Consider the following 56,866-nt stretch of genomic DNA (forward strand, 5'->3'; position numbering starts at 1 on the left):
GATCGGCACCTGGCTGGCGCACCGCTTCGACGGCCAGTGGCTGCCCCTGGCGCTGTTCTATTCCCTGCTGGCCGGCCTCTCGCTGCTGTGCATCGTCGGCCTCGACCGCCGGCTGCGCGTGCGTACCGCGCCGGCCACCGCCTGATTCCAAGGAGACCCTGATGCTGAAGATCGATGCCGAGCGCCTGTGGGCGAGCCTGATGGACATGGCCCGGGTGGGCGCCACCGCCCGTGGCGGTTCGCGCCGGCTGGCGCTTTCGGAAGAGGATCGCCACGGCCGCGAGCTGTTCGAAGGCTGGTGCCGCGACGCCGGCCTGGGCCTGCGCCGCGACGCGGTGGGCAACCTGTTCGCCCGCCGCGCCGGCGAGGACGATGGGCTGGACCCCGTGGTGATGGGCAGCCACCTCGACACCCAGCCCGAGGGGGGCCGCTTCGACGGCGTGTACGGTGTGCTCGCCGGGCTGGAAGTGCTGCGCAGCCTGAATGACCAGGGCATCCGCACCCGCCGCCCGCTGGAGGTCGCGGTCTGGACCAACGAGGAAGGCGCGCGCTTCACCCCGGCCATGCTCGGCTCGGCGGCCTTCACCGGCGCCATGGCGCTGGACGCCGCGCTGAACGCCCGGGATGCCGAGGGCGTCAGCGTCGGCGAGGCCCTGCGGGCGCTCGGCTGGCAGGGCGACCTGCCGCTGGGGCGTCGGCTGGATGCCTACTTCGAGGCGCACATCGAGCAGGGGCCGATCCTGGAGGACAACGCCATCGACGTCGGCGTGGTCACCGGCGGCCAGGCCATCCGCTGGCTGGACGTGCGCGTGGGCGGCCAGGCCGCCCATGCCGGCACCACGCCGATGCCGCTGCGCCACGACGCGCTGTTCGGCGCCGCCGAGATGATCCAGGCGCTGGAGGCGCTGGCCCAGCGCTTCGCGCCCCACGGCCTGGTGACCGTGGGCCAGCTGGCGATCGCCAAGTCCTCGCGCAACACCATCGCCGGGCAGGTGGACTTCACCATCGACCTGCGCCACCACCAGGACGAGGTGATAGGCGCCATGGAGCAGGAGGCGCGTGCGCTGCTGGAGGCCATCGCCGCGCGCCGCGGGCTGGCGCTGGAGGCGGGCCTGCACTGGCTCAGCCCGGCCACGCCCTTCGACGCCGATTGCGTCGGCCACGTGCGCGAGGCGGTGCGGGCGCTGGGTTACTCGCACCAGGACATCGTCAGCGGCGCCGGCCACGATGCCATCCACCTGGCGCGCAACTGCCCGACCGCGATGGTGTTCATCCCCTGCGTCGGCGGCCTGAGCCACAACGAGGCCGAGGACGTGATCCCCGCCCACGCCGCCCAGGGCGCCGACGTCCTGCTCAACGCCGTGCTGGCCCGCGCCGGCCGGATCGACTGAAGGAGACAGCCATGCAGACCTTCTTCCACCCCGACCAGCTGCTGCACGTGCCGCGCAGCTACTTTTCCCGTGGCCAGATGCGCACCCCGCAGGAGGTCCCGCAGCGCGCCGAGCACCTGCTGGCGGCCGTCCGCGCGCTGGGCTTCGCGCTGGACGAACCGCGGGACTTCGGCCGCGAACCGCTGCTGGCGGCGCACAGCGCCGCCTACCTGGACTTTCTCGAGCACGCCTATGAGCGTTGGCACCAGGTGCCGGAGGACTGGGGCGACGAGGTGATGTCCAACGTGTTCATCCGCGAGGGCAACCCGCTGCGCGGCATCCTCGCCCAGGCGGCGCGCTACCTCGCCGACGGCAGCTGCCCGGTGGGCCGGCACACCTGGCGCGCGGCCTACTGGTCGGCGCAGAGCGCGGTGGCGGCTGCGCGGGCTGTGCGCGACGGCGCGCCATCGGCCTACGCGCTGTGCCGCCCGCCGGGCCATCATGCGCGGGAGGAGGGCGCCGGCGGCTTCTGCTACCTGAACAACGCCGCCATCGCCGCCGCCGAGCTGCGCGCGCGGTTCGGCAAGGTCGCCATCCTCGATACCGACATGCACCACGGCCAGGGCATCCAGGAAATCTTCTACGGCCGCGACGACGTGCTCTACGTCTCGGTCCACGGTGACCCGACCAACTTCTACCCGGTGGTCGCCGGCTTCGACGACGAGCGCGGCGAGGGCCGCGGCGAGGGCTTCAACCTCAACCTGCCGATGCGCCATGGCGCCAGCGAGGAGGAGTTCTTCGCCCAGGTGGGCAAGGCGCTGCAGGCGGTGCGCCAGTTCGGGGCACAGGCGCTGGTGCTGTCCCTGGGGTTCGACATCTACCGCGAAGACCCGCAGTCCAAGGTGGCGGTGAGCACCGAGGGCTTCGCCCGGCTCGGGCGCGAGGTGGCGTCGCTGGGGTTGCCGCAGGTCATCGTGCAGGAAGGCGGCTACCACCTGCAGACGCTCGAGCGCAACGCACAGGCGTTCTTCGGCGGGCTAAGGGACTGATTTGCCGAAAAATGGCAGGGGGTTCGCGGGCGGTAGGACTTTTAAAACTAGCGCTCCGCGGGGCCCTCGCCAAGGTATTTCGTCGTCGGACGAAAAAAAGTTTTCTGAGAAGCAAAAAGACTTTTTATCGTCATGTTTTTTCCTGTATTTCTGGAGCCGTAGACCGCCGAACCCTGCAGACAGGTGGCGGCCCCGGCCCGTCCCTTGCTTGCACCTCTCTCGAGCCCCGGCATCGAGAGCCGGCGTCTCACCGCACGGCGGAGCGCTGTCACGGCATTCCGTCGTAACGCCCCCAGAATGAGGTGACACGCGTATGGATGACCACGGACGTTCCAGCACCAGCCAGCCGATCTTCTACGTCCTCGACACCAACGTTCTGATCCACGATCCCAACGCCCTGCTCAACTTCCAGGAACACCACGTCGCCATCCCGATGACGGTGCTGGAGGAACTCGACAAGCTCAAGACCGGAAAGCACTCCGTCGCCGCCGAATGCCGCCAGGCCATCCGCCTGATCGACCAGGTGCTCGGCGAGGCGAGCCCGGAGCAGGTGGAGGATGGCGTACCCATCCAGCGTGGCAAGAGCGGCCCCTGCGGCAGCCTGTCGATCCTCATGAGCAAGCGCGCCGAGCCCATCACCTGGCTGCCGGAGCACCTCAACGACAACAAGATCATCAACCAACTGGTCGAGCTGCAGAGCCGCAACAGCAGCCGCCGGGTGGTGCTGGTCACCAAGGACATCAACATGCGCCTGAAGGCGCGCGCCTGCGGGGTGGCGGCCGAGGACTACCACACCGACCAGCTGATCGACGACGTGGCCCTGCTGCCGCGCGGCTACCACTCGCTGAACGGCTCGTTCTGGGACCGCGTCAGCAAGGTCGAGACGCGCCAGGACCACGGCCGCACCTGGCACCGCGTGCAGCTCACCGACAACCTGCCGGCGGTGCACATCAACGAGTTCATCGTCGACGAGCAGGGCTTCGTCGGCTGGATCAAGGGCATCCAGCAGGACGAGCTGCTGATCCTCGACCTGCACCAGGAGCCGCTGCTGCACCAGGAAGCCTGGGGCCTGCGCCCGCGCGACCTGTACCAGTCGCTGGCGCTGTACGCGCTGCTCGACCCGGACATCCACCTGGTCAACCTGTCCGGCGCCGCCGGCTCGGGCAAGACCATCCTGGCCCTGGCCGCGGCCATCGAGCAGACCATGGTCACCAAGCGCTACCGGCGCATCATCGCCACCCGCAGCGTGCAGGGCCTGGACGAGGACATCGGCTTCCTGCCCGGCACCGAGGCCGAGAAGATGGAGCCCTGGCTGGGGCCATCACCGACAACCTAGAGGCCCTGCATTCGGACGACGAATGCACCCACGGCAGCGTCGACTACATCCTCAGCAAGGTGCCGCTGCAGTTCAAGTCGCTGAACTACATCCGCGGCCGCAGCTTCCAGCAGAGCCTGATCCTCATCGACGAGTGCCAGAACCTCACCCCGCACCAGATGAAGACCATCATCACCCGCGCCGGCAACGGCTCCAAGGTGATCTGCCTGGGCAACCTGGCGCAGATCGACACCCCCTACCTGTCGGCCACCAGCTCCGGCCTGACCTACCTGACCGAACGCTTCAAGGACTTCCCCCACGGCGTGCACGTGACCCTGCAGGGGGTACCGCGCTCGGTGCTGGCGGAGTTCGCCGAGGCGCATTTGTAAGCACCGGCCCGGCCAGATTCCTGCGGGGCTGGCCGGCTCACTCGATTCTTCCCCTTTGCACGGACAGCTCCCTCTCCCTTCAGGGAGAGGGCTGGGGAGAGGGTTGCGGACTTCGACGACACGCCGGCGCCGGGCCTGACTCCGCACCCCCTCCCTAACCCTCCCCCGCAAGCGGGAGAGGGGACCGTTGGGCAGAACGAGGGGCCATGCAGCCAGCCGGAGGTATCCGTGATCGATTCCGGGCCAACCGGCGAGCGACGTGCTGCCCGAGTGCTCCGAACGGCCCCCTCTCCCTTCAGGGAGAGGGCTGGGGAGAGGGTTGCGGACTTCGACACACCGGCGCTGGGCCTGACTCCGCCCCCCTCCCTAACCCTCCCCCGCAAGCGGGAGAGGGGACTGTTGGGCAGAACGAGGGGCCATGCAGCCAGCCGGAGGTATCCGTGATCGATTCCGGGCCAACCGGCGAGCGACGTGCTGCCCGAGTGCTCCGAACGGCCCCCTCTCCCTTCAGGGAGAGGGCTGGGGAGAGGGTTGCGGACTTCGACGACACGCCGGCGCTGGGCCTGACTCCGCCCCCCTCCCTAACCCTCCCCCGCAAGCGGGAGAGAGAACCGTTGGGCAGAACGAGGGGCCATGCAGCCAGCCGGAGGTATCCGTGATCGATTCCGGGCCAACCGGCGAGCGACGTGCTGCCCGAGTGCTCCGAACGGCCCCCTCTCCCTTCAGGGAGAGGGCTGGGGAGAGGGTTGCGGACTTCGACGATGCACCGGCGCTGTGTGGTGGTCAAATAATTTCGGACACTTCGATAGGTTGTCTGGGTGGCCTGCGCTCGTAGCTGGTGGGTGGCAGATAGCCCAAGCTGGAGTGCAGACGTACGTTGTTGTAGAAGCCGACGATGTAGTCGGCGATGTCGGTCATAGCCTCGGCATGATTGGCGTAGTCACGTTGCCAGACCCGCTCCATTTTCAGGTTCAGGAAGAAACGTTCCATGACGGCGTTGTCCCAGCAGTTCCCCTTGCGGCTCATGCTCAAAACTAGGCCATGCCGCCTGAGCAGCGCACGATAAACCTCGCTGGCGTACTGGCTACCACGATCCGAGTGCACGACCAGGCCTGGTGCTGGCTGCCGCTGAGCAATCGCCATCTGTAGCGCCGAACAGACCAGTTCCGCCGGCATGTTCGGTGCCATCGCCCAGCCGACGATCTTGCGCGAATACAGGTCCATCACCGCGGCCAGGTACAGCCAACCTCGACGGGTACGGATGTAGGTGATATCCGCCACCCAGGCCTGGTTTACGGCCGGAGGATCGAACTGGCGGGCCAGCAGATTGGAGGCTATCGGCAGGTCATGCTTGCTGTTGGTCGTGTGCACGAACTTGCGCTTCCAGACAGGCCGAAGCCGGTGCTCGCGCATCAGCCGGCGGACTCGGTAGCGTCCTACGCGCACGCCTTCGGAGTTGAGGGCGGCGTGGAGGCGACGACTCCCATAGGTACGCCCGCAGCTCATGAACAGGGCTTTCAGGGAGGCGGCTACCGGGCAGTGCAGGGATGGGCGCAAGGGGCGGCGCTGCGCGGTGTAGTAGCCTGACCGACTGACACCCAGCAGCCGGCACAGCCGCGTAATCCCGACCTTCTTCTGCTGCTGAGCGATTAATCGGTAAATCACTTCAGTTCGCGGGCAAAGAAGGCCGAAGCCTTTTTTAGCAGGTCGTTGTCCTGCTTCAATTGGCGATTCTCGGCCTCCAACTGACGAATCCGCTGCTGCTCGGGTGTCAGCGGCTTACCCACTCCCGCCTGTCCCGACAGTTCGGCTTCGTATTGCTGAATCCAGCGGCGAACTGCCGTCTCTCCCAGGTCCATATCTCGGCAGACCTGCGTAATGCTCAGGCCCTGGTCCTTGATCATCTGGACGACTTGCAGCTTGAAACTGGCATCGAATGTTCTGCGTTTACGGCTCATGAATGACTCCTCTATTCAGTGGATTTTCCACCTATCGAGGTGTCCGAGGAAATTGAACCACCACACTGGGCCTGACTCCGCCCCCCCTCCCTAACCCTCCCCCGCAAGCGGGAGAGGGGACTGTTGGGCAGAACGAGGGGCCATGCAGCCAGCCGGCCGCTCCGTTCGCGAGCAAGCTCGTTCCTACAGATAGCACCCCCGCTTTTCGTAGGAGCGAGCTTGCTCGCGAACCCCCGCCTACCTCTTTCTGTATACAATCCCCCTCCTTTTTTACCCTTCCCCCGGGCCCCCGCGGCCCGCGCAGGGCGTACACTTGATGCCATCCCTCGTTCTACCCGGAGACCTTCCTTGCTCACCCATCTCGATTCCCAGGGCCGCGCCAACATGGTCGACGTCACCGACAAGGCGGTGACCTCCCGTGAAGCCGTGGCCGAAGCGCGGGTGCGCATGCGCCCGGAGACCCTGCGGCTGATCCAGGACGGCGGCCACCCCAAGGGCGACGTCTTCGCCGTGGCGCGCATCGCCGGCATCCAGGCGGCCAAGCGTACCCACGAGCTGATCCCGCTGTGCCACCCGCTGTTGCTCACCAGCGTCAAGGTCGAGCTGCAGGCCGACGGCGAGGACGCCGTGCGCATCGAGGCGCGCTGCAAGCTGGCCGGGCAGACCGGCGTGGAGATGGAGGCGCTGACCGCCGCCAGCGTCGCCGCGCTGACCATCTATGACATGTGCAAGGCCGTGGACAAGGGCATGACCATCGAGGGCGTGCGCCTGCTGGAGAAGCTCGGCGGCAAGAGCGGCCACTACCGTGCGGAGGATGGGCAATGATCCGTGTGCAATACTTCGCCCGCTACCGCGAGGCCCTCGGCCTGGATGGCGAGCAACTGGGCTGGAGCGAGGCCTTCGCGAAGATCGACGACCTCCGCGGCTACCTGCTGGAGCGCGGCGGCGCCTGGCAGGTGCTGGCCGAGCAGAACCTGATGTGTGCGCGCAACCAGGAGTTGTGCGCCCTCGACGAGCCCCTCGCCGATGGCGACGAGGTGGCTTTCTTCCCCACCGTCACCGGAGGCTGAGGCCATGGCCGTGCGTGTCCAGGAAAGCCCCTTCGACCCCGGCGCCGAGGTCAACGCGCTGCACGCCGCCAACGTCGGCATCGGCGCGGTGGTCGGCTTCGTCGGCTATGTGCGCGACTTCAACGACGGCCGCGAGGTCGGCGGCATGTTCCTCGAACACTACCCGGGCATGACCGAGAAGGCCCTGGAGAAGATCGCCGTCGAGGCCAACGAGCGCTGGCCGCTGCTGCGCCTGGAGATCCTCCACCGCATCGGCCGCCTGGAGCCGGGCCAGCCCATCGTCTTCGTCGGCACCGCCAGCGCCCACCGCCAGGCGGCGTTCGACGCCTGCAACTTCGTCATGGACTACCTCAAGACCCGCGCGCCCTTCTGGAAGAAGGAAGACACCGCCGAGGGCCCGCGCTGGGTGGAAGGCCGCTGCAGCGACCAGGCCGCGGCGCAGCGCTGGGACAAATAGCCGCGCTACCTCTTCCGGGGAATGGGCAGGCCGGCTGCCGAGGCGCAGGCTGGGCGCCGTCCCATCCTTCCCCGGAGGCAGCCATGAGCCACCTGGCCACGCAGGACTTCCAGAGCCTGCAGATCGCCGTGCTGACCGTCAGCGACACCCGTACCCTGCAAACCGACGACTCCGGCCAGAGCCTGGCCGACGCCCTGCGCGAGGCCGGCCACGTGCTGGCCGAGCGGCGCCTGGTGGTCGACGACATCCACCAGATCCGCGCGGTGGTCTGCGCCTGGATCGCCGACCCGCGCATCCAGGTCGGGCTGATCACCGGCGGCACCGGCTTCACCGCCCGCGACAACACCCCGCAGGCCGTCGAACCGCTGCTGGAGCGGCGCGTCGAGGGCTTCGGCGAACTCTTCCGCCAGGTCTCCCTGGCCGAGATCGGTACCTCCAGCATCCAGTCGCGGGCCCTGGCCGGCGTCACCAACGGCACCCTGGTCTGCTGCCTGCCCGGCTCGCCAGGCGCCTGCCGCACCGCCTGGCGGGAAATCCTCGCCGCGCAGCTGGACAGCCGCACCCGGCCGTGCAGCTTCGTGCCGCACCTGAAGGCCCCGCCGAAGACCGAGGAGGGCTGCGGTGGCGCCTGTGCCTGCGGCAGCCGTTCATGAGCGGCTGCGGCTGTGACGGCCACGGCCTGAAGCCGGTGGACGAGGCCCTGGCCGAACTGCTGGCGCGCGCCCCGGCGCCGCCGGCGGTGGAGTCCGTGGCCCTGGCCGAGGCCCTGGGCCGGGTACTGGCCAACGACCTCGAGGCCCCCTGCGACCTGCCGCACTGGAACAACAGCGCCATGGACGGCTACGCCCTGCGCGCCAGCGACGTGCCGGCGGGCGGCGGCAGCCTGGCGCTGGCCGGCTGCATCGCCGCCGGCGAGGCGGCCGACCAGGCGCTGCCGGCGGGGTGCGCCGTGCGCATCTTCACCGGCGCGCCGGTGCCGCCGGGGGCCGACAGCGTGGTGGCCCAGGAAGACTGCCGCATCGAGGGCGACCGCGTGTGGCTGCCGCCGGTGACGGCGGGCAGCCACGTGCGCCGCCGTGGCGAGGAACTGCGCCAGGGCGCGCCGCTGTTGCGCGCCGGGTGCCGCCTGCGGCCCCAGGAGCTGGGCCTGCTGGCCGCCGTGGGCCTGGCCTGGGTGCCGGTGTACCGGCGCCTGCGCGTCTGCCTGCTGAGCAGCGGCGACGAGCTGCGCGAGCCGGGCCAGGCGCTGGCGCCGGGGCAGATCTACAACGCCAACCGCTTCAGCCTCGGCGCCCTGCTGCGCCAGTGGGGCCTGGACGTACAGGAATACGAAGTGCTGGTCGACACCCTGGCCGCCAGCCGCGACGCCCTGGAGCTGGCCGCCGCCGAGTGCGACGTGCTGATCAGCAGCGGCGGCGTCTCGGTGGGCGAGCGCGACCACCTCAAGCAGGCGGTCGGCGCCCTCGGCGAGTTGCACCTGTGGCGCCTGGCGATGCAGCCGGGCAAGCCGCTGGCCTTCGGCAGCGTGGCCGGCAAGCCCTGGCTCGGCCTGCCGGGCAACCCGGCGGCGGCGCTGGTCACCGCCCTGGTGGCGGCGCGGCCCTTTCTGCGCAGGGCCCAGGGGCTGGCCGAGACCGCGGTGACGCCGCTGAACCTGCCGGCGGGCTTCGCCTGGCCGCAGCCGAACAAGCGCCGCCAGTACCTGCGGGCGCGCCTGGCCACCGACGCCAGCGGCGCCAGCCGGGTGGAAATCCACCCGCAGCAGGGCTCGGCCATGCTGCTGGCCGCCAGCTGGGCCGACGGCCTGGCGGTGGTGGAGGCGGGGCGTACCCTCGCCGCCGGCGAGCCCGTGGCTTACCTGCCGTTCAGCGAACTGTACAGCTGACGTCAGCCCTGGCCGCCGGCCTCGCCGAGGCGCGGCGGCCGTTCCATGCAAGGGGGAAGCATGCAACTGGTATGTCCGGCGGGCAGCCTGCCCGCCCTCAAGTCGGCGCTGCGCGAAGGCGCCGACGCCATCTACGTGGGATTCCGCGACGACACCAACGCCCGCCACTTCGCCGGGCTGAACCTCGACGACCGGCAACTGCAGGAGGGCCTGCAACTGATCCGTGCGGCCGGCCGGCAGCTCTACCTGGCGGTCAACACCTACCCCGGCGCCGCCGGCTGGCCGCGCTGGCAGCGCGCCGTGGACCACGCCGCCGAGCTGGGCGTGGACGCGCTGATCGCCGCCGACTGCGCGGTGCTCGGCTATGCCGCGCGGCGCCATCCGCAACTCGCCCTGCACCTGTCGGTGCAGGGTTCGGCGACCAACGTCGCGGCGCTGGCCTTCTACCATGAGCGCTACGGCATCCGCCGCGCGGTGCTGCCGCGGGTGCTGTCGCTGGCCCAGGTGCGCCAGGTGGCGGCGAACAGCCCGGTGCCGGTGGAAGTCTTCGCCTTCGGCAGCCTGTGCATCATGGCCGAGGGCCGCTGCCACCTGTCGTCCTACGTCACCGGCGAGTCTCCCAACCTCTGCGGCGTTTGCTCGCCGGCCAAGGCGGTGCGCTGGAGCGAGGAGCCCAAGGGGCTGACCTCGCGCCTGAACGACGTGCTGATCGACCGCTACGCGCCGGGCGAGCCGGCCGGCTACCCGACCCTGTGCAAGGGCCGCTTCGTGGTCGACGGCCAGCGCTTCCACGCCCTGGAAGAGCCCACCAGCCTCAACACCATCGACCTGATCCCGCAGCTGGCGCAGATCGGCGTGGCGGCGGTGAAGATCGAGGGCCGCCAGCGCAGCCCGGCCTACGTCGAGCAGGTCACCCGCGTCTGGCGCCAGGCCCTGGACAGCTGGCGCCGCGCGCCGGAGCGCTACCAGCCGCAGGCGCAGTGGCAGGCTGCGCTGGAGAAACTTTCCGAAGGGCACCAGACCACCCTGGGCGCCTACCATCGTTCCTGGCAGTGAGGTAACGCCTGATGAAACTCAGCCTGGGGCCGGTGCTGTTCTACTGGGACCGCCGGACACTCCTGGACTTCTACGCGCAGATGGCCGAACAGCCGCTGGACGCCATCTATATCGGCGAGACCGTGTGCTCCAAGCGCCGCGCCCTGTCGCTGGACGACTGGCTGGGCCTGGGCCGCGAGCTGGCGCAGCAGAGCGGGGCGGAAATCCTCCTCTCCGGGCTGGCGCTGATCGAGGCGTCCTCCGAGCTGTCGTCGCTGCGCCGGCTGTGCGCCAACGGCGAGCTGCGGGTGGAGGCCAACGACATGGGCGCGGTGCAGATACTGCATGGCCTGGGCGTGGAATTCGTCGGCGGCCCGGCGCTGAACCTGTACAACGGCCACGCCCTGGCCGAGCTGCACGGCTGCGGCCTGCGCCGCTGGGTGCCGCCGGTGGAATGCTCCGGCGAGCAGGTGCTGGCGGTGCTGGAACAGGCCCGGGAGCTGGGCCTGGAGGACCTGGAAACCGAGGTGTTCGCCTACGGCCACCTGCCCCTGGCGTACTCCGCGCGCTGCTTCACCGCCCGTGCGGAGAACCGGCCCAAGGACGACTGCCAGTTCTGTTGCCAGAACTACCCGGAGGGGATGTCGATGCTCAGCCAGGAAGGCGCGCCGCTGTTCACCCTCAACGGCATCCAGACGATGTCCGGCGAGCCGGGCAACCTGCTGGCCGACTATGCTTCGCTGTGCGACTGCGGCACCGACATGCTGCGCCTGAGCCCGCGGGCGCAGGGCATGGTGGAGGTCATCCAGGCCTTCGACCAGGTGCGCCGTGGCGCCGCGCCGCCGCTGGCGGTGGAAGGTTGCAACGGCTACTGGCATGGCCGCCCCGGCATGCTGCGCAGCGATGAGGTGAACCTGTGCTGAATCTCGAAACCGGCGCCCTGCGCGCCGCCGAACGCCTGCTGCCGCTGGCCGCGCGGGTGCCTGCGCCGCTGCAGCGGGCGGTGCTGCAACGCGCCGCCAACCGCCTGTTCGCCGCGCCGCTGGCGGCCGGCGACTTCGACCTGCTCGAAGGCCATTGGCTACGCCTGGAAGTCAGCGACCTGGGCCTGGGCTGGAACCTCACCCGCGGCCGCGACGGCCTGCAACTGGCGGAAGGCCCCGTGCCCAGCGTGACCATCCGCGGCGGCTGGCGTGATTTCCTGTTGCTGGCCGGGCGCCAGGAGGACCCCGACACCCTGTTCTTCCGCCGCCGCCTGGTGATCGAGGGCGACACCGAACTGGGGCTGGCGCTGAAGAACCTGATCGACAGCCTAGACCCCGAGAGCCTCCCGGCCTGGCTGTGGAACGGCCTGCAGCGCGCCGCGCGCAGCGTGCAGGCGCAGCAGGCCTGAGGCGGCGCTCAGGCGCTACTGAGCAGGAGGAACTGCAGTTCCTCGTAGAGCATTTCGAAATCGTCGAGCGAACTGCTTTCGCCGTAGCGTTTGCGCAGCCCGTACTCGGTGAGGGTGAGCGCGTGCGCCGGGATCACCCCATGGCGCGCCAGGCAGCCGCGCACGCAGTGCAGGTGGCAGCCGTCCAGGGCGAGGATCGGCCGGCCGGAGCAGGCCTTCTTCACCAGCGGCGGCACGTCGCCGCCGACGCCGGCGATGCAGGACATCTCGGCCAGGCCGTCACGGTCCAGGCGCAGGGCCAGGTCGTTGGCCAGCTGGGCCAGGTTGGAACAGCCGGAACAGGAATACACGAGGGGCAACTGGGACTTCGGGTGCATGGCGACCTCCGCGCGATGAATGCGCAGTGTCGGGCGGCGGCCAGGCGCGGCGACATGACCTGCGTCAATTCGTGCTGACGGCTACTCCCGTGGAGGTATAAGGGTTTTCTGTAGGAGCGCCGCCAACTGGTGATGTAGGAGCGGGCTCTGCCCGCGATTCGCGCGCAGGGCGCGCTCCTACAAGGGCACGGCGTATGGGCAACCTGTCGCGGGGGCAACGGCGGATAACGCCGTAGGCGTTCTGCGCCCTACGGGATGGCGTGGGGCGAATAACCGTTCGCGGTTATCCGCCGTTGGCCGGTCCGGCGTGGCCGGTGAATCCAATCGCGGACAAGGTCCTACGGTTCCAGGGAGGCACATTCGTAGGAGCGGGCCCTGCCCGCGATTCGCGCGCAGGGCGCGATCCTACAAGGGCACGGCGTATGGGCAACCTGTCGCGGGGGCAACGGCGGATAACGCCGTAGGCGTTATGCGCCCTACGGGATGGCGTAGGGCGAATAACCGTTCGCGGCTATCCGCCGTTGGCCGGTCCGGCGTGGCCGGTGAATCCAATCGCGGACAAGGTCCGCTCCTACGGTTCCAGGGAGGCACATTCGTAGGAGCGGGCCCTGCCCGCGATTCGCGCGCAGGGCGCGCTCCTACAAGGGCGCGGCGTGTCGCGGGGGCAACGGCGGATAACGCCGTAGGCGTTATCCGCCCTACGGGATGGCGTAGGGCGAATAACCGTTCGCGGTTATCCGCCGTTGGCCGGTCCGGCGTGGCCGGTGAATCCAACCGCGGACAAAGTCCGCTCCTACGGTTCCAGGGAGGCACATTCGTAGGAGCGGGCCCTGCCCGCGATTCGCGCGCAGGGCGCGCTCCTACAAGGGCACGGCGTATGGGCAACCTGTCGCGGGGGCAACGGCGGATAACGCCGTAGGCGTTATGCGCCCTACGGGAATGGCGTAGGGCGAATAACCGTTCGCGGTTATCCGCCGTTGGCCGGGCGTGGGGGCGTGCCTCAACCCAGCCGGTTCTCCACCGCCCAGACCGCCGCTTCCACCCGCGAGCGCATGCCCAGCTTGTGCAGCACGCGCTTGACGTGGACCTTCACCGTGCCTTCGGTGATGTCCAGCTTGCGGGCGATCATCTTGTTGCTGAAGCCCTGGGCCAGCTGGCGCAGGATCTGCCGCTCGCGGTCGGTCAGGTCCTCCAGGCGCTTGGGCTGCTCGTCGCCGCCGCGCAGGGCCTGGGCCAGCACCTGGGCCAGCTGCGGGCTGATGCTGAGCTGGCCGGTGGCGGCCTGGCGGATGTGCTCCAGCAGGCGCTCGGGCTCCATGTCCTTGAGCAGGTAGCCGTCGGCGCCGGCGCGCAGCACGCTGATCACGTCGCCGCGGTCGTCGGACACGGTGAACACCACGATGCGCGCGTCCACCCCCCGCTCGCGCAGGGCGCGCAGGGTTTCCAGGCCGTTCATGCCCTTCATGTTCAGGTCCAGCAGGATCATGTCCGGGTCCAGCTCGGCGGCCAGCTGCAGGGCTTCCTCGCCGCTGCCGGCCTCGCCGACCACGCACAGGTCGTCTTCGAACTCCAGCAGTTGGATCACCCCGCGGCGCATCATCGGGTGGTCGTCCACCAGCAGGATGCGGGCTCGATCGTCGGTGGGGCTGGCGGTCATGGGGCGGACTCCTCGCGCTGGCGGTGGGACAGGGGTTGCGGCTGGAAGCTCAGGCTGACGCAGGTGCCGCGCGGCTCGCGCGGGGCGATGCGCAACTCGGCGCCGAGGGTCTGGCTGCGCTCGCGCATGATACTAAGCCCGTAGTGGCCGCTGCGGTTCTGCGTTGGGTCAAGGCCCACGCCGTCGTCCTCGATGCTGACCAGCACCTGGCCGTCGTCGCGCTCGGCCAGCACCACCCGCGCGCAGTCGGCATGGGCGTGACGGACCACGTTGGACAGCGCCTCGCGGACGATCTGCAGCAGGTGGATCTCATCGTTGGGGTTGAGCGGGATGTGCGCCAGGCGGTTGTCCAGCTCGATGGTCAGTTCGCCACGCTCGGCGAACTCGCTCACCGTGTCCTCCAGCGCCACCGCCAGGCTGGAGCGCTCCAGGCTGAGGCGGAAGGTGGTGAGCAGCTCGCGCAACTGGCGGTAGGCGCTGTTGAGGCCCTCGCGCAGCTCGTCCAGTGTCTCGTCGATCTTCTGCGCCGGCGCCTCGCGCTTGAGCAGGGTGCCCAGGCGGCTGACCTGGATCTTCAGGTAGGACAGCGACTGCGCCAGCGAGTCGTGCAGCTCGCGGGCGATGGTGCTGCGCTCGGCGAACAGCGCCAGGCGGCTTTCCTGTTCCTGCTGCAGGGCCAGGGCGAAGGTCCGCGCGATGTTGTCGCAGAAGGCCTCGATGCACTGCGCCTGCCAGTCTTCCAGGCGCCCGGTGGTTTCCACGAACAGCTCGCCGAAGCGGTGCTCGCCGCTGGCCAGGGGGAACATCAGCAGCGGTTGCAGGCCGCCGCCCTGGCCGCAGGTGTCGGCCCGCGTGCGGCAGGTGCCGCAGTCGCCCTGCAGGCAGAAGTCGGCGATGGCGCCGCTGGCGGTCAGCGAGTTGTAGGCGCGCTCGACGCCGTCCTTGTTCAGGCAGAGGGTCACCTTGCCGGCCTGCAGCACCTGCTCCAGCTGGCCCAGCAGCGGCCGCAGGCTGCGTTCGTCGTACGGGTCCTGGCCGAGGCGGCGGGCGCTGGCGTAGAGCAGCTCCAGGCGCTGGTGGCTGTGGGAGAGGGCGCGGGTCTTGTCCGCCACCCGCGCCTCCAGCTCGCCGTAGATGCCCTGCAGTTCCTCGGCCATCTGGTTGAAGCGCTCGCCCAGCTGGCTCAGCTCGTCCTCGCCGCTGTAGCTGACGCGCGCTTCCAGCTGGCCGCGACCCAGGCGGCGGGCGGTCTGCGTCAGCTCGCGCAGGGGGCCGACCACGTGGTAGCTGAGGTCGTAGAGGCTGACGAACACCACCAGCAGGCTGAGGAACAGGCACAGGCCCTGCACCGTGCTGAGCATCTGCGAGCGCTGCTCGGCGTTGCGCTGCAGGGTGCCGACGAAGGCGTCGATGTGCCCGACCAGGGTGTCCAGGGTCGCCACGGCCGGGGTCTGGGCGACGTCCAGGCCGGCCAGTTCCTGGCGCAGCAACTGGTGCTGGTGGCGCAGCGGGTCGTCGCTGTCGGCGCGTTGCAGCAGGCGCCCGATCTCGCTGCTTTCCAGGCGTTCGCCGAGGGTGCGGCGCAGCGCCTGGCGGCCTTCGGCCGACGGCTCCAGGGCCATGCGGTAGCTGAGCATGCGCAGCGAGCCGGCCTGGTTGATCACCGCCGCGTCCTGGTGCGAGTAGTCGGCGAACAGCAGGGCGCTGAACATGCCCGCAAGGGCCAGGGAGACCAGCAGGGTGAGGTAGCAGCCGAAGCGCAGGACGATGGACCGGCGCAGGGTCTGGCGGCCGGCGGGGGCCGTACCTCCAAAGAGCCGGTCGGCTGGTTCAGGTGTCGAGCGCGTACCTGTTTCCATTAAAAATGCCTTTGAAATCAAGGTGATGTGCGTATTTTTCAGCGATACCCCCTTGGAGGTAGCGGCGCACATCTGCCCATGAAACGCCCTCGGGGCCATTGATCGCGATCAACGGAAGCGAAATGGGCTCTGCCTAACGTGCGGCCAACGGCATCGGCAAATGAGTGGTGGCCATGGCTTCGCATCGACAGAAACAGTACTCCGTACTCGGCATGAGCACACTGGCGTTCGCCGTGAATTTCGCGGTCTGGACGATGTTCTCGATCATCGGTATCCGCATCAAGGCGGAGCTGGGCCTGTCCGAGGCGCAGTTCGGCCTGCTGGTGGCGCTGCCGATCCTCACCGGTTCGCTGGTGCGCCTGCCCCTGGGGTTGATCACCGACCGCTTCGGCGGGCGTATCGTGTTCTTCATCCACATGCTGCTGGTGGCCATCCCCATCTACGGCCTGGCCTTCGCCGACCAGTACTGGCAGTACCTGGTGCTGGGCCTGTTCGTCGGCCTGGCCGGCGGCTCCTTCGCGGTGGGCATCGCCTACACCTCGGCCTGGTTCGAGAAGGAGCGCCAGGGCACCGCCATGGGTATCTTCGGCGCCGGCAACGCGGGCGCCGCCATCACCAACCTGGTGGCGCCGCTGATCGTGGTCGCCTTCGGCTGGCGCATGGTGCCGCAGGTGTACTCGGTGGCCATGCTGGTGACCGCGGTGCTGTTCTGGTGCTGCACCTGGAACGACCCGGCCCACGCCAGGGGCGGCGACGCCGATCCCGCCCGCGCGCGGCCGAGCCTGGCCCAGCAGCTGGCGCCGCTGGCCGAGCTGCGGGTATGGCGCTTCGGCCTGTACTACTTCTTCGTCTTCGGCGGCTTCGTCGCCCTGGCCCTGTGGCTGCCCAAGTACTACATCGCCGAGTACGGCCTGGACCTGAAGACCGCCTCCTTCATCACCATGCTGTTCACCCTGCCGTCGGGCCTGATCCGCGCCCTGGGCGGCTGGTTCAGCGACAGCTACGGCGCCCGCGCGGTGAACTGGGGCGTGTTCTGGGTGTGCCTGGTGTGCCTGTTCTTCCTCTCCTACCCGCAGACCACCATGACCGTCCACGGCATCAACGGCGACCTGAGCCTGGGCATCGGCCTGAACGTCTGGCTGTTCACCTTCCTGGTGTTCGTGGTGGGCATCGCCCAGGGCTTCGGCAAGGCCAGCGTGTACCGCATCATCCACGACTACTACCCGCAGAACATGGGCACCGTCGGCGGCATGGTCGGTGTCATCGGCGGCCTCGGCGGCTTCTGCCTGCCCATCCTGTTCGGCTACGCCGCCGACCACATCGGCGTGCGTTCCTCCTGCTTCATGCTGCTGTTCGGCCTGACCATCGTCTGCATGGTCTGGATGCACTACGCGATCAAGCAGCAGCGCCGCCTCGACGGCCAGGCCCAGGCGGCCGACGTCGACCTTTCCCCTCTGACTTCCAGCCAATCCTGACGGAGTGCCGACATGGGCATGATCGCCAATTCCCAACTCAAAGCCGCGCGGGGGCCCTTGCTGGTCGACTGGCGCCCCGAGGACTCGCAGTTCTGGGCGCAGTCCGGCAAGCGCATCGCCACGCGCAACCTGTGGATTTCCATCCCCGCGCTGCTGCTGGCCTTCTCCGTGTGGATGATCTGGAGCACCGTCACCGTGCGCCTGAACGCCGTGGGCTTCGCCTTCAGCAACGACCAGCTGTTCCTGCTGGCCGCGCTGCCGTCGATCTCCGGCGCCACCCTGCGGGTGTTCTACTCCTTCATGGTGCCGGTGTTCGGCGGCCGCCGCTGGACCGCGCTGTCCACCGCCTCGCTGCTGATCCCGTGCATCTGGCTGGGCTTCGCCGTGCAGGATGCGCAGACGCCCTACTGGGTGTTCGCCACCATCGCGCTGCTGTGCGGCTTCGGCGGCGGCAACTTCGCCTCCAGCATGTCCAACATCAGCTTCTTCTATCCCAAGAGCCAGCAGGGCACGGCCCTGGGCCTGAACGCCGGGCTGGGCAACCTGGGCGTCTCGGTGATGCAGTTCGCCGTGCCCCTGGCGGTGGCCGGCGGGCTGTTCGGCAGCTTCGGCGGCGAGCCGCAGCCGCTCTCCGACGGCGGCCGCCTGTGGCTGCAGAACGCCGGCTGGATCTGGGTGCCGTTCATCGCCGTGGTGGCCATCGCCGCCTGGTTCGGGATGAACGACATCGCCGACGCCAAGGCCTCGTTCCGCGAGCAGTCGGTGATCTTCAAGCGCAAGCACAACTGGCTGATGTGCTGGCTGTACGTGGCCACCTTCGGCAGCTTCATCGGCTTCTCGGCCGGCTTCGCCATGCTCAGCAAGACCCAGTTCCCGGACATCAACCCGCTGCAGTACGCCTTCCTCGGCCCGCTGGTGGGCGCCCTGAGCCGGCCCCTGGGCGGCTGGCTGGCGGACAAGTTCGGCGGCGCGCGCATCACCCTGTGGAACTACGCGGCGATGATCGCCGGGGTGTTCGCGGTGATCGCCTTCCTGCCCGGCGAGGGTGGCGCGGGCAGCTTCTTCGGCTTCCTCGGCGCCTTCATCGGCCTGTTCTTCTTCGCCGGCATCGGCAACGGCTCCACCTTCCGCATGATCCCGGTGATCTTCCGCAACGAGTGGGCCGCGCGCTTCAAGCGCGGTGGCTACAGCGAGGCCGAGGCGGCCAGGGGCGCGAGCATGGAGTCGGCCGCGGTGATCGGCTTCTCCGCCGCCATCGGCGCCTTCGGCGGCTTCTTCATTCCCAAGGCCTTCGGCACCTCGCTGCACATGACCGGCAGCGCCGAGGGCGCCCTCTACGTCTTCGTCGCCTACTACCTCAGCTGCATAGTCGCGACCTGGTGGTGGTATGCGCGCAAGGGCGCCGAGAGCCCTTGTTGAGACCCGTTTCGCGAGCCTGATTAGCGTTTGAACGCCCGGCGTAGACCGGGTGAGGAGATACAGATGAGTTACCTGCTCGACCGCCTGCAGTTCTTCAAGAAGAAACAGGGCGAATTCGCCGACGGCCATGGCGAGGTCTCCAACGAGAGCCGCGCCTGGGAGAACGGCTACCGCCAGCGCTGGCAGCACGACAAGATCGTGCGTTCCACCCACGGGGTGAACTGCACCGGCTCCTGCTCCTGGAAGATCTACGTGAAGAACGGCCTGATCACCTGGGAGACCCAGCAGACCGACTACCCGCGCACCCGCCCGGACCTGCCCAACCACGAGCCGCGCGGCTGCCCGCGCGGGGCCAGCTACTCCTGGTACATCTACAGCGCCAACCGCCTGAAGTACCCCAAGGTGCGCAAGCCGCTGCTCAAGCTGTGGCGCGAGGCGCGCGCCGCGCACAAGGACGCGGTGGACGCCTGGGCCAGCATCGTCGAGGACGCGCAGAAGGCGAAGAGCTACAAGAGCGAGCGCGGCCTGGGCGGCTTCGTGCGCTCCAGCTGGGACGAAGTCACCGAGATCATCGCCGCGGCCAACGTCTACACGGTGAAGACCTACGGCCCCGACCGCGTCATCGGCTTCTCGCCGATCCCGGCCATGTCCATGGTCAGCTACGCCGCCGGCGCCCGCTACCTGTCGCTGATCGGCGGGGTGTGCCTGTCCTTCTACGACTGGTACTGCGACCTTCCTCCCGCGTCGCCACAAATCTGGGGCGAGCAGACCGACGTGCCGGAGTCGGCCGACTGGTACAACTCCAGCTACATCATCGCCTGGGGTTCCAACGTCCCGCAGACGCGCACCCCCGACGCGCACTTCTTCACCGAGGTGCGCTACAAGGGCACCAAGACCGTGGCCGTCACCCCGGACTACTCCGAAGTGGCCAAGCTCACCGACCTCTGGCTCAACCCCAAGCAGGGCACCGACGCCGCCCTGGGCATGGCCTTCGGCCATGTCATCCTCAAGGAGTTCCACCTCGACAAGCCGCGCGCCTACTTCGTCGACTACTGCCGGCAGTACACCGACATGCCCATGCTGGTGCTGCTGGAGCCGCATGGCGAGGGCGCCTTCAAGCCGACCCGCTACCTGCGCGCCGCCGACCTCGATGGCCGCCTGGGCCAGGACAACAATCCCGAGTGGAAGACCATCGCCTTCGATGAAAGCAGCGGCCAACTGGTCTCGCCCACCGGCTCCATCGGCTACCGCTGGGGCGAGTCGGGCAAGTGGAACATCGAGGAGAAGGAGGGCGGCGAGGGCCGCGAGACGCGCCTGAGCCTGAGCCTGATCGACGGGCCGGAGCACGCCTGCGAGGTGGGCTTCCCGTACTTCGCCGGCCAGCTGCACCCGCACTTCAAGGGCGTGGACAACGACGAGGTGCTGCTGCGCCGCGTGCCCTTCCGCGACATCCAGGGCGCCGACGGCAAGACCCTGCGCGTGGCCACCGTCTACGACCTGCAGATGGCCAACTACAGCGTCGACCGCGGCCTGGGCGGGGCCAACGTGGCCCGCGGCTTCGACGACGCCGACACCCCCTACACCCCGGCCTGGCAGGAACGCATCACCGGCGTGCCGGCCGCCCGCGCCATCCAGGTGGCCCGCGAGTTCGCCGACAGCGCCGACAAGACCCACGGCAAGGCCATGGTGATCATCGGCGCGGCGATGAACCACTGGTACCACATGGACATGAACTACCGCGCGGTCATCAACATGCTGATGATGTGCGGCTGCATCGGCCAGAGCGGCGGCGGCTGGGCCCACTACGTCGGCCAGGAGAAGCTGCGCCCGCAGACCGGCTGGGTGCCCCTGGCCTTCGGCACCGACTGGAGCCGCCCGCCGCGGCAGATGAACGGCACCAGCTTCTTCTACCTGCACAGCTCGCAGTGGCGGCATGAAAAGCTGTCGATGCACGAGGTGCTCTCGCCCCTGGCCGACAGCAAGCAGTTCCCCGAGCACGCCGTGGACTACAACATCCGCGCCGAGCGCATGGGCTGGCTGCCCTCCGCGCCGCAGCTGGACCGCAACCCGCTGCGCATCGCCGCCGACGCCGAGAAGGCCGGGCTGCCGGTGCAGGACTACGTGGTGCGCGAGCTCAAGGCCGGCACCCTGCGCTTCGCCAGCGAGAAGCCGGACGATGCGCAGAACTTCCCGCGCAACCTGTTCGTCTGGCGCTCCAACCTGCTGGGCAGCTCGGGCAAGGGCCACGAGTACATGCTCAAGTACCTGCTGGGCGCCAAGAACGGCGTGATGAACGAGGACCTGGGCAAGGCCGGCGGCCCGCGCCCCACCGAGGTGGACTGGGTGGAGCAGGGCGCCGAGGGCAAGCTCGACCTGGTCACCACCCTGGACTTCCGCATGTCCTCCACCTGCATGTACTCGGACATCGTCCTGCCCACCGCCACCTGGTACGAGAAGGACGACCTCAACACCTCCGACATGCACCCCTTCATCCACCCGCTGTCGGCCGCCACCGACCCGGCCTGGGAAGCGAAAAGCGACTGGGAGATCTACAAGGCCATCGCCAGGAAGTTTTCCGAAGTCTCGGTCGGCCACCTGGGCGTGGAGAAGGACCTGGTCACCGTACCGCTGCTGCACGACACCGCCAACGAACTGGCCCAGCCCTTCGGCGGCACTGACTGGAAGAAAGGCGAGTGCGAGCCGCTGCCGGGGCGCACCATGCCCACCCTGCACCTGGTGGAGCGCGACTACCCCAACACCTACAGGAAGTTCACCTCCCTCGGCCCGCTGCTGGACAAGCTGGGCAACGGTGGCAAGGGCATCGGCTGGAACACCGAGAAGGAAGTGAAGCTGATCGGCGAGCTCAACCACCGTGTGCTGGAGCCGGGCGTCAGCCAGGGCCGGCCGCGCATCGAGAGCGCCATCGACGCCGCCGAGGTGATCCTCGCCCTGGCCCCGGAAACCAACGGCCAGGTGGCGGTCAAGGCGTGGAACGCGCTGTCGAAGTTCACCGGCCGCGAGCACGAGCACCTGGCGCTGCCCAAGGAAGAGGAGAAGATCCGCTTCCGCGACATCCAGGCGCAGCCGCGCAAGATCATCTCCAGCCCCACCTGGTCGGGCCTGGAAGACGAGCACGTGAGCTACAACGCCTGCTACACCAACGTCCACGAGCTGATCCCGTGGCGCACCATCACCGGCCGCCAGCAGTTCTACCAGGACCATCCGTGGATGCAGGCCTTCGGCGAGGGCTTTGTCAGCTACCGGCCGCCGGTCAACACCCGCAGCACCGACAAGCTGTTCAACAAGAAGCCCAACGGCAACACCGAGATCACCCTGAACTGGATCACCCCGCACCAGAAGTGGGGCATCCACTCCACCTACAGCGACAACCTGCTGATGCTCACCCTGTCCCGCGGCGGGCCGATCATCTGGCTCAGCGAGCATGACGCCAAGCGCGCCGGCATCGAGGACAACGACTGGGTGGAAGTCTTCAACGCCAACGGCGCCGCCACCTGCCGCGCGGTGGTCAGCCAGCGGGTGAAGGACGGCATGGTGCTGATGTACCACGCCCAGGAACGCATCGTGAACGTGCCCGGCAGCGAGACCACCAAGACCCGCGGCGGCCACCACAACTCGGTGACCCGCGTGGTGCTCAAGCCCACCCACATGATCGGCGGCTACGCCCAGCAGGCCTGGGGCTTCAACTACTACGGCACCGTGGGCTGCAACCGCGACGAGTTCGTGGTGGTGCGCAAGATGAACAAGGTCGACTGGCTCGACGAGCCGGAACACGGTGGCCTGGGCGGCGACGCCCTGCCGCAGCCGCTGCCCCGGGACATTTGAGGAGAGACGCCATGAAAATTCGTTCGCAAGTCGGCATGGTGCTGAACCTCGACAAATGCATCGGCTGCCACACCTGCTCCATCACCTGCAAGAACGTCTGGACCAGCCGCGAAGGCATGGAATACGCCTGGTTCAACAACGTCGAGACCAAGCCCGGCATCGGCTACCCGAAGGAGTGGGAGAACCAGCAGAAGTGGAAGGGCGGCTGGGTGCGCAACGCCGACGGCTCCATCGTCCCGCGCATCGGCGGCAAGTTCCGGGTGCTGGCGAACATCTTCGCCAACCCCGACCTGCCGGAGATCGACGACTATTACGAACCCTTCGACTTCGACTACCAGCACCTGCACACCGCGCCCAAGGCGCAGCACCAGCCGGTGGCGCGGCCGCGCTCGCTGATCAGCGGGCAGCGCATGCAGAAGATCGAGTGGGGCCCGAACTGGGAGGAAATCCTCGGCACCGAATTCGCCAAGCGCCGCCACGACAAGAACTTCGACCAGGTCCAGGCGGACATCTACGGCGAGTACGAAAACACCTTCATGATGTACCTGCCGCGCCTGTGCGAGCACTGCCTGAACCCGGCGTGCGTGGCTTCGTGCCCGAGTGGCGCGATCTATAAGCGCGAGGAGGACGGCATCGTCCTGATCGACCAGGACAAGTGCCGCGGCTGGCGCATGTGCATCAGCGGCTGCCCGTACAAGAAGATCTACTTCAACTGGAAGAGCGGCAAGTCCGAGAAGTGCATCTTCTGCTACCCGCGCATCGAGGCCGGCCAGCCGACCGTGTGCTCGGAAACCTGCGTGGGCCGCATCCGCTACCTGGGCGTGCTGCTCTACGACGCCGACCGCATCCATGAAGTGGCCAGCTGCGCCGACGAGCGCGAGCTGTACCAGAAGCAGCTGGAGATCTTCCTCGACCCCTTCGACCCGAAGATCATCGCCCAGGCCCGCAAGGACGGGGTGCCGGACAGCGTCATCGAGGCCGCGCAGAAGTCGCCGGTGTACAAGCTGGCCATGGACTGGCAGCTGGCCCTGCCGCTGCACCCGGAATACCGCACCCTGCCCATGGTCTGGTACGTGCCGCCACTGTCGCCGATCCAGAACGCCGCCGCCGAGGGCCATATCGGCAGCGACGGGGTGATCCCGGACGTCGAGTCCCTGCGCATTCCCGTGCAGTACCTGGCCAACCTGCTCACCGCCGGCGACACCGCGCCGGTGCTGCGCGCCCTCAAGCGCCTGCTGGCGATGCGCGCCTACAAGCGCGCCGAGCACGTGGAAGGCCGGCAGGACCTGGAGGTGCTGGCCAAGGTCGGGCTCTCGGTGCAGCAGGTGGAAGAGATGTACCGCTACCTGGCCATCGCCAACTACGAGGACCGCTTCGTCATCCCCACCGCGCACCGCGAGGAGGCGCTCTCCGACGCCTTCGCCGAGCGCAGCGGCTGCGGCTTCAGCTTCGGCAGCGGCTGCTCGGGCAACTCCGGCGTGAACCTGTTCGGCGGCAAGCCGGTGGACCGCCGCGACGTCATCCAGACCGTACAGATCCAGGAGTGACGACCATGAACAGTCACAGCCACAGCCATAGCCAACTGCTCAAGCTCTGCGCACTGCTGCTGGACTACCCGCGGCCGGAAGTGCGCGAGGAAAACCTGGCGCTGCACGCGCTGATCCGCACCTGCGACCTGCCCGAGGCGCAGCGCGACGGCCTCGCCGCGCTGCTCAACGAACTCTGCCAGGGCGACCTGCTGGACGTGCAGGCGCGCTACGACGGCCTGTTCGAACGCGGCCGCTCGGTCTCGCTGCTGCTCTTCGAGCATGTCCACGGCGAGTCCCGCGACCGCGGCCAGGCCATGGTCGACCTGCTGCACCGCTACAACGCCGCGGGCCTGGCCATCCACGTCAACGAGCTGCCGGACTACCTGCCGCTGTACCTGGAGTTCCTCGCCCTGCAGGACGCGCCGGCGGCCCGCGCCGGCCTGGCCGAGGTGGCGCACATCCTCGCCCTGCTGGCGGCGCGCCTGGACGAGCGCGGCAGCGCCTACGCCGCGGTGTTCCACGGCCTGCTGGAACTCTCCGGCGAGCGCCCGGACCTGGCCGCGCTGCACCGCGACTGCGAGCAGGAGGCTCGCGACGACAGCCTGGAGGCGCTGGACAAGGCCTGGGAGGAAACCCAGGTGAGCTTCAGTGAGCCCGCCGCCGGCTGCCCGTCGAACCCGCGGCAGCCCTCCAGCGCCCTCGAACAACCCCTGCAATGGGTCGCCCAGCCGGTGCCGCCGCGCCGGGTGGCCAGCCAAGGAGCCTGATCATGTCGTTGAATACCCTGCTGTTCGGGGTCTACCCCTACGTCGCCCTGCTCATCTGCCTGGTGGGCAGCTGGGCGCGCTTCGACCTCTCGCAATACACCTGGAAGGCCGGCTCCAGCCAGATGCTGAGCAAGAAGGGCATGCGCGTGTACAGCAACCTGTTCCACGTGGGCGTGCTGTTCATCCTCGCCGGCCACTTCGTCGGCCTGCTGACCCCCCATGCCGTCTACGAGCACCTCATCAGCACCGAGCACAAGCAACTGCTGGCGATGGTCTCCGGCGGTTTCTTCGGCGTGCTCTGCTTCATCGGCCTGACCGGGCTGATCCTGCGCCGCCTGACCGACGCGCGGGTGCGCGCCACCGGCAACGCCTCGGACCTGATGATCCTGCTGGTGCTCTACGCCCAGCTGATCCTCGGCCTTTCCACCATAGTCGCCTCCACCCACCACCTGGACGGCTCGGTGATGGTCATGCTGGCCGACTGGGCGCAGTCCGTCGTCACCCTGCAGCCGCTGGCCGCGGCCGAGGCCATCGCCCCGGTGTCGCTGGTCTACAAGCTGCACGTGATGCTCGGCCTGACGCTGTTCGTGCTGTTCCCCTTCACCCGCCTGGTGCACATCGTCAGCGCCCCGGTGTGGTACCTGGGCCGCCGCTACCAGGTGGTCCGCCAGAAGCGCCGCGTGGCCTGAACCACCGCGCCAACCCCTAGGGCGGATGGCCGTTCGCGGTCATCCGCCGCCCCCGAAGGTGATCCAGATGAGTTGCTCCCACTACGAGAACCGTGTCGAACATGTCGAGCTGCCGAAGCTTGCGGTCAACGGCGTCGCCATCGACGAAAGCGAACTGGCCCGCGAACTCCAGTACCACCCCGCCACCAGCCACGCCGAGGCGCTGCAGGGCGCCTGCCGCGCGCTGGTGGTGCGCCAGCTGCTGCTGCAGCGTGCCGACGCGCTGGGCCTGAGCGCCGAGGCGGAGGAGGGCGAGGCGCCCGAGGAAGCCCGCATCCGCGCCCTGGTCGACCGTGAGGTCGGCACACCCGAGGCCGACGAAGCCAGCTGCCGGCAATGGTACGAGGCCAACCCCGGCCGCCTGACCAGCCCCTGGCGCATGAGCCTGCGCCACGTCCTGCTGGCCTGCGCCCCGGACGACCTGGAAGGCCGCGCCAAGGCCCGCGAACAGGCGCTGGCGCTGCTGGCCGAGCTGCGCGAACACCCCGAGCGCTTCGCCGAGAAAGCCATGCGCTTCTCCGCCTGCCCGTCGAAGGACGAAGGCGGCGACCTGGGCTGGATCGAGCCCGGCCAGACCGTGCCCGAGTTCGAGAAGCGCCTGCTGCGCGAAACCCCCGGCCTGCTGGCCCAGCCCCTGGAAAGCCGCTACGGCCTGCACGTGGTGGAACTGCTGGCGCGCGAAGGCGGCGAGCCGCTGCCCTTCGCCGAAGCCCGCCCGCGCATCGCCGCCTACCTGCGCGCCCAGGTGCTGCAGCGCGCGGTCAGCCAGTACATCGCCGTGCTGGCCGGCGAGGCGCATATCGAGGGCTTCGCCTTCGAGGGCGCGGATTCGCCGCTGGTGCAGTGAGGCGGCGGAGTTTATCGCCGCACTGGACAGCCCCCTCTCCCTTCAGGGAGAGGGTTGGGGAGAGGGCCGGATCATCCGCCTTCGCCAAAGCATCAACCGGAGCACCCACATGCCCGACTGGATCGACGGCCAAGGCCGCAAGATCGACTACCTGCGCCTGTCGGTGACCGACCGCTGCGACTTCCGCTGCGTCTACTGCATGGCCGAGAACATGCGCTTCCTGCCGCGCCAGCAGGTACTGACCCTGGAGGAGATCGAGCGCGTGGCCCGGCTGTTCGTCGCCGGCGGCGTGCGCAAGCTGCGCCTCACCGGCGGCGAGCCGCTGGTGCGCCCCGGCATCGTCGGCCACTGCGAACGCCTGGCCGCGCTGCCGGGCCTGCGCGAGCTGTGCATGACCAGCAACGGCTCGCAACTCACCCGCTACGCCCGCGACCTGCGCAGCGCCGGCCTGGCGCGCCTGAACATCAGCCTCGACACCCTGGACGCGCAGCGCTTCCAGGCCATCACCCGCACCGGCCGCCTCGACCAGGTGCTGCGCGGCATAGATGCGGCGCAGGCGGCGGGCTTCGCCGGCATCAAGCTCAACTGCGTGGTGATGAAGGGCCGCAACGCCGACGAGGTGCCGGCCCTGGTGGACTACGCCATCGCCCATGAACTGGACATCAGCTTCATCGAGGAAATGCCCCTGGGCCAGGTCGGCCGCGACCGCGAGGAGAGCTTCTGCTCCAGCGACGAGGTGCGCGCGCTGATCGCCGAACGCCACGAACTGCTGGACAGCGCCGAGCACAGCGGCGGCCCGGCCCGCTACGTGCGCCTGGCGCAGCACCCGCGCACGCGCATCGGCTTCATCTCGCCGCACTCGCACAACTTCTGCGCCACCTGCAACCGCCTGCGCCTGACCGCCGAGGGCCGCCTGCTGCTGTGCCTGGGCCACGAGAACTCCCTGGACCTGCGCGGTCTGCTGCGCCGCCACCCGCTGCACGATGGGCCGATCCTCGACGCCCTGCACGCCGCCCTGCAACGCAAGCCCGCCCGCCATGAGTTCAGCGCCGGCGGCGAGGTACAGGTACTGCGCTTCATGAACCTCAGCGGCGGCTGAGCCAAGGTACGACCTCTTCGTAGGATGGGTTGAGCGAAGCGATACCCATCACCCCGGCCAGATGGGTATCGCAAGCTCAACCCATCCTACGGTCGTACTTTTCCGTCCCCCAAAGAAAAGGCCCCGGCGAAATGAGCGGTTCGCTGGGGCCTGGGCGCATGTCTGCGCTGGATACCGTGGTTGGAAAGGCAGATCATCTCGTCTGGCGGTCCCTCCATATGGCTGTCGTTGCAAGTCAGACTAGGCCAGCGCCGGGGCACTGGCATCCCTCGTAGGGGGTAGTCCGCCCGGGGCGAAAGAGAGTGCGGCGGCGTTATCCGCCGCCTGGCGTTCAGCGCGGGTTGCTGGAGGAGCCGCCGCCGAACAGGCCGCCGAAGATGCTGTTGACCAGGCCGAACAGGCCACCGACGATCGGCAGGTTCTGCAGCACGTTGAACACGCCGCCCAGCAGGCCGCCGGACTGCGAGCCGGAAGTGCCGAACAGGTCGCCCAGCATGCCGAAGAGGAAGCCGCCGGCTACCTGGTCGATTTCGTTTTCGTTGAGTACTTTCAGATCGTTCATGGCTGTTTCTCGCAAGCAGGAAAGGGATCGGCCCGGGATGGGCCGACCCGCATTCTCCCGGCCACCGCGCAGGCGGGCCATTCGGGATGGGCGCGCCGGACGGTGGGAAACGTCCGGTGTGCGCGGACATGGTCACGCGGAAGGGACTGTCTTCGCGTGCTCGCGTACGGTGCTTGCCGGCGGCTGTGTGTGCCAGGCTGGCTCCGCTCCCTCACCCCGGCCCTCTCCCTGAGGGAGAGGGGGCCGCCCGGCGTCGGCGGGAAGTCTGGCGTCAACCTGTAGGAGCGAGCTTGCTCGCGAATGGCGCTTGCCGGTGGCGGCTGTGTGTCAGGTTGACTCCGTCCCCTCTCCCCAGCCCTCTCCCTGAAGGGAGAGGGGGCCGTTCGGCGTGGGCGGGAAGTTCGGCGTCAACCTGTAGGAGCGGGCCCTGCCCGCGAATCGCGCGCAGGGGAATGCCACGGCTGGTGTGGCGTAGGGCGGATAACCGTTCGCGGTTATCCGCCGCTTGACCTCGGCTTGAGCCGCGCCGGAGCCAGCCCATCCGCACTCAGCCCATGGCGCACCAGCACCTCGGGCAGCTCATCAGCACGGATCAGCGCGGCGCTGGCCTGGCCCATGGCCGCCGAGGTCTGGATGCCGTAGCCGCCCTGGCCGGTGACCCAGTAGAAGCCGGGCGCCTGCGGGTCGTAGCCGGACACCAGGTCGCCGTCGGCGACGAACGAGCGCAGCCCGGCCCAGGTGTGGCTGGGGCGGCGGATGGCGAGGGTGGTGTGTTCCTCGATGCGGTGGATGCCCAGGGCGATGTCCAGCTCCTCGGGCTGCACGTCGTGGGGCTCCACCGCGTCGGCGTTGGCCGGCGAGCCGAGCAGCAGGCCGGCGTCGGGCTTGAAGTAGAAGGATTCGTCCAGGCTCACCAGCAGCGGCCAGGCGTGGCTGTCCACACCCTCTGGCGGGGCGAAGAGGAAGGCCGCGCGGCGCTTGGGCTGCAGGCCCAGCGGGGCGACGCCGGCGAGTTCGGCCAGCTTGTCGCACCAGGCGCCAGCGGCATTGACCAGCACCGGCGCGCGGTAGCGCTGCTGGGCCGTGCGCACCTCCCACTGGCCGTCGACGTAGGCCGCGGCGAGCACCTCGCTGTCGAACTGCACGCTGCCGCCGTTGCGGCGAATGCCCCGCAGGTAGCCCTGCAGCAGGGCGTCGGTGTCGATGTCGGCGGCGGTGGGGTCGAACATCGCGCCGTGGACCTTCTCGTGGCGCAGCACCGGGACTATGGCGCAGGCCTCGTCGGCGTCCAGCAGGCGCGTCTCCGGCACGCTGGCGCGGGCGCTGTCGAACTGGCGTCGCAGTTCCTCGGGGGCACCTTCGAAGTCCACGGTCAGCTCGCCCCGCGGGGTGAGTATGGGGTGCTCGGCGAAGCCCTCGGGCGGGGCGTCGAAGAAGGCCCGGCTGGCGGCGGTCAGCGCGCGCACCTGGGGTGTGCCGTAGGCCACGGTGTACAGCGCCGCCGAGCGGCCGGTGGAATGGTAGCCGGCATGGGATTCGCGCTCGAGCACGGCGACCTTGCCGTGGGGCGCGAGGAAGTAGCCGGTGGAAGCGCCGGCGATACCGGCGCCGATGATCAGGAAGTCGACCTCGGTCATGGACGTCTCCGCGTCAGGCGGGCGGCAGCGGGTGGGGGAAGAGCGATGGGCATGCCGGGGCTCCGGGATGGATGATTTTTCCATTCTGGAGTTTTGCGTGTGGGGGCGGCAAGGATGGAGGGCTCTGGCGTTGAGGTTCGGCGTCAGCCTGTAGGAGCGAGCTTGCTTGCGAAGGGTGCTTGCCGGTGGCTGCTGTGCCTTGGGTTGAGTCCGTTCCCTCTCCCCAGCCCTCTCCCTGAAGGGAGAGGGCTGGGGAGAGGGAAAGGCGCTGAACCAACCCGCCGACATTTCCGGTGAGTGCCGTTCGCGAGCAAAAGCCTTCAGAGCTGAAACTGCGCCACCAACGCCTCCTGGCTCCCAGCCACCTTGCGCAGGTGCTCGCCGCAGTCGCGGGTGTGCGCGGCGGTCTTGCGGTTTTCCGCGGTCATGTCGCTCAGGCGGTGCATGTGCTGGTTCACCTCCTGGGTGGTGGCGGCCTGCTGCTCGGCCGCCGCGGCGATCTGGAAGGCCATGGCGTGCACGCCCTGCAGGGACTGGTCGAGGGCGCCGAGGGAGTCCAGCACCGCCTGGGTGTCGTGCTCCAGGGTATGGGCCTGTTCGGTGGCGCCGCCCATGCTGGCCTGGGCCTGGCTGGAGGAGTCGCCGAGGGCGCCGACTATGGTGACGATCTCGTCGGTGGCGCTGCGGGTGCGCTGGGCCAGGCTGCGCACTTCGTCCGCCACCACGGCGAAGCCGCGGCCGGCGTCGCCGGCGCGGGCGGCCTCGATGGCGGCGTTGAGGGCCAGCAGGTTGGTCTGCTCGGCGATGGAGCGGATCACCTCCAGCACCGAGTTGATCTGCTGGCTGTCGCCGGCCAGGGCCTGCACCACCCGGTCGGCGTCGCGCAGGCCGGCGAGCAGTTGGTCCTGGCGGCCGATCATGCGCTGCAGGGTGTCCTGCATGGTCACGAAGGCCTCGCGCGCGGCAGCGCTGCCGTCGGCGCTGCGGCTGGCGCTGCCGGCGATTTCCTGGACGGTGGCGGCCATCTGGTCGACGGCGCTGACCACCATCTCCAGGGCTTCCTGCTGCTGGTCGAGGTGGCTGCTGGTGCGCCCGGCGGCGTCGAGGATGTCGCCGCTGGCGTCGCCCACCGCTTCGCTGGCCTGGCGCAGGCGCTCCACCACCTGGCGCCAGGCCGCGGCCATCTCGTGCAGGGCCTGCATCAGGCCGCTGGCGGCCTCGGCGCCGCCGGCCAGCTTCAGCTCGCCGTTGGCCAGGCGCTGGGCCAGGGCCGCCATGCTCGCCGGCTCGCCGCCCAGCGGGCGCATCACGCTGCGGCTGACCAGCCAGGTGCCGGCGGCCACGCCGGCGAGGGTCAGCAGGCCCAGCACCAGCATCTGCCACATCAGCTTGCGCACCGGGGCGAAGGCCTGGCCCTGGTCCATTTCCGCCACCAGCGCCCAGTGCAGGCCGTCGAGGTTCAGCGGCACGAAGGACTTCAGCGCCGTCTCGCCGCTCAGGCCGGTCTCGGTCAGGCGCCCCTGCTCGCCGGCCAGGGCCTTCTCGCTGGCCTGGCCGGGGAGGGCGGCGGGGGTGTCGCCGGCGCGGCGCACGTGGTGGTCGGCGAAGCGCACCGAATCCGAGCGCAGGCGCCCGTCGCCGCCCACCAGGTAGGTCTCGCCGGCCTCGCCCAGGCCCTGGCGGCTCTGCATCACGTCGTTGATCGCTTTCAGCGGCAGTTCCAGCACCAGCAGCAGCTGCAGCTTGTCGTGGTCCTTGATCGGCGCGGCCAGCCACTGCACCGGCTGCTTATCATCCAGGGCCGGCTCCAGGTCGCTGATGCTCGCCTTGCCGCTGGCCAGCGCGCCGCGGACGAAGCGGCCGAAGGGCGTGTCGCGCCATTGTGGGGCGTTCATGTCCTGCTGGTAGTCGGCGCCGCGGCCGAGGCTGAAGACCACGCTGCCGTCGCTGGCCACCAGGCGCAGCTCGCGGTAGCCGAAGGTCCTGGTGAAGTTCTCGAACACTGGGCGGTCGTAGTTGGCGGTGGTGACCAGCGCCTCGCTCTCCAGCCCCGCGTAGTTGGCGCCGAGGTTGCCGGCCAGGCTGCTGAGCTGGTCGTGGCGGGCCTGCCAGGCGTCCATCAGCTGCCGCTGCTTGATGCTGGCCACCGCCTCCAGGGCGTTCAGGCTCTGTTCTTCGAGGGCGCGGCTGGCCTGGTGGTAGACCACCATGGCCATGACCAGCACCGGGATGAGGCCGATCAGCAGGAAACTCAGGGCAAGCTTGGCGCGCAAGGGCATGGGCGGGATTCCGAAGGTCTGGAGGACGTCGTAAAAAATTCTGCAAGAAGCGTGCAAATTTATTTACGAACGTAAACAAAATCGATCAGGCCGTTCGTTTATCTGCTCAGTCGGACACCCGCGGCCCAGGCAGGACAATGGCCGGGTGCCATTGTTGGTGGGGCGAAGGGGGGCGTCGTCCCGGCGGGCCCGGCAGGAAGCGAGGAGCGCCATGCACCGCCCGGGTGCGTCACCGCGGGCGCCCGGCGTCACCGGGCGTAACGCCGGCGGAAACGAAAAAGGCGAAGCCTCGCGGCTTCGCCTTTCGTCATCGCGCCGGCCTCAGTGCTTGCGCGGTACCGGCTTGAGCAGCTCGGTGGGCGGCATCTCGCAGGTGATCTTGCGGCCCAGCAGTTCCTCGATCGGCGGCAGGGCGAAGGCGTCGTCCTCGCCGGCGAAGCTGATGGAGGTGCCGGTGGAGCCTGCGCGGCCGGTGCGGCCGATGCGGTGCACGTAGTCGTCCGGGTCTTCCGGCAGGGTGAAGTTGATCACGTGGCTGATGGCTTCGACGTGGATGCCGCGGCCGGCCACGTCGGTGGCCACCAGTACGCGGATCTTGCCTTCGCGGAAGCCTTCCAGGACCTTGATGCGCTTGTGCTGCGGCACGTCGCCGGACATCTGCGCGGCGCTGATGCCGTCCTTGGTCAGGCGTTCCTCGATGCGCCGGACCTCGTCCTTGCGGTTGGCGAAGACCATCACCCGGGTCCAGTCGTTCTGCGCGATCAGGTTGTACAGCAGCTTGTACTTGTCGCTGCCGGCCACGGCGTAGACGTGCTGCTCGACGGTGTCGCTGGCGACGTTCTCCGGCTCGATCTCGACGATGGCCGGGTCCACGGTCCACTGCTTGGCCAGGTTCATCACGTCGTCGGTGAAGGTGGCGGAGAACAGCAGGGTCTGGCGCTCGCCCTTGTACGGGGTCTGGCGGATGATCTGGCGGACCTGGGGGATGAAGCCCATGTCGAGCATGCGGTCGGCCTCGTCCAGCACCATCACCTCGACCATGTCCAGGTGCACCTCGCCGCGCTGGTTGAAGTCCAGCAGGCGGCCGGGGGTGGCCACGAGGATGTCGCAGTAGCGCGACTCGAGGGTCTTGAGCTGCTTGTCGAAGTCCATGCCGCCGACGAAGCTCATGACGTTCAGGCCGGTGTACTTGGCCAGGCCCACGGCGTCCTTGGCGATCTGCACCACCAGCTCGCGGGTCGGCGCGATGATCAGCGCGCGCGGCTCGCCCATGTAGCGTTCCTTGGGCGGTGGCGTCTGCAGCAGCTGGGTGATGATCGAGATGAGGAACGCGGCGGTCTTGCCGGTGCCGGTCTGGGCGCGGCCGATGGCGTCCTGGCCCCTGAGGGTGAAGCCCAGCACCTGCGCCTGGATCGGCGTGCAGTAGGGGAAGCCGAGGTCGTGGATGGCGTGCATCAGCCGCGGGTCGAGGTTGAAGTCGTGGAAGCGCGTCTTGCCTTCGGCCGGCTCGACCACGAAGTCTTCCAGCTTCCAGTTGTCCACCACGGGCGCCTTGGGCTTGCGCTCGCGGCGCGGGCGCTCGGCCTTCTCGGTCTTCTCGCGCGGCGGCTTGTCGGCGCGCTCGGCCTTGTCCGGGCGGTCGCCGCGGTCCTGGCGTTCGTTTTTGTCCTGGCGTTCGCCGCGCGGCTTGTCGGCCTTGGGCGGGCGCGGCGGCTTGTCGTTGCGCTCGCCTTCGGGGCGAGGTGCGCGCGGCTTGCGCGGGCGCTGTTCGCCGTCCTGGCTGGCGGCTGCGGGGGAGGAGGGGGCGGGGGTGGGCGTTGCGGCGGGCGCTTGGCCCTCGCCCTTGCCGAAGATTTTCTTGAGTGCCTTGAGCACGGTGATCTCGTAGTGGTTAAGGATTGAACGGCCGCCAGTGTAAAGCAAGTTGCCATCCAGGCGAAATCCGTGCGCCGCCAGTGCCGGCCAAAGCTTGCCGTGGATCAGCCACAGAGGCGGTTGCGGCCGTGCTGCTTGGCCCGGTACAGGGCCTCGTCGGCGCGCCGCAGCAGGCCCTGCAGGCTCTCCTGGAGGTACATCTCGGCCACGCCGAGGGACACGGTGACGCCGGGCAGGGCGCCCAGCGGGGAATAGAAGGAGTCGATCTGCTCCAGGCTCATGCGCAGGCGCTCGCCGATGGCGCGGGCCTCGTCCAGGCTCACTTCCGGCAGCAGGATGACGAATTCCTCGCCGCCGAAGCGCGCCATGCTGTCCTTGGGCCGCAGCTGGCTGCGCAGGGTATGGGCCACCAGGCAGAGGGCGTAGTCGCCGGCCAGATGGCCGTGGCGGTCGTTGTAGTCCTTGAAGTGGTCGACATCCAGCATGAGCATCGCCAGCGGCTGCTGGTTGAACGCGCAGCGGGTGCTCTCGCGGTCGTAGACGTGCTCCAGCCAGCGCCGGTTGAACAGCCCGGTGAGGGTGTCGATGTTGGCGTTCTGCTCGGTGTTGAGGATGATCCGGTTGCCCTGGCGCACCCGCGCGCAGAGCATCTCCAGCAGGTTCTGCATCAGCTGCGGGGAGTGCTCGAACAGGCTCAGCAGCGCCTCGCGGTGCAGGCGCAGCACGCGGGTGGCCTCGGTGGCCACCACGTAGGCCGACGGGTGGTCATGGTCGATGAAGCTGATTTCCCCGGCGCAGTCGCCGCTGCCCAGGGTGGATACCGGGGAATTGTCCAGCGAGCCGAGGTAGACCTTGAGCTGGCCTTCGAGCACCAGGTAGAGGAAGTGGTTGCGGTTGAAGGGCGAAAGCAGCACCTCGCCGGCTTCCAGCTCCAGCGCGCGGAATTCGTTGAGCAGCCGCTGCAAGGCGGTCCCGGCGACGTTCTGGAACAGCCGCAGGTGGCGCAACTGCTGGATATCCTGCTGCCACTGGGTCGGCTTCATGGCTGAGGGGGCTTTCGACAGGTTCCGCTGAGGGGCACGACGACTCTCCGTAGTCTGGTTCGTCCTTCGGGAACTTCAGTATTAATGACTTTTGCGTACTGGCAATTCGCTGGCCGGCTGGACCGACCAGCGGTCGGCCCACCCGGACGAGGTCCCTTCCCAGCGCCTGGAACGCACCGCGCAGACGCCCCGGACGCGCGCCCGGGCCCCGGTGGAAGGTGCCGCGCCGGCATCGGCCGGCGGGCGTTACAGGCGCTCGCGCAGCCAGGCGCCGATGTCGGCGATCTCCTGGTTGCTCACTTCGTGGGCCATTGGGTAGTCGCGCCACTGCACGGCCACGCCCTGGCCGTGGAGGAAGTCGTAGGCGGCGCGGCCCATGGCGGGCGCCACCACGTCGTCGTAGGTGCCGTGCAGGCACAGCGCCGGCTGCCGTCGCTTCGCCTCCGGCAGTTGCAGGTCGTCGCCGAACGTCGGGCCGTAGGTGGAAAGCGCCATCACCCCGCCCAGCTCGCCCGGCCAGCGCAGGTAGCCGGTGTGCAGCACCACCGCGCCGCCCTGGGAGAAGCCGGCCAGGACGATGCGCTGCTGCGCGATGCCCTGGGCCAGTTGTCCCTCGATCAGCGCGATCACCGCGTCCGCCGAGGCCTCGAGCTGCGCCTCGTCGATGGCCCTGGCCGGCGCCATGGCCTTGATGTCGTACCAGCTGGGCACCGGCATGCCGTTGAACACCGTCACCGGGCGGGTGGGCGCCTGGGGCAGGATGAAGCGGGTGCGCGGCAATATCGTCTGCAGCATGCGCGCCACCGGCTCGAAGTCGTAACGGTCGGCACCCAGGCCGTGCAACCAAATGACGCACGAGTCGGCCGGCTGGGTGGGTTCGAGTAGCAGGGGTTGGCTCATCGGGGGCTCCAGGATGGGGCATGTGCGCCGCAAAGGCGCGCACACCGGAAGAAGGATCGGCGATTCTGCGAAAAGGATGTCGCTTTGCCATAACTTATCGACTTGACCTTCGCCGAAACGGGGGGCTGGACGCATTCTGGTACGGCCCTTGCTAACTCAGGCACCAGGCTGCGATCCGTCCCGCCGGCGTAACACTCTATCCGACCCCCATCCGGAAACCAGTGCCGTCGGCGGGGCGGGCAGCCCATTGAACAGGCCGCCGAGGTGACGGCGGCCCCCGCAATACGTCCGGCTCGCGTCATCCGCGAGCGGGCAGCCTGGGCGGTGGCGCGGGACGTATCCGCAGAGCCGGCTAGACTGACCTAAGGTTTCCACTTCGATGCAAGGTCCGGAGCAGACCTTGCGATCGCCTCACGAGGGCGAGTGGGCCGGGACTCCAACACGAATAAAAGCAAACTGGAGGTGATCGATGAAGATGGTGAAATCCACACTGGCGGTGCTGACCGCCCTGAGCGTTCTAGGGCTCAGCGGCATGGCCCAGGCCGGCGCCACCCTGGACGCGGTGAAGAAGAAAGGCTTCGTGCAGTGCGGCATCAGCGACGGCCTGCCGGGCTTCTCCTATGCCGACTCCAAGGGTGTCTACAAGGGCATCGACGTGGACGTCTGCCATGGCATCGCCGCGGCGGTCTTCGGTGACGCCAGCAAGGTCAAGTTCACCCCGCTGACCGCCAAGGAGCGCTTCACCGCGCTGCAGTCCGGCGAGATCGACGTGCTCTCGCGCAACACCACCTGGACCAGTTCCCGCGACAGCGCCATGGGCCTGAACTTCGCCGGCGTGACCTACTACGACGGCCAGGGCTTCCTGGTGAACAAGAAGCTCGGCGTGACCAGCGCCAAGGAGCTCGACGGCGCCACCGTGTGCATCCAGGCCGGCACCACCACCGAGCTGAACCTGTCCGACTATTTCCGCTCGAACAACCTCAAGTACACCCCCATCACCTACGACACCTCCGACGAGAGCGCCAAGTCGCTGGAGTCCGGGCGTTGCGACGTGCTCACCTCCGACCAGTCGCAGCTCTACGCGCAGCGCATCAAGCTGGGCAAGCCGGACGACTACGTGGTGCTGCCGGAAGTGATCTCCAAGGAGCCCCTCGGCCCGGCCGTGCGCCAGGGTGACGAGGAGTGGTTCGACATCGTCCGCTGGACGCTGTTCGCCATGCTCAACGCCGAGGAGCTGGGGATCGACTCGAAGAACGTCGAGCAGATGGCCAAGTCCTCGAAGAACCCCGACATCAACCGCCTGCTGGGCACCGAGGGCGACTACGGCAAGGACCTGAAGCTGCCGAAGGACTGGGCGGTGCAGATCGTCAAGCAGGTCGGCAACTACGCCGAGATCTTCGAGCGCAACGTCGGCGAAGGCAGCGATCTGAAGATCAAGCGCGGCCTCAATGCCCTGTGGAACAAGGGTGGTCTGCAGTACGCACCGCCGGTGCGCTGACCTCCCACGGCCCGCGCCCGGATCCTGGGCGCGGGCGCTGTTTCGAACGACGTGAGGTCCCCCGCGCGGTCACGGGCGTAGCCCCGTGCCCGCGTGGGCGGCCTGCGAGAGGGCTTACATGCAGAATTCCGTCAAAGCCCGGCGTCCCCGCGGCCTGTCGCTCAGCGACCCGGCCGTGCGCGCCTGGGCCTTCCAGATCATCGCCGTCGTCGCCGTGGTGGCGTTCGGCTGGTTCCTCTTCGACAACACCCAGACCAACCTCGCCCACCGCGGCATCCAGTCCGGCTTCGGCTTCCTGAACAACAGCGCCGGCTTCGGCATCTCCCAGCACCTGATCGACTACAGCGAGTCCGACACCTACGGGCGGGTGTTCTTCGTCGGCCTGCTCAACACCCTGCTGGTGACCGTGATCGGCATCGTCCTGGCGACCATCATCGGCTTCATCCTCGGCGTGGCCAGGCTGTCGCCGAACTGGCTGGTCCGCAAGATCGCCACGGTGTACATCGAGACCTTCCGCAACATCCCGCCGCTGCTGCAGATCTTCTTCTGGTACTTCGCCGTGCTCGCGCAACTGCCCGGGCCGCGGCAGAGCCTCAGCGTCGGCGGCCTGCTGTTCTTCAACAACCGCGGCATGCAGATGCCGGCGCCGGTGGCCACCGAGGCGATGCCGGCGTTCCTCATCGCCATCCTCCTCGCCCTGGTGGCCTGGGCCGTGCTCTGGCGCTGGGCCAAGGTGCGCCGGCACGCCACCGGCAAGACCTTCCCGGTGTTCCTCACGGGCCTGGCCACGCTGATCGTGCTGCCGGCGCTGACCATCCAGGTGGCCGGCGTGCCGGTGCACTGGGACGTGCCGGTGCTGCAGGGCTTCAACTTCCGCGGCGGCTGGGTGGTGATCCCGGAACTGGTGTCCATCGTCCTGGCGCTGTCGATCTACACCGCCGCCTTCATCGGCGAGACGGTGCGCGCCGGCATCCAGGCGGTCAGCCACGGCCAGACCGAGGCCTCCAGCTCCCTGGGCCTGCGCCCGGGGCAGACGCTGCGGCTGATCATCATCCCGCAGGCGCTGCGGGTGATAGTGCCGCCGCTGACCAGCCAGTACCTGAACCTGGCGAAGAACTCCTCGCTGGCCGCCGGCATCGGCTACCCGGACATGGTCTCGCTGTTCGCCGGCACCGTGCTCAACCAGACCGGCCAGGCCATCGAGACCATGGCCATCACCATGAGCGTGTACCTGGCCATCAGCCTGAGCATCTCGCTGCTGATGAACTGGTACAACAAGCGCATCGCGCTGATCGAACGCTAGGGGGCAGCCATGGCGAACCATACCTTCAAGCCCGATCTGCCGCCGCCGGCGCTGAGCGTCGGGGTCATCGGCTGGCTGCGCGCCAACCTGTTCTCCAACTGGTTCAACACCCTGCTGACCCTGGCCGGGCTCTACGTCATCTGGCTGATCGTCCCGCCGCTGCTGGAATGGGCGGTGTTCAAGGCCGACTGGGTCGGCGAGAGCCGCGCCGACTGCAGCCGCGAGGGCGCCTGCTGGGTGTTCATCAGCACCCGCATCGGCCAGTACATGTACGGCTTCTACCCCGAGGCGCTGCGCTGGCGGGTGGACCTCAACGTGCTGCTGGTGGTGGTCGGCGCCGCGCCGCTGTTCCTGCGCCAGTTCCAGCACAAGCTCAAGTACGGCCTGGCCTACCTGCTGGCGCTGCCGCTGGTGTCCTACTGGCTGCTGCACGGCGGCTTCCTCGGCCTGGACAACGTGCCCACCAGCCAGTGGGGCGGCCTGATGCTGACCGTGGTGATCGCCGCGGTGGGCATCGCCGGGGCGCTGCCGCTGGGCATCCTGCTGGCCCTGGGGCGGCGTTCGAAGATGCCGGCGATCAAGGTCCTGTGCGTCACCACCATCGAGTTCTGGCGCGGCGTGCCGCTGATCACCGTGCTGTTCATGTCCTCGGTGATGCTGCCGCTGTTCCTGCCCGAGGGCATGAACCTCGACAAGCTGCTGCGGGCCATGGTGATGGTGGTGCTGTTCGAGGCCGCCTACATCGCCGAGGTGGTCCGCGGCGGCATGCAGGCCATCCCCAAGGGCCAGTACGAGGCGGCCGCGGCCATGGGCCTGGGCTACTGGCGGATGATGGGCCTGGTGATCCTGCCCCAGGCCCTGAAGCTGGTGATCCCCGGCATCGTCAACACCTTCATCGCGCTGTTCAAGGACACCAGCCTGGTGATCATCATCGGCCTGTTCGACTTCCTCAACAGCATCAAGCGCGCCACCGCGGACCCGGCCTGGCTGGGCATGTCCACCGAGGGCTACGTGTTCGCCGCGCTGGTCTACTGGATCTTCTGTTTCGGCATGTCCCGCTACTCCATGCACCTGGAGCGCAAGCTGGACACCGGCCACAAGCGTTAGGAGTTCGTCATCATGTCTGAAGCCAGCAACAAGACCGTCCCGGCCATCGGCGATCACGTGATGATCGAGATGAAGGGCGTGAACAAGTGGTACGGCCAGTTCCACGTGCTCAAGGACATCAACCTCACCGTCCGCCAGGGCGAGCGCATCGTCCTCTGCGGGCCGTCGGGCTCGGGCAAGTCCACCACCATCCGCTGCATCAACCGCCTGGAGGAGCACCAGCAGGGCAGCATCGTCGTCGACGGCACCGAGCTGACCAACGACCTCAAGCAGATCGAGGCGATCCGCAGCGAGGTCGGCATGGTGTTCCAGCACTTCAACCTGTTCCCGCACCTGACCGTGCTGCAGAACTGCATCCTGGCGCCCATGTGGGTGCGCAAGATGCCCAAGCGCGAAGCCGAGGAAGTGGCCATGCACTACCTGGAGCGGGTGCGCATCCCCGAGCAGGCCGGCAAGTTCCCCGGGCAGCTCTCCGGCGGCCAGCAGCAGCGCGTGGCCATCGCCCGCGCGCTGTGCATGAAGCCGAAGATCATGCTGTTCGACGAACCCACCTCGGCGCTCGACCCGGAGATGGTCAAGGAAGTGCTGGACACCATGATCGGCCTGGCGCAGAGCGGCATGACCATGCTCTGCGTGACCCACGAGATGGGCTTCGCCCGCACCGTGGCGAACCGGGTGATCTTCATGGACAAGGGCGAGATCGTCGAGCAGGCGCCGCCGGACCAGTTCTTCGACAACCCGCAGTCCGACCGCACCAAGCTGTTCCTCAGCCAGATCATCCACTGACCCCGGCCGGCGCGGCCCCGCGGGCCGCGCCGTGTCCCTGGCGTCCGAAAGCCGTCGCAAAGCCTTCCTACGCTCGTCAGCGCCCTTGGCGCTGCGGGTGCGCTTCGGCGTATCCTGGCCTTTTCCACGCCCCGCCGAAGCCGGCCGGCTGAACTCGGCCGCCGGATCGGTGTTCCGATACCCGGGAGCATCCTGTGGAAACCCACGGATGGGCTATACGTTGAAGTAGCTCGCACTGCCGCCTGACAAAAGAGAAACGCCGTGAACCTGATCCTCACCCCGTTGAACCTGAGCAAAGCCAAGGCCTGGAGCGCCCATGCGGTGACGGCCAGCGGCGTCATCCTGGCCCTGCTGGCGCTGCTCGCGCTGGTCGACAACCGCCCGCAGGCCTGCCTGCTGTGGCTGGGCGTGGCCCTGCTGGTGGACGGCCTGGACGGCACCCTGGCGCGCAAGTTCGACGTCAAGGCGGTGCTGCCGCACTTCGACGGCTCCACCCTGGACCTGGTGATCGACTACCTCACCTACGTATTCATCCCGGCGATCTTCATCTACCGCTACGTGCCGCTGCCGGTGCACAGCGAGCTGGCCATCGTCGGCGTCATCCTGGTGTCCTCGCTGTTCTGCTTCTGCAACGTGAACATGAAGAGCAAGGACAACTACTTCGTCGGTTTCCCCGCGGCCTGGAACGTGGTGGCGGTGTACTTCTTCGTCCTCGGCCCCGGCCCCTGGGTGAGCCTGGTCACGGTGCTGGTGCTGGCCGCCCTGACACTGACGCGGATGAAGTTCCTGCACCCCTTCCGGGTGCGCCAGTTCATGCCGCTGAACATCGCGGTGACCTTCGTCTGGATGTTCAGCAGCGCCCTGCTGATCCTCCAGCAGCCGGTGGACCAGACCTGGCTGCTGTGGCTGTGGTTCGCGGCCTCGGCATACTTCATCGGCGTGTGCGTGTGGCGCACGGCGATGGAGTGGTTCAGCTGAGCGGCCGGCGGCGGATAACCGCGATACCGTGCCCTTGTAGGCGCGCGCCCTGCGCGCTAGATCGCGGACGGAGTCCGCTCCTACGGTTCCGGGAGGCACGGTCGTAGGAGCAACTGTCTTGCGGCCCGCGCCGAAATGCTCTTCGTAGGAGCGAGCTTGCTCGCGAATAAACCCCGCTGCGGAGTCCGTTCGCGAGCAAGCTCGCTCCTACAGGTTGCCGGAAGGCGTGGCATTTCCCTGTAGGAGCAACTTTGTCCGCGATCGGATTCACCGGCCACGCCGGACGTCCTGGTGGCATGGATGGCGGCGGATAACCGCGAACGGTTATTCGCCCTACGCTTGGCCGCTGTCGTAGGCGCGGACTCCGTCCGCGATCCAAGGCGCCGCCAGCCGCCCCTGCAACCTCTGCCGATAAGCCCCCGGCGACTCCCCGCACAACTGCTTGAACAGCCGCGCGAAGCTCGCCCGGTCGGCATAGCCCACCTCGTTGGCGATGCGCTCCAGTGAGCGCGCCGGATCGGCCAGGGCCTCGCGGGCGGCGTCCATGCGCAGGCGTTGCAGGTATTCGTTGGGCGTCATGCCCAGTTCGGCGTGGAAGCGTCGCAGCAGGGTGCGGCTGGAGCAGTGGGCGCGGTGGGCCATGGCCGGCAGGTCGATGGGCTCGGCGTGGTGCTGGCGCAGCCAGTCCAGCAGCGGCGCCAGGGTGCTGCGTGGTGGTTGCGGCAACAGCGGCGCGTAGCGCGCCTGGCTGCCGCGTGCGTCGTCGAACACCAGGACGGCGGCCACCTGGCGGGCCAGGGCGCGGCCTCCGTGGCGGGCGATCAGTTGCAGGCACAGGTCCAGCCCGGCCTGGGCGCCGCCGGAGCACAGGCGGGCGCCGTCCTCCGTGCACAGGGCGTCGGCTTCCAGCTTCACCCGCGGGTAGCGCCGGCGGAACTCCGCTGCCAGCGCCCAGTGGGTCGTGGCGCGGTGGCCGTCGAGCTGGCCGGCCTCGGCCAGCAGGAAGGCGCTGCTGCACAGGCTGCCCAGCGCCCGCTGCCGCGGCTGTTGGCGCAGCCAGGCGAGCAGCGCCGGGTTGCCGGCGAGCATGGCCGGGATGTCGCTGCCGGTGGCCGGGATCAGCAGCAGCTCGTCGCTGGCGACGGCGGCCAGCGCCGCCTGCGCCTCGATGCGCGCGTGGGCGAGTGGCACCGCGGCGCCATCGGCGCTGACCTGGCGCACGCGGAACAGCTCGCGGCCGGCCAGGCGGTTGGCCAGCTGCAGGCTGTCCAGGGCCAGGCCCAGGCTGGACAGCACGGTTTGCGGGCAGACGTAGAGGGCGACTGGCAACATGGCGTGGCGCTTGATGGATGGCGGTATCGATCACAATGTTGTCGATAATGACAATGGTGTCCAGCCCCCGGAGGCCGGACAATGGCCCGTACCCACCCTTGCGAGCCCCGCCATGGCCCATCCCAACGCCGAGCTGATCACCCGCTTCTACCAGGCCTTCCAGCGCCGCGACGGCGAGGCCATGGCCGCCTGCTACGCGCCGGACGTGCACTTCCGCGACCCCGCCTTCGGCGAGCTGGTCGGCGTGGAGGCCGCCGACATGTGGCGCATGCTCATGCGCCGCGCCCAGGACCTGCAGCTGGAGTTCGACCAGGTCTGGGCCGACGAGCGCAACGGCGGCGCCCGCTGGACCGCGTGCTACACCTTCACCCAGACCGGGCGCCCGGTGGTCAACCGCATCCAGGCGCGCTTCGCCTTCGAGGCCGGGCTGATCGTCCGCCACCAGGACGACTTCGATCTCTGGCGCTGGGCCCGCCAGGCGCTGGGCGCCAAGGGCCTGCTGCTGGGCTGGGCGCCGCCGGTGCAGGCGGCCATCCGCCGCCAGGCGCGCAAGGGCTTGGCGGCGTTCCAGGCCCGGGGCTAGCGCGGCCCGGGCATCAGTCAAGTCTGATAGCACTGTGACAGGGCTCGCCGGGGCGCGAGCCATGGGCTTAAATGTCAGGCGAGCCCGCGCAGGAAGCCCCGCCATGATCACCCTGTTCCAGTTCCCCCCGGCCTTCAATGTGCCCAACGTCAGCCCCTTCTGCCTGAAGCTGGAGACCTTCCTGCGCCTGTCCGGGCTGGAATACCAGGTGCAGCACGTGACGGACCCGCGCAAGGGGCCCAAGGGCAAGCTGCCCTTCATCAAGGTCGAGGGGCAGACCGTCGCCGACACCGAGATCATCATCCACGACCTGCAGCAGCGCTTCGCCCTGGACCTGGACGCCGGCCTCGACGCCCGCGGCCGTGGCTGGGCGGTGTCGATCACGCGGCTGTGCGACGAGCACCTGACGCCGCTGCTGATGTACTTCCGCTGGCTGGAGGCGGACGGTTGGCGGCAGGTCGCCCCGGTGCTGCTGCGCGGCGTGCCCGGCCCGGTGCGGCCGCTGGTGGGGGCGCTGATCCGCCGCAAGATCCGCGGCGAGATGCGCGGCCGCGGGCTGACCGCCCACAGCCGCGAGGAACTGCTGAGTTTCGCCCGCCAGGACCTCGACGCCCTCGACGGCATGCTCGGCGACCTGCCGTACTTCGGCGGCGCCCAGCCCTGCAGCGCCGATGCCGCCGCCTATGGGATACTCGCCAACCTGATCCTCAGCACCCTGGAAACCCCCTTGAACCACATGGCGCGCGAATACGAGCGGCTGGTCGGCTACTGCGAGCGCATGCAGCAGCGGGTCTGGACATGAGCCTGGCCGAGCCCAAGCCCTGGTTCGTCTACCTGGTGCGTGCCGCCAACGGCGCGCTCTACTGCGGCATCAGCGACGACCCGCAGCGGCGCTTCGAGGCGCACTGCAGCGGGCGCGGCGCGCGCTTCTTCCATTCCAGCCCGGCGCAGGCGCTGGTCTACGTCGAGGCCTGCGCCGGCAAGGGCGAGGCGCTGCGCCGCGAGCGCGCGATCAAGGCCCTGGGCAAGCCGGCCAAGGAGCGCCTGGTGCTGGCCGGCGCGGCCCTGGCCATCAGCGCGGCGGATAGCCCGCCATAGTTTCGAACGGGTAGGACCGCGCACCGCGGCGGGGTAAGCTGGAAGGCCCTCAACGCCGGCCAACGGAGCCCCGCATGTCCGAGCTGATCCTGCACCACTACCCGACTTCCCCCTTCGCCGAGAAGGCTCGCCTGCTGCTGGGCTTCAAGCAACTGTCGTGGCGATCGGTGCTGATCCCGCCGATCATGCCCAAGCCGGACCTGATGGCGCTCACCGGCGGCTACCGCAAGACCCCGGTGCTGCAGGTGGGCGCCGACGTCTACTGCGACACCGCGCTGATCGCCCGCCGCCTGGAGCAGGAAAAGGCCACCCTGGCGCTGTTCCCCGAAGGCCAGGAGTTCACCGTCGCGGCCTTCGCCGCCTGGGCCGACTCGGTGCTGTTCCAGCACGGCGTGAGCCTGGTGTTCCAGCCCGAATCCATCGCCGTGCGCTTCGGCAAGCTGCCGCCGGAATTCCTCAAGGCCTTCGTCGCCGACCGCAGCCAACTGTTCAGCGGCGGCAGCGCCGCGCGCCTGCCGGCCGAGCAGGCGCGCCAGCAGTGGCCGGTGTTCATGGCGCGGCTGGAGCAGCAACTGGCGCGGGAGGAGGGCGACTTCCTGTTCGGCGAGCCGTCCCTGGCGGACTTCGCCGTGGCCCACGTGCTCTGGTTCGTCAAGGCCACCCCGGTGACCTCGCCGCTGGTGGACGCCTACCCCGCGGTGCAGGCCTGGCTGGGCCGGGTGCTCGGCTTCGGCCATGGCGCGTCGAGCGAGATGAGCAGCGAGGATGCCATCGCCGTGGCCCGCGACAGCCAGCCGGCGGCGCTGCCGGACGAACCCTTCGCCGATCCCAACGGCCTGCAGGCCGGCCAGCGGGTGGTGGTGGCGGCGACCGACTACGGCGTCGACCCGGTGGAAGGGGAATTGCTGCACCTGGGCAGCGAGGAACTGATCCTGCGCCGCGAGGACCCGCGCGCCGGGGTGGTGCATGTGCATTTCCCGCGGGTGGGGTTCCGCATCGAGGCGCGCTGAAACGCAGGAGCCACGGCCCTTGGCCCTTCGTAGGAGCAAGCTCGCTCCTACGAAAAGCGCCAGCCACGCCATTCCCTTCACGCCATTCCCTTGTAGGAGCGCGCCCTGCGCGCGAATCGCGGGCAGGGCCCGCTCCTACAGCCGGGACAACGGCGGATAACGCCGTAGGTGTTATGCGCCCTACGGGGAATGGCGTGGGTGGGGGGACGTAGGAGCGGATCTAATCCGCGAATCGCGCCGGAATGTCCGGCTATCGCGGACAAGGTCCGCTCCTACCCTGCCGGGGGGCACTGCTTCTCGTAGGAGCGAGCTTGCTCGCGAACAGGCTCCGCTGCGGGGCTTGGTTCGCGAGCAAGCTCGCTCCTACGAAGAGCACATCGGCGCAGCCGGCAAGACAGTTGCTCCTACGACCGTGCTTCCTGGACACGTAGGAGCGGACTCCGTCCGCGATTCGCGGTTACTTGCGGCGCTTGAGCTGGTCGTGCAGCTGCGTCGGCAGGCCGCGGATGATCAGCATGTCGCGCTCCTCGTCGTATTCCACCTTGCTGCCCAGCAGGTGCGCCTCGAAGCTGATCGACAGGCCCTCGGCGCGGCCGGTGAAGCGGCGGAACTGGTTGAGGGTGCGCTTGTCCGCGGGGATTTCCGGGGCCAGGCCGTAGTCCTTGTTGCGGATGTAGTCGTAGAAGGCCCGCGGGGCCTGGTCGTCCATCAGCTCGGAGAGCGCGTCCAGGGCCATCGGCTCGCCGATGCGGGCCTGGCTGGTGGCGTAGTCGACCAGGGTATCGGTCTTCTCCCGCGCCTGTTCTTCCGGCAGGTCCTCGCTTTCCACGTAGTCGCTGAAGGCCTTGAGCAGGGTGCGCGTCTCGCTGGGGGCGTCGACGCCTTCCTGGCAGCCGATGAAGTCGCGGAAGTAGTCCGAGACCTTCTTGCCGCCCTTGCCCTTGATGAACGAGATGTACTGCTTGGAAGCCTTGTTGTTGCGCCATTCCGAGCAGTTGATCCGCGCCGCCATGTGTAGCTGGCCGAGGTCCAGGTGGCGCGAGGGTGTCACTTCCAGGTTCTCGGTCACCGCCACGCCTTCGCTGTGGTGCAGCAGGGCGATGCTCAGGTAGTCGGTCATGCCCTGCTGGTAGTGGCAGAACAGCACGTGGCCGCCAGTGGAGAGGTTGGACTCCTCCATCAGGCTCTTCAGGTGCTCCACGGCCTGGCGGCTGAAGGCGACGAAGTCCTTGCCGCCGTCCAGGTACTCGGCCAGCCAGCCGCTGAACGGGTAGGCGCCGGATTCCTCCTGGAACAGGCCCCAGGCCTTGTTCGGCTTGGCGTTGTAGCTTTCGTTGAGGTCGGCCATGAGGTTCTCGATGGCCTGGGAGTCGCCCAGTTCGGCGTCGCGCGCGTGCAGCGTGGCGGGGTTGCCGTCGGGCTTCTTGTCGATCAGGTGGACGATGGCGTGACGAATCGGCATCTCGGGCTCGGCTCTGGACGATGGTGGCAAAGCCGCCAGTTTACCCGAGCGCGGCGCGCCACGCTCACCCGGCCTTGTCCAGCGGCGCCTCGCCGTCGCGTTCGCGGCGGTTGCGGCGCAGCTGGCGCAGGCGGCGGATCACGTAGTTCAGGTGCAGGTGCAGCTCGTACAGCTCGTTGTAGTACGACAGCGGCACCTCCACCCGCGCCAGTTCGGCCTCCAGCTGCTCCAGGCGCTCGATCTCGCGGCTGAGTTCGGCGACGCCGGTGCGCTCGTCCAGGCGCCGGTCGATCTCCCGCAGGTAGCGGTACCAGCGGTAGATGCGCGCGCGGATGCGCCAGCGGTACAGCGGGCCGATGGACTTGAACAGCGGGATGAGGATGGCGATGAAGGGGATCAGCAGGATGATGTAGCGGTCGGCCAGGGAGGCGATGCGGAACGGCAGGAAGCGCTGCAGCAGCGGCAGGCCGCTCTTGTAGTAGCGCTCGGCGTCCTCGGCCAGGCGCAGGGTGCGCGGCTCGGCGGCGGGGAAGGCGCCGGGGGCGTCGAGCAGGCTGCCCTGGCGCATCACCTGGCGCGCGGCCTCGAGGATCAGCGGCGTCAGCGCCGGGTGGAAGCGCTCGTTGATCACCAGGGTGGCCACCGGCGACAGGGTGGTCAGGTTGCGGTGCGGCACGTCGTGCTCCAGGTTCAGCAGGCCTTCGCCCACCTCCAGGCGCTTGAGGAAGCGCAGGCGCGCCTCGTAGGCGCCGGCGCGGCGGAAGCCGGCCAGCAGCAGCTGCTCGCTGGCGGCCAGGCGCTGGATCAGCGGGTTCTCCGCCGGGCCGACGAAGAAGGCGGCGTCCAGGCTGCCGGCCAGCAGGGCGTCCGCCGCGCTGTCGCCGCCGCTGGCCTGCCAGCCCGCCGGGTGCTGCTCCTGGCTGATGCCGTTGGCCTGCAGGATGGCCGCGGTGATCGCCTCGGTGCCGCTGCCGCGGGTGCCCAGGGCCACGCGCAGGGGCAGCAGGTCGGCGATGCGGTCGATGTGCACGTCGCGGCGCTGGAACAGCCACAGCGGTTCCTGGAACATGGCGCCGAGGGTCTGCAGGCGCTGCCGCTGCGCGGCGTCGATCTGGCGTTCCTGGCCGCTCTGCACCAGGGCGATGTCCACGCCGCCGCGCTCGTCCAGCAGCAGGTCCATGTTCTGCCGCGAGCCGGCGCTGGGCACCAGCTTCAGCTCGAAGCCCTGCTCGGCCAGTTCGGCCCTGAGCTTCTCGCCGAAGGCCGCGTAGCCGCCATCGGCGGCGCCGGTGGCAAGGGTGGCGGTCATCGGCGGCGGCGGCGCCACGAAGTAGAAGACCGCGGCCACCAGCGCCGCCAGCACCGGCACTATCCACAGGTTGGCGCGCACCAGGATGGCGAGGTCGCGGAGCATGTTGAGCAGGCGTTGCATGGTCTGATTCCCGGCCGGCGTTCCTTCAGGATAGCCAGCCCGGCGCGGACGCACCGCGGAAGCGGGTATCATCGCCGGCTGAATCAGGCATCGGGACAGCAGCGCATGCGCATCCTCCACACCTCCGACTGGCACCTCGGCCAGCACTTCATGGGCAAGAGCCGCGAGGCCGAGCACCGCGCCTTCTGCCGCTGGCTGGTGGAGCGGGTGCGCGAGCACGGGGTGGACGCGGTGATCATCGCCGGCGACGTGTTCGACACCGGCGCGCCGCCCAGCTATGCCCGCGAGCAGTACAACCGCTTCATCGTCGAGCTGCGCGAAACCGGCGCCAGCCTGGTGGTGCTGGGCGGCAACCACGACTCGGTGGCCATGCTGGAGGAGTCCCGCGAGCTGCTGGCGGTGCTCGGCACGCGGGTGATTGCCGCCGCCGGCGCCGACCTCGACCAGCAACTGCTGGTGCTGCCGCGGCGCGACGGCACGCCGGGCGCGGTGCTCTGCGCCATTCCCTTCCTGCGCCCGCGCGACCTGCTGGCCAGCCAGGCCGGGCAGAGCGCCCAGGACAAGCAGCTGGCCCTGCAGCAGGCCATCCAGGCGCACTACCAGGCTCTCTTCGCCCTCGCCGAAGCCAAGCGCGCCGAACTGGGCGGCGGGCTGCCCATAGTCGCCACCGGGCACCTGACCACGGTCGGCGCCAGCGCCAGCGAGTCGGTGCGGGAAATCTACGTCGGCAGCCTGGAAGCCTTCCCCACCAGCGCCTTCCCGGCGGCCGACTACATCGCCCTGGGGCACATCCATCGGCCGCAGAAGGTCGGCGGCCTGGAGCACATCCGCTACTGCGGCTCGCCCATCGCCCTGAGCTTCGACGAGGCGCGGCAGGTCAAGGAGGTGCTACTGGTGGACCTCGATGAAAGCGGCCTGCCCGCGGTGACGCCGCTCGCCGTGCCCTGCTTCCAGCCCCTGCAGTCCCTGGCCGGCGACCTGGAAAGCCTGCCCGCGGCGCTGGCCGAGGCCGCCAGCCAGGGCACGCCGGAGCGGCCGGTGTGGGTGGAGGTGCTGGTGCGCGCCGACGACTACCTGAACGACATCCAGCTGCGCGTCGAGAAGCTCTGCGAGGAACTGCCGGTGGAAGTGCTGCGCACCCGCCGCGAGCGCGGCAACCAGCAGGCCGGGCTGTTCGGCGAGGCGCGCGAGACCCTCGACGAACTCTCCGCCGAGGAGGTCTTCGAACAACGCCTGGACGCCGAGGAGCTGGAGGCGCCGCTGCGCCAGCAGCTGTCCGGGCTGTACCGCCAGGTGGTCGCCGAACTGCAGGAGGAGCAAGCCTGATGCGCATCCTCAGCCTGCGCCTGAAGAACCTCAACTCGCTCAAGGGCGAGTGGAAGATCGACTTCGCCGCCGAGCCCTTCGCCGGCAACGGCCTGTTCGCCATCACCGGGCCTACAGGTGCCGGCAAGACCACCCTGCTGGATGCCATCTGCCTGGCCCTGTACCACCGCACGCCGCGCATGAGCACGCTGTCGCAGAGCGGCAACGAACTGATGACCCGCCACACCGCCGACTGCCTCGCCGAGGTCGAGTTCGAGGTCAGGGGCCGCCGCTACCGCGCCTTCTGGAGCCAGCGCCGGGCCCGCGACAAGGTCGACGGCGCGCTGCAGGCGCCCAAGGTGGAGCTGGCGCGCATCGACGTCGCCGGCGGCGAAGGCGAGATCCTCACCGACAAGATCAACGACAAGCTGCGCCAGACCGAGCAGCTCACCGGCCTCGACTTCGGCCGCTTCACCAAGTCCATGCTGCTGGCCCAGGGCGGTTTCGCCGCCTTCCTCGAAGCCAGCGCCAACGACCGCGCCGCGCTGCTGGAAGAACTCACCGGTACGGAAATCTACGGGCTGATCTCCCAGCGCGTGTTCGAGCGCACCAAGGCGGCGGAGGGTGACCTGAAACTGTTGCGGAGCCGTGCCGAGGGCATGGAGCTGCTCGGCGAGGAACAGCGTGGCGAACTGCAGGCCGAGGCCGAACGCCTGCTCACCGAGGAAGCGCCGCTGCTCCAGCTCCAGGCCGAACTGCAGGCCCAGCGCCGCTGGCGCGAGGACCTGGGCCGCGCCGAACAGCAGCACCAGCAGACCGCCGCGCGCGAGCAGCAGGCCCGCGAGGCGTTGCTCCAGGCGGCCCCCGACCTGCAGCGCCTGGCCGCCAGCGAGCCGGCGGCGCGCCTGCAGCCGCTGCATGCGGCCTGGCAACAGGCGCGTCAGGTGCTGGAGTGGGACGAGACCGGCCTGGCGGACCTGCAACGCCAGCAGCGGGATTGCGCGGAACAGGTCGTGCGCAGCCTGTGGCAGGCCAGCCAGTACAGTGCGCAGTGGGCGGGGCAGCGCCGGCGCGCCATCGATGAACTCGCCACGCAGCGCCGCGAAGTACAGGCGCAGCTCGCCGCGCACCCGCAACGCGCCCGCCTGGGCGAGCTGCTGGGCGGCTGGCGCGCGCAGTTCGCCCGGCGCGAACAGCTCGGTAGTGAACTGCAGGGCGCCCGCGCGCGCCTGGAGCAGGAGTCCGCCGCCATCCAATCCTTGCACGGCCAACTCGCCTCTCATGGCCAGGCCCTGGCCGATGCCGGGCAGGCGCTGGACGCGGCGCGCCAGGCCGAGGCGCAGCAACAGGCGCGCTTGCAGGCCCTGCTGCAAGGCGCCGGCGAAAGTGCCCTACGCGAGCGCTGGCAGCAGTTGCAGCAGCAGGGCAGGGCGCTGGACCGCCTGCAACAGCTGGTGCAGAACCGCGAGCAGACCAGCACGCAGGCCGCCCGCCTGCAGCCCCAGTTGGATTCGCTGCAGCAACGCCAGGCGCAGAAGGAAACCGCGATCGCCGAACTGCGCGAGCGCTACAAGGCGCTGAAACAGCAGGTCGCCGACAAGGAAAAATTGCTGGAGCAGGAGCAGCGTATCCAAGCCCTGGAGGCCTATCGTGCCCAGCTGCGGGCCGGCGAGGCCTGCCCGCTGTGTGGCTCCCACGAACACCCGGCCATCGCCAGCTACCAGGCGCTGGACGTGTCGCAGACGCGTCGCGCCCTCGACGAATGCCGCGCGGCCCTGGCCGCTCTGGAAAGCGACGGCGTGGCGCTGCGCGACGAGTTGTCCGACGTGACGGCCCAGGCTGCCCAGGCTCGGCAACAGCTGGAGCAACTGCGCGAACAACTGCACCAGCTCGATAGCGAATGGCAGCGTCAGTTGGCCGAACAGAACCTCGCCATCGAGGGTGCCGCTGGCCTGGCCGCGATCCGTCAGGCCCAGGAACAGGCCCTGGCCGACCTGCAGGAACGCCTGGCGGCGCTCGATGCGCTCAAGGGCGAATTGCAGCAGGCCGCCAGCGCCCGCGAGAACGCCGAGCGCAACCATGCGGCCGCGCTGCAGCAGGAGGCACTGCTGCGTCGCGATCTGGACAACGCACAGCAGCGCCAGGCGGAACAACAGCAACGCCTGGAGCAATTGCAGGCCCAGGCCGAACGCCAGGCCGCCGAACTGCTAACCAGCCTCGACGGTTTCGCCGCCGCGCTGCCCGAGCAGGGCGCGGCCTGGCTGGCCGAACGCGAAGGCGAATGGCGCGCCTGGCAGCAGGCCCAGCAGCTGGACCAGCAACTGCAGGAGGCCGAGCGCGAAGCGCGGCGCCTGCTGCAGGAAGCCGACGCGCAGGCCGGGCAATGGCGCGAACGCTGGAGCGCCAGTGGCGAGCAAGCCTTGCCGGAGCTTGCACCTGAGCTTCAGCCGCAGCAGGCCCTGCAAGTGGCTGAGTCGGCCCTGCAGGCGGCGCAGCGCCAGGCCGATGCGCTGCTCGGCCGCGAACAGAGCCTGGCCGCACACCTGGAACAGGCGCGCGCTACCCTGGCCGAATGCGAGCGCACCTGGCAGCAGGCTCTGGAAGAAAGCCCGTTCGCCGACCTGGCGACTTTCCTCGCCGCGCTGTTGGAAGACGGCGAGCGCCAGCGCCTGGGCGAACTCAAGACGCGCCTGGACACCGCGCTGACCGAAGCCGTGGCGTTGCGCGTCGCCACCGAGGAAACCGAGCGCCAGCTACGCGCGCAGCCGCTGGGCGAACTGGAGCTGCCGGCCCTCGACGAGCAGTTGCAGGCCCTCGCCACGCAACTGCGCGAACTGGGCCAGCGCCAGGGCGAGGTACGGGCACAACTACAGGGCGACGACGCACGCCGCGCCAGCCAGCAGGCGCTGTTCGCCGAGATCGCCGCGCAGGAGGCGAACCACGATCTGTGGCAGCGCCTGAACGGCCTGATCGGCTCGTCCGACGGCGCCAAGTACCGGCGCTTCGCCCAGGGCCTGACCCTCGACCACCTGGTGCACCTGGCCAACCGGCAGCTGCAGCGCCTGCACGGCCGCTACCAGTTGGCGCGGCGCAGCGACGGCGAGCTGGAACTGGAGGTGGTGGACACCTGGCAGGGCGACGTCGCGCGGGACTGCCGCACGCTGTCCGGCGGCGAGAGCTTCCTGGTCAGCCTGGCCCTGGCCCTGGCGCTGTCGGACCTGGTCAGCCACAAGACCAGCATCGACTCGCTGTTCCTCGACGAGGGCTTCGGCACCCTCGACGGCGAGACCCTGGAAGTGGCGCTGGATGCCCTCGACAGCCTCAACGCCAGCGGCAAGAGCATCGGCGTGATCAGCCACGTCGAGGCGCTCAAGGAACGCATCCCCGTGCAACTCAAGGTGCACAAGGGTGTCGGTATGGGGTACAGCCGCCTGGATGCGCGCTTCGCCGTGCAGCCCTGAGCCTTGCCCGGCGTCATTGCGCCATGCGTTGGGCGGGCCCGACGACTTGCAATCGATGCGCGGCGAGGTAGGCTCAAGAGCGCACTCGCCGCCATGAGAGGAACACGCGGGGAGTGCGCCAGGCTCGTCCCGGACCGCCAGTTTCGGCACGCACAGGGGCGGCATCCACAAGACCCCTTGAGGTGATCGAGATGAAGAAAACCGCAGCCACTGCGAAGAAACCCGCTGCACCCAAGACCGTCGCCAGCAAGCCGGCTGCGGCCAAGCCGGCCGCCGCCAAACCCGCTGCCGCCAAGCCTGCGGCAGCGAAGAAACCGGCAGCGAAGAAGCCCGCCGCCAAGCCGGCAGCCGCCGCCAAGCCCGCCGCCGCGAGCAAGCCGGCACCGCGCCGCGCGCCGGCCCTGGCCACGCCTTCGGACCTTTCCAAGGACGCCACCCGCGACCTCAGCGCGGCCCTCAGCCGCCTGCTCGCCGACGTCTTCGCGCTGTACCTGAAGACCAAGAACTTCCACTGGCACGTGAGCGGCCCGCACTTCCGCGACTACCACCTGCTGCTGGACGACCAGGCCACCGAAATCTTCGCCATGACCGACCCCATCGCCGAGCGCGTGCGCAAGATCGGTGGCAACACCATCCGCTCCATCGGCCACATCGGCCGCATCAAGCGCATCGCCGACAACGACGCCGAGTTCGTCCAGCCGCTGGACATGCTGGCCGAGCTGCAGGAGGACAACAAGTCGCTGACCGCCTACATGCGCGAGGTCCACGACCTGTGCGACGAGTACCACGACATCGCCACCGCCAGCCTCATCGAGAACTGGATCGACGAGACCGAGCAGCGTACCTGGTTCCTCTTCGAGACCAGCCGCCGCGGGGACGTGACGGGGCATTGAGGGTGCATGGCTGAAGAGAGGAGGGCCCCTTGTTCAGGGGCCTTTTTCTTTGGTGTGGAGGGTGGGGAATGGTGTGTTCTGTGGCGCCGTTACCCTCTCCCTAACCCTCTCCCTGAAGGGAGAGGGGACCGTTCGGAGTGAGTAGATATTTCGGTGTCAGCCGGTGACCACGTCTCAGGTTGAAACCATTCCTCTGCGCGGGCACGGACAAGCCCCCTCTCCCTTCAGGGAGAGGGCTGGGGAGAGGGAGCGGACTTCGACGCAAGCTCCAGCGCTTCACCTTTGCTCATTCTCTTCCCTGCGTTTGTGTCGACCTGCTTTCCCGGTTGACACCCCAACACAGCAAGCCGAAAAAGAAGAACCACCCCCAGGAGACACCCCCATGCTGCTCCACGCCCCCACCTCGACCCTCCTCATCATCGACATCCAGGAACGCCTGTTCCCGGCCATCCACGACGCCGAGGCGGTATTGCAGCACAGCGCCTGGCTGCTGGCCGTGGCCCGGCGCCTGGGCGTGCCGGCGCTGGCCACCGAGCAGTACAGCAAGGGCCTGGGCCCGACCCTGGCGCAGTTGCGCGAGCAGCTGCCGGCCGCGGCCATCCTGGAGAAGATCGCCTTCTCCGCGGTGGCCGACCCGGGCCTGCTGCAGTTGCCCGGCGGCGAGCGCCGGCAGTTCGTGGTGTGCGGCACCGAGGCCCACGTCTGCGTGCTGCAGACCGTGCTCGGCCTGCTGGCCGAGGACCGCGAGGTCTACGTGGTGGCCGAGGCGGTCGGCTCGCGGCGCCCGGAGGACAAGGCCCTGGCCCTGGAGCGCATGCGCCAGGCCGGCGCGGTGATCGTCAACCGCGAGATGGTCGCCTTCGAATGGCTGGAGCGCGCCGGCAGCGAGACCTTCCGCGCCGTCAGCCGCGAGTTCATCCGCTAGTCAGCCGTACCAGGCGCGGCGCGCCTCGGAGTCGAGAAAGGTCCAGGCGACGAAGCGGCTCTGCTTCTGCCCCTGGGCCATGTCCACGGTGCGCACCTGCAGCGCGCCGGCCTTCTTCAGGGCGCGGCGGAAGTCGTCGAGGTTGCCGGCCTTGGACACCAGCGAGCTGAACCACAGCACCTGCTGCGCCACCTCCCGGCTTTCGCTGGCCATGCGCCTGAGGAAGGCGATCTCGCCGCCCTCGCACCACAGCTCGTTGCTCTGCCCGCCGAAGTTCAGCATCGGCAGCTTGCGCGAGGGGTCGAGCTTGCCGAGGTTCTTCCACTTGCGCCGGCTGCCGGCGCGGGCCTCGTCGGGCGAGGCATGGAAGGGCGGGTTGCACAGGCTGGCGTGGAAGCGTTCGTCGCTGTGCAGCAGGCCGTGGAAGATGTGCCGCGGCTCGGGTTGCTGGCGCAGTTCGATGGCCTCGGCCAGGCCCGGGTTGCCCAGCACTATGTTGCGCGCCGAGGCCAGAGCGGCGGGCTCGATGTCGGCGCCGAGGAAGCGCCAGCCGTAGTCGCGGTGGCCGATCAGCGGGTAGATGCAGTTGGCCCCCACGCCGATGTCCAGCACGCGCACGCCGGGGCCGCGCGGCACGCTGCCGGCGTTGTCCTCGGCCAGCAGGTCGGCCAGGTAGTGCACGTAGTCGGCGCGGCCGGGAATCGGTGGGCAGAGGAAGTCGGCAGGGATCTCCCAGTGGCCGATGCCGTACTGCGCCTTGAGCAGCGCGCGGTTGAACACCCGTACCGCCTGCGGGTCGGCGAAGTCGATGCTGGGCTTGCCGTAGGGGTTGGTGATCACGTAGTCGCCCAGCTCGGGGCTGGCGGCGATCAGGCTGGGAAAGTCGTAGCGCCCCTGGTGGCGGTTGCGCGGGTGCAGCAGGTCGGGCTTCTTCGCGGCGGGGTCGCGCAGCGGTTGCGGCGTGGCGAGGCGTTTCGGCGGCTTGGGCATGGCAGGCGGCGGGGCAGGGGAGCGGAGGGGGATTTTCCCACAGATGCCCCTCGTCTGGCGCGTCCCGCGCGGTGGTGGCCTGGGCGTAGGGCGAATAACCGTTCGCGGTTATCCGCCGCTACACCCAGGCTCTCGTCGGCTCCGCGTTCCAACTGGGCGGCTCTTCCAGTTCGACTCCGAGTGCCTGGGGCCATGGTCAAGCGGCGGATAACGCGGAGCGTTATTCGCCCTACGTTCTTGCGGACTACGGTGCGGTGTCAGGGATAGCCCAGCAGCGCCTTGATCTTCGCCAGGTTCGCCGCGATCCAGCGCGGGTCGATGGCGCCCCAGTCGCGGATGCGGTAGTGCCCGGCGTTGTTGCGCTCGCCGGCGTGCTGCTCGAACACGCAGTCGATGTCCAGGTCGGCCAGCGCCGCCAGGGTGTCCTGGGCAGTGCGGCGGGGCATGCCGGTGGCTTCCATCAGCGCCGGCACGCTGCTGGCCGTGCCGCTGTCCACCAGCCAGGCGACGTACAGGCGGCGGTAGAAACTGCTCTTGGTCTTGCTCGCTTCCATGGGGCGTCCTTGTTCGTTCAGTACAACGGCAGCAGCCAGGGTACCAGCAACACGCTGACGATCATCACCAGCAGGGTGAAGGGCACCCCGACCCTGACGAAGTCGCCGAAGCGGTAGTGCCCCGGGCCCAGCACCAGGGTGTTCACCGGCGAGGAGATGGGCGTCATGAAGGCCGCCGAGGCGGCCAGCGCGACTATCATCGCGAAGGGCGCCGGCTGCGCGCCCAGGGCCTTGGCCGTGGCGATGGCCACCGGCGCCATCAGCACCGCGGTGGCGGTGTTGGAGATGAACAGGCCGATCAGCGCGGTGAGCAGGAACAGGCTGGCGAGGAT

General features: G+C 68.9%; 48 protein-coding genes and 1 pseudogene (2 of these 49 running past the window's edge). 33 read left to right on the plus strand and 16 right to left on the minus strand.

The genetic code is table 11. The features are described from left to right. The 4 genes and pseudogenes from PKO50_RS02880 to PKO50_RS02895 form a co-directional block, all read left to right on the plus strand. On the plus strand, window positions 1-145 hold the end of the coding sequence (locus PKO50_RS02880; RefSeq protein ID WP_109932258.1) for an MFS transporter. The gene continues 1,145 nt to the left of window position 1, outside the view; 145 of the gene's 1,290 nt are visible here — the last part of the coding sequence; the start codon falls outside the window, past its left edge; its stop codon occupies window positions 143-145. A gap of 16 nt (window positions 146-161) precedes the next feature. Next, complete coding sequence (locus tag PKO50_RS02885; RefSeq protein ID WP_109932256.1) at window positions 162-1,391, plus strand: Zn-dependent hydrolase; 1,230 nt, start codon at window positions 162-164, stop codon at window positions 1,389-1,391. Between the two features lie 11 nt (window positions 1,392-1,402). Next, complete coding sequence (locus tag PKO50_RS02890) at window positions 1,403-2,419, plus strand: histone deacetylase family protein (protein WP_109932254.1); 1,017 nt, start codon at window positions 1,403-1,405, stop codon at window positions 2,417-2,419. A 313-nt stretch (window positions 2,420-2,732) separates the two neighbouring features. Beyond that, a pseudogene (locus tag PKO50_RS02895) lies at window positions 2,733-4,123 on the plus strand (PhoH family protein). A 783-nt stretch (window positions 4,124-4,906) separates the two neighbouring features. Here PKO50_RS02895 and PKO50_RS02900 read toward each other — a convergent pair. Continuing rightward, window positions 4,907-6,081 (minus strand): IS3 family transposase gene (locus tag PKO50_RS02900; RefSeq protein ID WP_275627392.1). Its coding sequence is split into 2 segments (ribosomal slippage): window positions 4,907-5,817 and window positions 5,817-6,081, totalling 1,176 coding nucleotides; the frame shifts between segments, so codons are not numbered across the junction. Window positions 6,082-6,429: 348 nt separating this feature from the next. On the opposite strand from PKO50_RS02900, the gene moaC reads away from it, so the two are divergent. The 8 genes from moaC (at window position 6,430) to PKO50_RS02940 (ending at window position 11,921) form a co-directional block, all read left to right on the plus strand. Then, on the plus strand, window positions 6,430-6,906 hold the full coding sequence (gene moaC, locus PKO50_RS02905) for a cyclic pyranopterin monophosphate synthase MoaC (protein ID WP_089389570.1): 477 nt from the start codon (window positions 6,430-6,432) through the stop codon (window positions 6,904-6,906). Continuing rightward, a complete protein-coding gene (locus tag PKO50_RS02910) occupies window positions 6,903-7,151 on the plus strand; it encodes a MoaD/ThiS family protein (protein ID WP_089389569.1) in 249 nt (82 codons plus the stop codon). The genes moaC and PKO50_RS02910 overlap by 4 nt, the downstream gene beginning before the upstream one ends. 4 nt (window positions 7,152-7,155) lie before the next feature. After that, window positions 7,156-7,608, plus strand: a complete 453-nt coding sequence (gene moaE / locus PKO50_RS02915; protein ID WP_109937185.1) for a molybdopterin synthase catalytic subunit MoaE — start codon at window positions 7,156-7,158, stop codon at window positions 7,606-7,608. 83 nt (window positions 7,609-7,691) lie between these two features. Beyond that, complete coding sequence (gene moaB / locus PKO50_RS02920) at window positions 7,692-8,261, plus strand: molybdenum cofactor biosynthesis protein B (RefSeq protein ID WP_109937186.1); 570 nt, start codon at window positions 7,692-7,694, stop codon at window positions 8,259-8,261. Beyond that, window positions 8,258-9,493, plus strand: coding sequence for a gephyrin-like molybdotransferase Glp (glp, locus tag PKO50_RS02925; protein WP_275628755.1), 1,236 nt, complete (start codon window positions 8,258-8,260; stop codon window positions 9,491-9,493). Before moaB ends, glp begins: the two co-directional genes overlap by 4 nt. 60 nt (window positions 9,494-9,553) lie before the next feature. Further along, window positions 9,554-10,549, plus strand: coding sequence for a peptidase U32 family protein (locus tag PKO50_RS02930; RefSeq protein ID WP_275628756.1), 996 nt, complete (start codon window positions 9,554-9,556; stop codon window positions 10,547-10,549). Window positions 10,550-10,560: 11 nt separating this feature from the next. Continuing rightward, complete coding sequence (locus PKO50_RS02935) at window positions 10,561-11,451, plus strand: U32 family peptidase (protein ID WP_109932501.1); 891 nt, start codon at window positions 10,561-10,563, stop codon at window positions 11,449-11,451. After that, window positions 11,445-11,921, plus strand: a complete 477-nt coding sequence (locus tag PKO50_RS02940) for an SCP2 sterol-binding domain-containing protein (RefSeq protein WP_109932503.1) — start codon at window positions 11,445-11,447, stop codon at window positions 11,919-11,921. The genes PKO50_RS02935 and PKO50_RS02940 overlap by 7 nt, the downstream gene beginning before the upstream one ends. An 8-nt stretch (window positions 11,922-11,929) precedes the next feature. On the opposite strand, the gene PKO50_RS02945 is transcribed toward PKO50_RS02940, so the two are convergent. The 3 genes from PKO50_RS02945 to PKO50_RS02955 all read right to left on the minus strand — a co-directional run bounded on the left by PKO50_RS02945 (window position 11,930) and on the right by PKO50_RS02955 (window position 15,814). Next, window positions 11,930-12,298 (minus strand): putative zinc-binding protein, encoded by a 369-nt coding sequence (locus tag PKO50_RS02945; protein WP_074984560.1) that lies wholly within the window; start codon window positions 12,296-12,298, stop codon window positions 11,930-11,932. A gap of 1,000 nt (window positions 12,299-13,298) precedes the next feature. Further along, window positions 13,299-13,955, minus strand: a complete 657-nt coding sequence (narL, locus tag PKO50_RS02950) for a two-component system response regulator NarL (protein ID WP_109932505.1) — start codon at window positions 13,953-13,955, stop codon at window positions 13,299-13,301. Beyond that, complete coding sequence (locus PKO50_RS02955) at window positions 13,952-15,814, minus strand: histidine kinase (RefSeq protein WP_109932507.1); 1,863 nt, start codon at window positions 15,812-15,814, stop codon at window positions 13,952-13,954. The genes narL and PKO50_RS02955 overlap by 4 nt, the downstream gene beginning before the upstream one ends. Before the next feature lie 173 nt (window positions 15,815-15,987). Between PKO50_RS02955 and PKO50_RS02960 the strand changes: the two genes are divergently transcribed. From PKO50_RS02960 to moaA, 8 genes are all read left to right on the plus strand, one after another. Further along, window positions 15,988-17,289 (plus strand): nitrate/nitrite transporter, encoded by a 1,302-nt coding sequence (locus PKO50_RS02960; protein WP_109932509.1) that lies wholly within the window; start codon window positions 15,988-15,990, stop codon window positions 17,287-17,289. 12 nt (window positions 17,290-17,301) lie between these two features. Next, window positions 17,302-18,708: a NarK family nitrate/nitrite MFS transporter gene (locus PKO50_RS02965; protein WP_109932511.1), complete on the plus strand. Its 1,407-nt coding sequence runs from the start codon at window positions 17,302-17,304 to the stop codon at window positions 18,706-18,708. Window positions 18,709-18,771: 63 nt separating this feature from the next. After that, the gene (locus tag PKO50_RS02970; protein WP_275628757.1) at window positions 18,772-22,551 is read left to right on the plus strand and encodes a nitrate reductase subunit alpha; all 3,780 of its coding nucleotides are present in this window, start codon (window positions 18,772-18,774) and stop codon (window positions 22,549-22,551) included. A gap of 11 nt (window positions 22,552-22,562) precedes the next feature. Beyond that, on the plus strand, window positions 22,563-24,098 hold the full coding sequence (narH, locus tag PKO50_RS02975) for a nitrate reductase subunit beta (RefSeq protein ID WP_089389556.1): 1,536 nt from the start codon (window positions 22,563-22,565) through the stop codon (window positions 24,096-24,098). A gap of 5 nt (window positions 24,099-24,103) precedes the next feature. Continuing rightward, window positions 24,104-24,847, plus strand: coding sequence for a nitrate reductase molybdenum cofactor assembly chaperone (narJ, locus tag PKO50_RS02980; protein ID WP_275628758.1), 744 nt, complete (start codon window positions 24,104-24,106; stop codon window positions 24,845-24,847). Window positions 24,848-24,849: 2 nt separating this feature from the next. Next, window positions 24,850-25,536, plus strand: coding sequence for a respiratory nitrate reductase subunit gamma (gene narI, locus PKO50_RS02985; RefSeq protein WP_109932517.1), 687 nt, complete (start codon window positions 24,850-24,852; stop codon window positions 25,534-25,536). Window positions 25,537-25,603: 67 nt separating this feature from the next. Then, entirely contained in the window at window positions 25,604-26,422 is an 819-nt protein-coding gene (locus tag PKO50_RS02990; RefSeq protein WP_275628759.1) for a peptidylprolyl isomerase, read from the plus strand. A gap of 109 nt (window positions 26,423-26,531) precedes the next feature. Then, window positions 26,532-27,521, plus strand: coding sequence for a GTP 3',8-cyclase MoaA (gene moaA, locus PKO50_RS02995; RefSeq protein ID WP_275628760.1), 990 nt, complete (start codon window positions 26,532-26,534; stop codon window positions 27,519-27,521). Window positions 27,522-27,852: 331 nt separating this feature from the next. On the opposite strand, the gene PKO50_RS03000 is transcribed toward moaA, so the two are convergent. From PKO50_RS03000 to PKO50_RS03025, 6 genes are all read right to left on the minus strand, one after another. After that, window positions 27,853-28,083: a hypothetical protein gene (locus PKO50_RS03000; RefSeq protein ID WP_009616111.1), complete on the minus strand. Its 231-nt coding sequence runs from the start codon at window positions 28,081-28,083 to the stop codon at window positions 27,853-27,855. Window positions 28,084-28,577: 494 nt separating this feature from the next. Further along, on the minus strand, window positions 28,578-29,720 hold the full coding sequence (locus tag PKO50_RS03005; protein ID WP_275628761.1) for an FAD-binding oxidoreductase: 1,143 nt from the start codon (window positions 29,718-29,720) through the stop codon (window positions 28,578-28,580). 320 nt (window positions 29,721-30,040) lie between these two features. Next, window positions 30,041-31,999, minus strand: a complete 1,959-nt coding sequence (locus PKO50_RS03010; protein WP_275628762.1) for a methyl-accepting chemotaxis protein — start codon at window positions 31,997-31,999, stop codon at window positions 30,041-30,043. Window positions 32,000-32,320: 321 nt separating this feature from the next. Further along, a complete protein-coding gene (gene rhlB / locus PKO50_RS03015; protein WP_275628763.1) occupies window positions 32,321-33,874 on the minus strand; it encodes an ATP-dependent RNA helicase RhlB in 1,554 nt (517 codons plus the stop codon). 104 nt (window positions 33,875-33,978) lie between these two features. Then, complete coding sequence (locus tag PKO50_RS03020; protein ID WP_109935378.1) at window positions 33,979-34,917, minus strand: GGDEF domain-containing protein; 939 nt, start codon at window positions 34,915-34,917, stop codon at window positions 33,979-33,981. 246 nt (window positions 34,918-35,163) lie between these two features. Continuing rightward, complete coding sequence (locus PKO50_RS03025; protein ID WP_275628764.1) at window positions 35,164-35,817, minus strand: alpha/beta hydrolase; 654 nt, start codon at window positions 35,815-35,817, stop codon at window positions 35,164-35,166. 469 nt (window positions 35,818-36,286) lie between these two features. Between PKO50_RS03025 and PKO50_RS03030 the strand changes: the two genes are divergently transcribed. From PKO50_RS03030 to pcsA, 5 genes are all read left to right on the plus strand, one after another. Then, window positions 36,287-37,315: an amino acid ABC transporter substrate-binding protein gene (locus PKO50_RS03030; RefSeq protein WP_275628765.1), complete on the plus strand. Its 1,029-nt coding sequence runs from the start codon at window positions 36,287-36,289 to the stop codon at window positions 37,313-37,315. Window positions 37,316-37,433: 118 nt separating this feature from the next. Beyond that, window positions 37,434-38,618, plus strand: a complete 1,185-nt coding sequence (locus tag PKO50_RS03035; protein ID WP_109935388.1) for an amino acid ABC transporter permease — start codon at window positions 37,434-37,436, stop codon at window positions 38,616-38,618. A gap of 9 nt (window positions 38,619-38,627) precedes the next feature. Next, the gene (locus PKO50_RS03040) at window positions 38,628-39,725 is read left to right on the plus strand and encodes an amino acid ABC transporter permease (protein WP_109935389.1); all 1,098 of its coding nucleotides are present in this window, start codon (window positions 38,628-38,630) and stop codon (window positions 39,723-39,725) included. Between the two features lie 12 nt (window positions 39,726-39,737). Continuing rightward, on the plus strand, window positions 39,738-40,511 hold the full coding sequence (locus tag PKO50_RS03045) for an amino acid ABC transporter ATP-binding protein (protein ID WP_089389543.1): 774 nt from the start codon (window positions 39,738-39,740) through the stop codon (window positions 40,509-40,511). A 261-nt stretch (window positions 40,512-40,772) separates the two neighbouring features. Beyond that, window positions 40,773-41,489 carry a phosphatidylcholine synthase gene (pcsA, locus tag PKO50_RS03050; RefSeq protein ID WP_109935390.1) on the plus strand — a complete coding sequence of 239 codons (717 nt, stop codon included), beginning with the start codon at window positions 40,773-40,775 and terminating at the stop codon, window positions 41,487-41,489. Window positions 41,490-41,822: 333 nt separating this feature from the next. On the opposite strand, the gene PKO50_RS03055 is transcribed toward pcsA, so the two are convergent. Next, complete coding sequence (locus PKO50_RS03055; protein WP_275628766.1) at window positions 41,823-42,821, minus strand: helix-turn-helix domain-containing protein; 999 nt, start codon at window positions 42,819-42,821, stop codon at window positions 41,823-41,825. 112 nt (window positions 42,822-42,933) lie between these two features. Here PKO50_RS03055 and PKO50_RS03060 point away from each other — a divergent pair, with 112 nt between their 5' ends. From PKO50_RS03060 to PKO50_RS03075, 4 genes are all read left to right on the plus strand, one after another. Beyond that, complete coding sequence (locus PKO50_RS03060) at window positions 42,934-43,404, plus strand: nuclear transport factor 2 family protein (protein ID WP_109934421.1); 471 nt, start codon at window positions 42,934-42,936, stop codon at window positions 43,402-43,404. 103 nt (window positions 43,405-43,507) lie between these two features. Next, a complete protein-coding gene (locus PKO50_RS03065) occupies window positions 43,508-44,206 on the plus strand; it encodes a glutathione S-transferase family protein (protein WP_109934420.1) in 699 nt (232 codons plus the stop codon). Then, window positions 44,203-44,502, plus strand: coding sequence for a GIY-YIG nuclease family protein (locus PKO50_RS03070; protein WP_089389540.1), 300 nt, complete (start codon window positions 44,203-44,205; stop codon window positions 44,500-44,502). The genes PKO50_RS03065 and PKO50_RS03070 overlap by 4 nt, the downstream gene beginning before the upstream one ends. 74 nt (window positions 44,503-44,576) lie before the next feature. After that, on the plus strand, window positions 44,577-45,512 hold the full coding sequence (locus tag PKO50_RS03075; RefSeq protein ID WP_275628767.1) for a glutathione S-transferase family protein: 936 nt from the start codon (window positions 44,577-44,579) through the stop codon (window positions 45,510-45,512). Window positions 45,513-45,969: 457 nt separating this feature from the next. On the opposite strand, the gene yejK is transcribed toward PKO50_RS03075, so the two are convergent. Both yejK and PKO50_RS03085 read right to left on the minus strand, forming a co-directional pair. Continuing rightward, window positions 45,970-46,974, minus strand: a complete 1,005-nt coding sequence (yejK, locus tag PKO50_RS03080) for a nucleoid-associated protein YejK (RefSeq protein ID WP_275628768.1) — start codon at window positions 46,972-46,974, stop codon at window positions 45,970-45,972. Between the two features lie 64 nt (window positions 46,975-47,038). Beyond that, window positions 47,039-48,406 carry a TAXI family TRAP transporter solute-binding subunit gene (locus tag PKO50_RS03085; RefSeq protein ID WP_275628769.1) on the minus strand — a complete coding sequence of 456 codons (1,368 nt, stop codon included), beginning with the start codon at window positions 48,404-48,406 and terminating at the stop codon, window positions 47,039-47,041. 105 nt (window positions 48,407-48,511) lie between these two features. On the opposite strand from PKO50_RS03085, the gene sbcD reads away from it, so the two are divergent. From sbcD to PKO50_RS03105, 4 genes are all read left to right on the plus strand, one after another. Then, on the plus strand, window positions 48,512-49,732 hold the full coding sequence (gene sbcD, locus PKO50_RS03090) for an exonuclease subunit SbcD (protein ID WP_275628770.1): 1,221 nt from the start codon (window positions 48,512-48,514) through the stop codon (window positions 49,730-49,732). Beyond that, a complete protein-coding gene (gene sbcC, locus PKO50_RS03095) occupies window positions 49,732-53,172 on the plus strand; it encodes an exonuclease subunit SbcC (RefSeq protein WP_275628771.1) in 3,441 nt (1,146 codons plus the stop codon). The genes sbcD and sbcC overlap by 1 nt, the downstream gene beginning before the upstream one ends. Before the next feature lie 191 nt (window positions 53,173-53,363). Continuing rightward, entirely contained in the window at window positions 53,364-54,065 is a 702-nt protein-coding gene (locus PKO50_RS03100; RefSeq protein WP_177412125.1) for a DNA starvation/stationary phase protection protein, read from the plus strand. 382 nt (window positions 54,066-54,447) lie between these two features. Next, a complete protein-coding gene (locus tag PKO50_RS03105; protein WP_275628772.1) occupies window positions 54,448-54,990 on the plus strand; it encodes a hydrolase in 543 nt (180 codons plus the stop codon). Here the strand turns inward: PKO50_RS03105 and rlmF are convergent, their stop codons facing one another. From rlmF to PKO50_RS03120, 3 genes are all read right to left on the minus strand, one after another. Next, the gene (rlmF, locus tag PKO50_RS03110) at window positions 54,991-55,980 is read right to left on the minus strand and encodes a 23S rRNA (adenine(1618)-N(6))-methyltransferase RlmF (protein WP_275628773.1); all 990 of its coding nucleotides are present in this window, start codon (window positions 55,978-55,980) and stop codon (window positions 54,991-54,993) included. Window positions 55,981-56,237: 257 nt separating this feature from the next. After that, on the minus strand, window positions 56,238-56,534 hold the full coding sequence (locus PKO50_RS03115) for a winged helix-turn-helix domain-containing protein (RefSeq protein WP_109934509.1): 297 nt from the start codon (window positions 56,532-56,534) through the stop codon (window positions 56,238-56,240). A 17-nt stretch (window positions 56,535-56,551) separates the two neighbouring features. Beyond that, a protein-coding gene (locus PKO50_RS03120; protein WP_275628774.1) for an SLC13 family permease crosses the window boundary here: on the minus strand, window positions 56,552-56,866 show its end. Its footprint extends 1,518 nt past the window's final position; the window shows 315 of its 1,833 coding nt (coding positions 1,519-1,833); its start codon lies beyond the right edge, outside the window; the stop codon is at window positions 56,552-56,554.

The organism is Pseudomonas sp. 273 (assembly GCF_029201425.1).
Lineage (GTDB): Bacteria > Pseudomonadota > Gammaproteobacteria > Pseudomonadales > Pseudomonadaceae > Pseudomonas > Pseudomonas delhiensis.

Excerpts from the sequence above, each read along its gene's own strand:
- PKO50_RS03085 (WP_275628769.1), bottom strand. The coding sequence starts at position 48,406 with ATGCAACGCCTGCTCAACATGCTCCGCGACCTCGCCATCCTGGTGCGC.
- PKO50_RS03005 (WP_275628761.1), bottom strand. The coding sequence starts at position 29,720 with ATGACCGAGGTCGACTTCCTGATCATCGGCGCCGGTATCGCCGGCGCT.
- PKO50_RS03040 (WP_109935389.1), top strand. The coding sequence starts at position 38,628 with ATGGCGAACCATACCTTCAAGCCCGATCTGCCGCCGCCGGCGCTGAGC.
- PKO50_RS03035 (WP_109935388.1), top strand. The coding sequence starts at position 37,434 with ATGCAGAATTCCGTCAAAGCCCGGCGTCCCCGCGGCCTGTCGCTCAGC.
- PKO50_RS03070 (WP_089389540.1), top strand. The coding sequence starts at position 44,203 with ATGAGCCTGGCCGAGCCCAAGCCCTGGTTCGTCTACCTGGTGCGTGCC.
- PKO50_RS02970 (WP_275628757.1), top strand. The coding sequence starts at position 18,772 with ATGAGTTACCTGCTCGACCGCCTGCAGTTCTTCAAGAAGAAACAGGGC.
- PKO50_RS02990 (WP_275628759.1), top strand. The coding sequence starts at position 25,604 with ATGAGTTGCTCCCACTACGAGAACCGTGTCGAACATGTCGAGCTGCCG.
- PKO50_RS03000 (WP_009616111.1), bottom strand. The coding sequence starts at position 28,083 with ATGAACGATCTGAAAGTACTCAACGAAAACGAAATCGACCAGGTAGCC.
- PKO50_RS03025 (WP_275628764.1), bottom strand. The coding sequence starts at position 35,817 with ATGAGCCAACCCCTGCTACTCGAACCCACCCAGCCGGCCGACTCGTGC.
- narI (WP_109932517.1), top strand. The coding sequence starts at position 24,850 with ATGTCGTTGAATACCCTGCTGTTCGGGGTCTACCCCTACGTCGCCCTG.
- PKO50_RS03115 (WP_109934509.1), bottom strand. The coding sequence starts at position 56,534 with ATGGAAGCGAGCAAGACCAAGAGCAGTTTCTACCGCCGCCTGTACGTC.
- PKO50_RS03060 (WP_109934421.1), top strand. The coding sequence starts at position 42,934 with ATGGCCCATCCCAACGCCGAGCTGATCACCCGCTTCTACCAGGCCTTC.
- moaE (WP_109937185.1), top strand. The coding sequence starts at position 7,156 with ATGGCCGTGCGTGTCCAGGAAAGCCCCTTCGACCCCGGCGCCGAGGTC.
- PKO50_RS03065 (WP_109934420.1), top strand. The coding sequence starts at position 43,508 with ATGATCACCCTGTTCCAGTTCCCCCCGGCCTTCAATGTGCCCAACGTC.
- PKO50_RS03055 (WP_275628766.1), bottom strand. The coding sequence starts at position 42,821 with ATGTTGCCAGTCGCCCTCTACGTCTGCCCGCAAACCGTGCTGTCCAGC.
- PKO50_RS02910 (WP_089389569.1), top strand. The coding sequence starts at position 6,903 with ATGATCCGTGTGCAATACTTCGCCCGCTACCGCGAGGCCCTCGGCCTG.
- narH (WP_089389556.1), top strand. The coding sequence starts at position 22,563 with ATGAAAATTCGTTCGCAAGTCGGCATGGTGCTGAACCTCGACAAATGC.
- PKO50_RS03100 (WP_177412125.1), top strand. The coding sequence starts at position 53,364 with ATGAAGAAAACCGCAGCCACTGCGAAGAAACCCGCTGCACCCAAGACC.
- PKO50_RS02885 (WP_109932256.1), top strand. The coding sequence starts at position 162 with ATGCTGAAGATCGATGCCGAGCGCCTGTGGGCGAGCCTGATGGACATG.
- yejK (WP_275628768.1), bottom strand. The coding sequence starts at position 46,974 with ATGCCGATTCGTCACGCCATCGTCCACCTGATCGACAAGAAGCCCGAC.
- PKO50_RS03105 (WP_275628772.1), top strand. The coding sequence starts at position 54,448 with ATGCTGCTCCACGCCCCCACCTCGACCCTCCTCATCATCGACATCCAG.
- PKO50_RS02955 (WP_109932507.1), bottom strand. The coding sequence starts at position 15,814 with ATGGAAACAGGTACGCGCTCGACACCTGAACCAGCCGACCGGCTCTTT.
- PKO50_RS03045 (WP_089389543.1), top strand. The coding sequence starts at position 39,738 with ATGTCTGAAGCCAGCAACAAGACCGTCCCGGCCATCGGCGATCACGTG.
- PKO50_RS02965 (WP_109932511.1), top strand. The coding sequence starts at position 17,302 with ATGGGCATGATCGCCAATTCCCAACTCAAAGCCGCGCGGGGGCCCTTG.
- rlmF (WP_275628773.1), bottom strand. The coding sequence starts at position 55,980 with ATGCCCAAGCCGCCGAAACGCCTCGCCACGCCGCAACCGCTGCGCGAC.
- moaA (WP_275628760.1), top strand. The coding sequence starts at position 26,532 with ATGCCCGACTGGATCGACGGCCAAGGCCGCAAGATCGACTACCTGCGC.
- narL (WP_109932505.1), bottom strand. The coding sequence starts at position 13,955 with ATGACCGCCAGCCCCACCGACGATCGAGCCCGCATCCTGCTGGTGGAC.
- sbcD (WP_275628770.1), top strand. The coding sequence starts at position 48,512 with ATGCGCATCCTCCACACCTCCGACTGGCACCTCGGCCAGCACTTCATG.
- glp (WP_275628755.1), top strand. The coding sequence starts at position 8,258 with ATGAGCGGCTGCGGCTGTGACGGCCACGGCCTGAAGCCGGTGGACGAG.
- narJ (WP_275628758.1), top strand. The coding sequence starts at position 24,104 with ATGAACAGTCACAGCCACAGCCATAGCCAACTGCTCAAGCTCTGCGCA.
- PKO50_RS03030 (WP_275628765.1), top strand. The coding sequence starts at position 36,287 with ATGAAGATGGTGAAATCCACACTGGCGGTGCTGACCGCCCTGAGCGTT.
- PKO50_RS02935 (WP_109932501.1), top strand. The coding sequence starts at position 10,561 with ATGAAACTCAGCCTGGGGCCGGTGCTGTTCTACTGGGACCGCCGGACA.
- PKO50_RS02930 (WP_275628756.1), top strand. The coding sequence starts at position 9,554 with ATGCAACTGGTATGTCCGGCGGGCAGCCTGCCCGCCCTCAAGTCGGCG.
- PKO50_RS03075 (WP_275628767.1), top strand. The coding sequence starts at position 44,577 with ATGTCCGAGCTGATCCTGCACCACTACCCGACTTCCCCCTTCGCCGAG.
- PKO50_RS03020 (WP_109935378.1), bottom strand. The coding sequence starts at position 34,917 with ATGAAGCCGACCCAGTGGCAGCAGGATATCCAGCAGTTGCGCCACCTG.
- PKO50_RS02960 (WP_109932509.1), top strand. The coding sequence starts at position 15,988 with ATGGCTTCGCATCGACAGAAACAGTACTCCGTACTCGGCATGAGCACA.
- PKO50_RS02945 (WP_074984560.1), bottom strand. The coding sequence starts at position 12,298 with ATGCACCCGAAGTCCCAGTTGCCCCTCGTGTATTCCTGTTCCGGCTGT.
- PKO50_RS03010 (WP_275628762.1), bottom strand. The coding sequence starts at position 31,999 with ATGCCCTTGCGCGCCAAGCTTGCCCTGAGTTTCCTGCTGATCGGCCTC.
- moaB (WP_109937186.1), top strand. The coding sequence starts at position 7,692 with ATGAGCCACCTGGCCACGCAGGACTTCCAGAGCCTGCAGATCGCCGTG.
- sbcC (WP_275628771.1), top strand. The coding sequence starts at position 49,732 with ATGCGCATCCTCAGCCTGCGCCTGAAGAACCTCAACTCGCTCAAGGGC.
- PKO50_RS02890 (WP_109932254.1), top strand. The coding sequence starts at position 1,403 with ATGCAGACCTTCTTCCACCCCGACCAGCTGCTGCACGTGCCGCGCAGC.